This window comes from Pseudodesulfovibrio thermohalotolerans, assembly GCF_021353295.2.
In the GTDB taxonomy this organism is placed as follows: Bacteria; Desulfobacterota; Desulfovibrionia; order Desulfovibrionales; family Desulfovibrionaceae; genus Pseudodesulfovibrio; species Pseudodesulfovibrio thermohalotolerans.
On record NZ_CP120635.1, the window covers coordinates 2,961,511 to 3,019,181 of the forward strand.

Consider the following 57,671-nt stretch of genomic DNA (forward strand, 5'->3'; position numbering starts at 1 on the left):
GAGACCGGCCATGAGGGTGATCTGCCGTTGCACGGCCAACTGAATGCGCGACTGGGACAGCCCGATGCGAACGGTGCCGAGCCGTCCGTCCGAGACGAGGATCGGGGCCGCGAAATCGTAAATGCGGCGGGAGCCGTCGGCCAGAAGCTGGATGTTCAGGGATTCGCCCTTTTCCACCTTGTTGGCTTCGATAAGATCGACCGGGAATCCCTTCTGAAAAGTGTGGACCATGACATAGCCGTTCTTGTCCTGCACGAAGGCGTAAATCACGTCCTCCACGGTGGACTGCTCGTCGACCATGTTCTTGAGACGCAGAAAATCACGGGCAAGCATGGGGTCCACGGCCCGCACAGACAGCCCTTCGGCCAGGGCCGAGCCGCGCTTCTTGCTCTCCTCCACCAGAGAGCTGGCGCTCATGGTGCCGACCAGCGGCAGCAGCAGCACGGCCATGCCCACCAGGATGGCGGACATGCCCAGATTGAGCTTGGTGCGGAACTTGAGCCTGGGAAAAATGCGCATGTGGGGCTACCGGTCCAATTGAAGTTTTTCGGCCAGGTCCCTGACCGGATCGTAGTCGATGTCGCGGGCCGGAATGATGCCCCTCATGCCCGCGGCGCTCAGGATGGCCCTGTGCTCGGGCGTATCGCGATCCAGGGCGAACATGGCCTTGGCCACGGCTTCCACCACGGCCGGATCGAGCCCCTTTCGGGCCGCGTATACCCAGCCGGGATACGGCGGGGTTTCGGCCAGAATGCGGATGGCCCCGAGATCGATCTTTCCGGCGACGACGTCGAGGGTGCCCTTGCGGATGGTGCCGATGTCGTACACGCCCGCGTGCACGGCCAGAACGACCTTCTCCTGCTTGCCGCCGGGACCGGGCGCGAAGTCCACGGTCTCGAAATCTTCAAGCCTGATGCCGTGATCGTAGAAGAGCCCGAGGGGGAAAAGATAACCGCCCGCGGAATTGGGGTCCACGGCGATCCAGCGCTTGCCCCGGCAGTCCTCGATGGTCGAAACCGCCGCGTTATCCGTGCGGACTATGATCTGTCCCCGGAAAAACGGCTCGCCCGACGGCTCGATAACCCTGGCAAAAGCCTGCGCTCCGGCCTTGGCCAAACGCACGTAGACAAACGGATTGGAGTAGGAAATATCGATCTCGCCGCGCTCGACCATCTTGACGTGCTCTTCAAAGGTGTCCGGGAAGATCTGCCGAAGCGGCAGCCCGGTGGTCTCGCGCAGATACTCCAGCAACTGGCGGTGGCGCTGGTAGGAGATGGTGTGCGAATATTGGGGCAGATAGGCATAGGTAATGGCGTCGACCATGCGCGGAGCCACAAGGTCCTCGCGTTTGGACAAATTCACCTTGACCGGCTTCTCATCCGAGCAGCCGCCATAAAGCGTCGCCAGGAGAAACAGCGCCATAAGGGTCACACAGGTCTTCATTCCGGTTCTCTTCATTTCACTCGCCATATGGCGCATCTGCGCCGTGTTGCGGACATCCCTTGAAACAATACAAAAATACCGTCCGCATTCCAACAATTCTTATCACTTGGCAACGCGCCGCCAAGACAGTATGAAGGGGACCGGCACACGGCCGTGCCCCAGCAAGGAGACTTACCATGACGACCATCTACAAGATCCCCATGAGCAAGACCGTGCTCACATTTTTCCTCCTGCTCGTCGCCTGCGTGGCAGCGGGAGTGGCGTGGAGCTTCAACTCAGGGCTGACCTGGACCGCCATCTGCCTGATCGCGGTGGCGGGACCGCTCGCCCTCTTCTACTGGTACATGCTCTACATCACGCCCAAGCGGGCCTCGATCACCGTTGCAGCCGAAGGCATCCTTCTGGCCGCGCCGCCGTTCGCTTCGGCGGTCATCCCCTGGGCTTCGGTGGTCAAGACCTTCCCCGTGGACCTCAAGAAGGACGAGGACTTCAAATTCACCAAGACCAGGAAGTACATGACGTTCGGCGGCTACAAGTCCGGCGTGGTCGAGATCAAGGACGGCATGGAGACGGTGATCGTGACCAACCGCCCGGACGTACTCTGCATCCAGACCGACGAGAGGTTCTACCTGCTCGGCCCGTCCGACCTTCCCGGCTTCGTGGAAGCCGTGGAAAAAACCGCTCCATAAACCGGCCAAGCCGGTCATTTCAAAGAACAAAGCCGCCCCGGGGGCGGCTTTTCCTTTTTCAAAATCGTTAGGACCCTTCAGGTACCGGCTTACTTTCGATCAGCCCCGGCTTGCCTTTGGCTCGCCCCTTCCTGGATTCGATGTATGCCTTCTTGTCTTCTTCACTGAGCAAATCAGTGAAATCCATCATCTCGTCACCGGCCTCGTTGGCCTTGACCTTTTCACGAATGGTCCTGAAGACCGGCAGCCAGGGCTTGGCCTTGCAGAACAGGCAACGAACGGCGATGTAGACAGGAATGAAGATAAAGGCCGGACCGACCGCGCCGAGGTACGGCACGATGAAGTCCACCTCGCCGAAGCGATAGAACAGCCAACCGATGGCGAACGGGACAACCCACAGGGACGAGGCGAAAAGCGCCATGTGGGCGAAGAAATTTTTGCCGAAGGCTTCGTTGGCGATGGAGTTGCAGGCCTTCCACGCAGTCTTGTCCTTGGCGCCGAGGGCGCGGACCGAGAGATTGTGGTTGTCGACCATGTCCCGATTGATGGTCCGGAAATGCTTCTTGTTGAGGAAATAGACCCCGGCCATGCACAACTCGCCGATAACGGTGGCGACAAGGCCGACCCAGACCAGCCCGAGAGCAAAGCCGACATAGGCATTGCCCGGAACGCGAAAGGCCCAGATCATCCAAGGGTCGAGAAATTCATAAACTATCTGGCCGGTCATATTCTTTCCTGTGAAGGGTTATGGGGGCCGTCCGATATCGGACGGCCCCCTGTTCTTGCTGTCAGTTGGCGCGACTTAGAAGGGCGGGACGATGGAGTAGCCCAGGAAGCCCTTGGTGGTGTAGCGCAGACCAACATACACGGCCAGGACGATGAAGATGTACTTCAGGACCTTGTCCGGGATGAACTTGGAGGTCTTGGGTCCGATGATGGAGCCGATGACAACGCCGACGAGCTCGGCGCCGATCAGGCCCCAGGCAACGGGGGTCTGCTTCAGCAGCATGTAGGAGGCAATGGAGTTGACCATGCCGATGAGAACCGCCAGAGCGGAAGTACCGGCGACCAGGTACATGGGCAGTCCGGCCACGGAGGTCAGGAACGGCACCAGCAGGAAGCCGCCGCCGACACCCAGGAAGGAGGCCAGGGCCGCGATGCAGAAACCACCGACCACGGGAATCAGCGGGTTGAACTTGAACTCGACGCCGAAGAAGGAGAACTCGCACTCGGTCGGGGTGAACTTCTGAACCTTAACGCCCATCTCGGCCATGTCGATGTCAGCACCGTTCTGCTGTTCCTTGACCGACTTCTGGAAAGCATCGGCGGCCTTCTTGGCTGCCTGCTTGGAAGCCTGCCCCTTGGGGGTGGTCTGGTAGAACAGGTAGCAGCCCAGGAACAGGACGAAGAGACCGAAGTAGCCCAGGTAAGCCTTCAGGCTGATCTTGCCGGCGGTCAGCCAGGGCACCAGCCAGGAACCGGCCACGGAACCGATGGCCAGGGCAATACCCAGCGGCAGAACCAGGCGACCGGCCTTGTAGTAGTTGAAGGAGGACAGGGCGGCGGAACAACCGACGAGCCACTGGTTGGACACGCGGATGGAGTCGGTGACGACCTTGTTCATCTTGGAGCCCTTGCCGAAGGAGCTGGCGTAATCGCCGAGGCCGTAGATGGTGATGTGACCAACACCGGCCATGATGCCGCCGAACGCGCCGACGGTGGAGAATATCCAGCCTACCCAGATCGCCCACAGGAAGCCGATGATGATGTTCAGCTGCGGACCGCCGGGGATGCCGAGATAGCCGGACTCACCGGTGGGTTTGGCTTCGGCGATGGCCTCGGACAGACGATCGGCCAAGGCGGGCTGCGCCATGAGGCAGACTGCTGCCACCAGGGCCAGCATCAGGAGAGTTTTCTTGGAACGTAACACAGTTACCTCCTCCTCAAAATAGTGTTAAAGGACCCCAAAATGTCACCCCGCGTCCCCCAAGGCCGCGGAGTTGCTACCAGTCTATTCCGGCCGCACGAAGGTCAGGGCGTTCGCCGTGCAGCCGACAACGCAGGCAGGTGTGCCACCGGCATCCACTCTGTCCGCGCAGAAATCACATTTCATAATCTTGCCGGTGGCGTCGTTGAACACCGGCACGGTCCACGGACAGGCGTCGATGCAGGCCTTGCAGCCGTCGCACTTGTCCATATCGACCAAAACCAGCCCGTCCTCGCGCTTGTACATGGCCCCGGTGGGACATGCGCTCACGCATTCGGGTTTCTTGCAGTGCCGACAGTTAAGGTACTTCAGCTTTGCCGAAGGCTTGCCGTCTTTGTCGGCGATGGGTCCCTCGGCTTCAAGCCGATTGAGGGAAATCCCAGCGGGCACCTTGTTCTTCACCTTGCAGTGAACCAGACAGGCGTTGCACGCGATGCACCGCTTTTTGTCGAATTTAATTCTATAACCAGCCATTTTCCACCTCTGCAGACTAGGATTTGGGCGCGCAGTCTTGTTAGTAGTCCAGGATTTGATGAAAAATCCCGACTTGGTCAACAACGTTCCATCTTGTGATATATTTCGCAAACAAAACTTATCATAACCCCTTTTTTTCTCCGATTGAAACAAAAATCATGTTATTAATTTCACATTCCGGGTATATGTTGCCCAGGGTTGACCGGAGCGCCTATGTTCCAACCGAATCAAAAAGCGCGCAGAATCATCACTGTCTGTACAGGAGGAGTGTATGGGTAAGGAATATGTAAAGAGCATTTGCGGAATGTGCTCGGTCAGATGCCCCATTGAAGTCGAGGTGATCGACGGGAAGGCCGAGTACATCCAGGGCAACCCCGATGCCCCCGGCATCATGGGCGCTCTGTGTCCGCGCGGCGCTGCCGGCACAGCTCTGACCTACGACGAAGATCGTCCGCAATACCCCATGGTTCGCACGGGCAAACGCGGCGAAGGCAAATGGAAACGGGTGTCCTGGGATGAAGCCCTGGACTATGTGGCCGACGAGCTGACCCGCATCCAGGAAACCTACGGCAAGAATTCCGTTCTCTTTTCCGATCGCGGAGGCCCCTTCCGCGACTTCTACCGGGCTTTTCTGCGCGGCATAGGCACGGCCAACTACAACAACCACGACTCGGCCTGCGCACGCAACGTGCAAAACGCGGCCCTGTCCGTGTTCGGATTCGGCCGCAAGGGCGTCTCCTACGACCTCAAGAACGCCAAACACGTGGTGCTCCAGCAGCGCAACATCTTCGAAGCCATCAACGTGGCCGAAGTGAACAACCTGCTCAACGCCATGGGCAAGGGCTGCAAGCTGTCGGTCATCGACATCCGCGCCAACGTCCCCGCCACCAAGGCGGACAACTTCTACATGATCCGGCCCGGCACCGACTACGCCTTCAACCTGGCCGTCATCAACGTCATTATTAATAATGAATTGTATGATAAGCAGTTCGTGGCCGACTGGGTCGAGGATTTCGACAAACTCGTCGAGTTCATCAAGCCCTACACCCCCGAGTGGGCCGAGGCCGAAACCGGCATCCCCGCGGCCGAACTGATCGATTTCTGCAATCAACTGGCCGAGGCCGCTCCGAGCGTCCTCTGGCATCCGGGTTGGATGACTGCGCGCTACAACGACTCCTTCTACATGACCCGGACCATCTACATCATCAACGCCCTGCTCGGCGCGATCGGCGCAAAGGGCGGACTGCCGTTCATGAACAAGCCCGGTGACGTGGGCGCCAAGGGTCTGAAGAGCTTCATGCAGATCTATCCCAAGCCCGAAGGCAAGCGCGCCGACGGCGTGGGCTGGATGGACGGCCGCAAGCACTTCGACCAGGGCCCCGGCCTGGTTCACCTGGCCTACGAGGCCGCCGCCAGCGAGGAACCCTATCCCATCAAGGCTTACATCGCCCAGCGCCATGACCCGCTTATGGCCTTCCCCGACAAGGACGATGTCAAAGCCATGTGGGACGACATCGAGCTGCTGGTCTCCGCGACCTTCTCCTGGTCCGACACCGCCTGGTACGCCGACGTGGTCCTGCCCATCTCCCCCTATCTGGAACGGGACGAGATTCTCATGACCAAGAACGGCCCCAAGCCCGCCTTCCAGGTTCGCAAGCGCGCCATGCAGCCCGTCCACGACACCAAGGCCGTCTGGGAAATCTACGCCGGACTGGCCAAGCGCATGGGCCTCAAGGAACTCGACTACACCAACATCGAGGACATCTGGAAATTCCAGCTCGAAGGCACCGGCGTATCCATCGAGGACTTCGAGAAGACCGGCATCGTGCCCCTGGCCGACGAGCCCCTGTACAAGCCGGTCAAGGAAGGCTCCTTCAAGACCCCGTCCGGCAAGGTCCAGATCATCGACGCCAAGCTTGAAGCCGACGGCTTCCCCTCCCTCAAGCCCTACGAGGCTCCGGAGCGGCCGCCGGCGGACAAGTTCCGCATCACCTTCGGCCGCTGCGCCCTGCACACCCAGGGACACACCGTGAACAACTCGCTGCTCTTCGAGCAGATGCCCGAGAACGTTTTGTGGATCAACACCAAACGCGCCGAGGAACTCGGCATCGAGCAGGACGAGTACGTCAACGTGTCCAGCAACGGCTACACGGGCAAGATCAAGGCGTTCGTCACGGACTTCGTCCATCCCGAGGCCGTATTCATGATCCATGGTTTCGGCCACGACCTGCCGTGTGAAACCCGTGCCAAGGGCATGGGAGCCGCCGACAACCTGCTCATGCCCAAGGGCATCAAGAAGTGGGACCGCTGCGGCGGAGCCGTCGCCATGCAGGAACACTTCGTCTCCGTTTCCAAGGCATAACTGCCATCACCCCCATACCCTGAAGAGACCGGCAGCAGCCCCCGCTGCCGGTCTTTTCTTGTCTGGAAAGATCACCGAGAACGGGAATCTTCAGACGCAAAAAAAGGGCGGTCCGCCAAGACCGCCCCTTTTGCAATTTGCAGGGATGAAACGCCTAGCCTTCGGCTATCCAGGCATGGAGCTTTTCCTCGAACATGGCCCTGATCTCCTCAAGCCGCTCAGGCGTCTCCGCTTCGAAACGGAGTACGAGGACAGGCTGGGTGTTGGAGGCGCGGATAAGCCCCCAGCCGTCGGGAAAGACGGCGCGCACGCCGTCGATGTCGATGGCGTCGAATTTCGAGCTGAAGTATTCGACGGCCTTGCCCACCACGGTCTCCTTGAGGGCTTCCGGGCAATCCACACGGATTTCCGGCGTGGACCAGGTTCTGGGCCAGTCGAGCTGTTCGCTCATGGGCTTGTCGGACCGGGAAAGAATCTCGACCATGCGCAAAGCCGCGTAGGTGGCGTCGTCGAAACCGTAATAGCGGTCGGCGAAAAACATGTGACCGGACATCTCGCCCGCGAACTTGGCCCCGATCTCGCGCATACGCGCCTTGATGAGGGAGTGGCCGGTCTTCCACATGACCGCGTCGCCGCCGTGGGCCTTGATGTCCTCATACATGAGATAGGAACACTTGACCTCGCCTATGATGGATGCGCCGGGGAAGGACTTGAGGATGTCCCGCGCATAGATCGCCACGAGCTGGTCGCCAAAGAGCAGGCCGCCCTTTTCGGTGACCACGCCGATGCGGTCGCCGTCGCCGTCCAGGCCGATGCCGATGTCGGCCTTTTCCCTGAGCACGGCCTCCTGCAGGGCGGTCATGTTCTTCTCCACCACCGGGTCGGGATGGTGATTCGGGAAATCGCCGTCAGGCTCGCAGTACAGGCGAATCACTTCGGCCCCGGCCTTTTCCAGGGCGTCGGCGGTGAGGTTGCCGCCCGTGCCGTTGCCACCGTCCACCACGACCTTGAGCGGCCGCGCAAAGGTCACGTCTCCGGCCAGCTCGTCCACGTATCGATCGAGAATGTCCTCATGGCGCACGGTTCCCTCGCCCTGGGGGAAATTCCCCTCCTCCATGAGATCATAAATGTCCTGAATGGCCTCGGAGTGGATGGTGCTGATTCCCTGCCAGACCTTGAACCCATTGTATTCCGAAGGGTTGTGACTGGCAGTAATCATCACGCCCGCAGTCTCGCCGGACTTGGTCACCGCCCAGTAAAAGGCCGGGGACGAGACTTGGCCGATGGCGATGACGTCGACGCCCGTTTCGTTCAGGCCGCGCGCCAGGGCCTCCGCATAGCCGGGTGAGGAATGACGGCAATCGTGGCCGACCACGGCGGTCGCGGAGCCGCGCTCCAGAAAATACCGGCCGCAGGCGCGGCCCAGCCGCTCGACCCACTCCTCGTCGAAATCCCTGTCCACCACACCGCGAATGTCGTAGGTCCTGAATACTTCTCGCGTGATCGGCTTCATGTGTATTCCTCCCTGCCCGTGGAGCCGGGCAATCGGTCTTGTCTCGGTTATCCCGGCCACAAGGGCCGGAAGGCTGTTCATTCCATGAACGGGTGCCGCCGGGATTCCCCGATCCGACCGTCATCGGCCGGTACGCGTCCCGCTTCCTCTCATCGTATATAGACATTTTCCCGGAAATTCCACCGGAACGCCCACGGCTTCGACACACAATCGTCACCAAATGCCCATTGACATATCCGCATAGGCGGATATTTATTTCCCCATGGAACAACTCGCGAAGCGATTCAAGGGACTCTGCGACCCCACACGCCTGCGGATCATACGGCTGCTAGACCATGGCGAGCTGTGCGTCTGCGACCTGATGGCCGCCCTCGACCTGCCCCAGTCCACGGTCTCCCGGCACATGTCCTTCCTGCGCAAGGGAGATTGGGTGAACAGCCGCCGCAAGGGCAAGTGGGTCTACTACACGCTGGCCAAGCCGCAGGGCGAAATCCAAAATCAGGTGCTGTCGGCCCTGAAACGGCACCTGCCCGCATTGGAACAGGCGCAACAGGACCACGCCCGGCTCATGGAGCACCTGGCGAACAAAATCCCTAAAACCTGCTCGTAAACGGCAAAGGAGCGACCATATGACCGAAACCGCCACGAAAAAGCTTTCCTTCCTGGACCGCTACCTGACGCTGTGGATATTCCTGGCCATGTTCGTCGGCGTGGGCTGCGGCTACCTCTTCCCCGACGTGAAGCGGGTTGTGAACGCCTTTCAGGTGGGGACCACCAACATCCCCATCGCCATCGGCCTGATCCTGATGATGTATCCGCCCCTGGCCAAGGTCCGATACGAAGAGCTGGGCAAGGTCTTCCGCAACTACCGGGTGCTCGCTCTTTCCCTGGTTCAGAACTGGATCATCGGGCCGGTGCTCATGTTCGGCCTTGCCGTGACCTTTCTGTCCGGACACCACGACTACATGGTCGGTCTGATCCTCATCGGCCTGGCCCGATGCATCGCCATGGTCATCGTCTGGAACGACCTTGCCGACGGCGATTCCGAATACTGCGCCGGGCTGGTGGCCTTCAACTCCCTGTTCCAGGTCCTTTTCTTCTCCCTGTACGCCTATGTCTTCATCACTATCCTGCCCGGCTGGTTCGGGCTGGAAGGCGTGGTGGTGGACATATCCATGGGCCAGATCGCCGAGAGCGTGTCGATCTACCTGGGCATCCCGTTCGTGGCGGGCATGGTCTCGCGGTTCATCGGCCTCAAGACCAAGGGACGGGAGTGGTACGAGACGGTCTTCATCCCCAAGATCAGCCCGCTGACCCTCATCTTCCTGCTCTTCACCATCCTCGTCATGTTCTCCCTCAAGGGCGACAGGGTCGTGGCCCTGCCCCTGGACGTCATCCGCATCGCCATCCCCCTGACCATCTACTTCCTGGTCATGTTCCTGGTCTCCTTCTACCTGTCCTGGAAGATGGACGCCACGTACGAGCAGACGGCCACCCTGAGCTTCACCGCGGCCTCCAACAACTTCGAGTTGGCCATCGCCGTGGCCATCGCGGTCTTCGGCATCGACTCGGGCGAAGCCTTCGCAGCGGTCATCGGCCCCCTGGTGGAAGTCCCGGTCCTTATCGGGCTGGTCAACGTGGCCGTGCGCTTCAAGCACCGCTACTTCCCCCATGCCAAGGAAACCCTCGGCGGCGTCTGTCATGTCCGCCGCGCACCATCCAAAACCAGCTAGGAGAACAAAATGAACATACTGTTTCTCTGCACCGGCAACTCGTGCCGAAGCCAGATGGCCGAAGGTTGGGCCAAGACGCTCAAATCCGGCGAATTCACAGCATGGTCCGCAGGCGTCGAGACGCACGGACTCAACCCGCTGGCCGTGCGGGTCATGGCCGAGGCGGGCGTGGACATCTCCGGCCAGACGTCAAAACTGGTCACGGATCTGCCGGTGGACACGGAGTTCGACTACGTGGTCACGGTCTGCGGGCACGCCAATGAGAACTGCCCCTACTTCCCGGCCAAGACGCGGGTGGTTCACATCGGTTTCGACGACCCGCCGTCCCTTGCCCTGTCCATGACCGACGAAGAAGAAATCCTGGCCGTGTACCGCCGCGTCCGCGACGAGATAAAGGCATTTGTCGAGGGGTTGCCGGGCTCGCTTGAAACCGAGGCATCGTAACACGCCGGTAGGTAAAACGGCCCGACAAAACCACGAAACGCGCGTTCGGCAGTTCTCAGCCGGACGCGCGTTTTCATCAAAAAAGCGGGATGATCCTCAGCGGACGCGTTGGGGCAGAATCACATGCACGGAAGTGACGCCTTCGGTGGAGGTGTCCAGCCGAATGGTCCCGCCGTGCGCCCGGGCCACAAGCATGGCCGAATAGGCACCCAGCCCCTGCCCGCCCGGCTTGCCCGCGGTGGAATATTTTTCGAAGAAGGAATCCCGGACTTCCGGGGGAACCTCGCCGGTGTTGCGGATATCGATGGTCACCACGCCGTCCCGGCATGCATGGCCGATGGACACGACCCCGCCTCGCGGCGACCCTTCCAGGGCGTTGCGGTAGAGGTTGGTCATCATGCTGAAGATGAGGACCTCGTCGCCGTCCATGAACCCCACCGACGTCGCATCACCGCCCGCCACCACGCGTGTGCCGATCTCACGGGAGCGGGCATACGCCTCCTGAAGGCTGAGAATGCGCCGCAGGAGCCTGGCCAGGTCGAAGGTGGACATCTCGGGCTCGAAAGTCCCGTCCTCAAGTCGCGGCAGGTCCACCGAAACCCGCAACATGCCGAGCATCTTGTAGCAAGCCTCTTCCACGGCTTCCAGAAGCTCCTCCTGGAAAGGGGTCAGGTTGCCCTCGGCCTGAAGCACCTTGGGCGCGGCCAAAATACCCGCCAGCGGAGTGCGCATGTCGTGCCGGAACATCCGGTCGAAGTCCTCGCGCATGGTTTGCGCCTCCTTGCGGGCGGAAATATCCCGCAGGGCGATCACGCGAAAGGTCTTTCCGTGACGATGAACAAGGCTTGGACGGATTTCGCAAGGGAAAGTGGTGCCGTCCTTGCGCAGGGCCACCGCCTCGCAAGGCTCGTCACACCCGCCACGAACGACGCCCAGAACCTGCTCGCGGCAGTCCTCGTGCACCCATTCAACGTCCGCACGCCCCAAGACCTCCTCGTCCGAGTAGCCGAACAGCCGTCTCGCGGCCCGGTTCTGACCGACGCACACGCCATTGTCGGAGAGTAACAAGGCCTCGAACGCAGCGTCCGACAGGGCTCTGTACAGCTCGTCTCCTGCCGGGCGAACGCAGTCGCCGCCCTCCCAGGTCAAGCTGGCCAACCTGGCGCGCACGTCCTGCAATTCCGCAAGAAGCTCCTCTCTGGATTTGTCGTCGTCAGACGGCATTCCACCCCCGATCATCGATAGGTAAATTCAATGGCTGTTCATATACCACATGTGTTTAAAAAATAGAATCCCGACAGCAGCTTCCGACCCAAAAAAAATCGGCAAACCTCATCTGTTCGACGTCAGATACCCCTTCATTTCACCGCACAAAACAATGCCGAGAGAAAACACTTTAAACCATCTATTATTCGTGATTATCACCGAAAAAAACAATCCATATTCAAAATAAAAAATCAATTTTTGACATGATAAAGTTATTCCGCTAACCTATGTCTTCACAATTTGTCGATGCATATCCTTCAATGTTGTTTTAAAGTTGTAACAAAAACTATCGTCGATAATACAGTATTAGATTGATTACTGCATTCGCAGCTCACTAGTGTAAGACGCTACTACATTACACTTTTACTGTATTACCATTGAAACAACATTAGAATCGACATAACAAACACACTACATGCCATCGACCTCGAAATGCCATAGCGGACCGGGAGCCCTGTCCGCACGTCGGCCTTGTGTCGCCACACCTTGCGGCCTCCGCGATCGGGTTCCCCTTTCCTGATTTCATTTCGACAATTGTTTTTTCAGACACTCCCTCCGTCCCGCGCGAAGGGAGCTCGTCGCCACTTTCAACGGAGTAAATATGGGACAAATCAACGTAGAAAACCTTTACAAAATCTTTGGGAGCAAACCCAAAAAAGCCCTTGAGCTACTGAATAGCGGATACGACAAGGCCTCGGTCCTGGAAAAGACCGGCATGACTGTGGGCGTGAACAACGCTTCATTCTCCATCGAAGAAGGCGAAATTTTCGTCATCATGGGACTGTCCGGCTCGGGCAAATCCACGATGGTCCGGATGCTCAACCGGCTCATCGAACCGACAGCCGGACGCGTCGTGGTCAACGGCGAGGACGTGACCGCCATGACTGATGACGAATTGGTCAAATTCCGGCTGCACAACATGAGCATGGTCTTCCAGTCGTTCGCGCTCATGCCGCACCAAACCGTGCTGGACAACGCCGCCTTCGGCCTGGAGCTGGCCGGGGTGGACAAGGCCAAGCGCCACGAACGCGCCCGCGAGGCCCTGGAGCAAGTCGGCCTGGCAGGGTGGGAGGACCAATACCCCTCGCAACTGTCCGGCGGAATGCAACAACGAGTCGGCCTCGCCAGGGGGCTGGCGGTGGACCCGGAAATCCTGCTTATGGACGAGGCCTTCTCGGCTCTTGACCCGCTCATCCGCACCGAGATGCAGGACGAGCTGCTCAAGCTCCAAGAGGAACAACAGCGGACTATCGTGTTCATCTCCCACGACCTGGACGAGGCGCTTCGCATCGGCGACCGCATCGCCATCATGGAGGGCGGCAACGTCGTCCAGGTGGGCACGCCCGACGACATCCTGCAAAACCCCGCCAACGACTACGTGCGCGCCTTTTTCCGGGGCGTCGACCCCACCGGAGTCATCAGCGCGGGCGACATCGTCCGCGACTCGCACCCAACCATTGTCGTCACCAAAGGGGGCAGTCTGCGCACGGCGCACGAAATCCTGAGCGGCAGCGAGCTGGAATACGCCTATGTGACCGACTCCCGCCGTCACTTCCTCGGCGTGGTCTCCTCGGAAGGCATCCGCAACGCCCTTGAGGCCGGACTGCCCGAGCAGCCCCTGAGCCAGGTCTACCTGCCCGAGGCGTGGACCGCGCACAAGGATGACTCCATGCAGGACATCCTGCCGCAAGTGGCCGCCGCCATCTGGCCCATTCCGGTGGTTGACGATGACAACCGCTACCTCGGCGTGGTCTCCAAGAACCGATTCCTCAAGACCCTGCACAGGACTGAAAGCGTCCTTTCGGAAGGAGGTGCCGAATAATGTTTCAAGAAGCGATAATACCTCTCGACCAATGGGTTTCGGTAGGCGTGGACTGGCTGGTGGACTATCACCGCGAGTTCTTCCAAATGCTCAAATGGCCCGTGGACAAGCTGCTTACCGGCTTTGAACACGGCCTGACCTCACTGCACCCGCTCATCGTCATCACCGTGGTCTGCTTCCTGGCCTTGAAGTTCTCCGGCAAGCGGCTGGCCCTCTTCTCCCTGCTGGCCATGCTCCTCGTGGGCTTCCTTGGGCTGTGGGAGGACACCATGACGACTCTGGCCATGGTCCTGTCGTCCGTGGTCATCTGCGCCGTGATCGGCATTCCCCTCGGCATCATGTCCGGCCGCAGCGACAAATTCGAGGCCGGTCTGCGGCCCGTGCTCGACGCCATGCAGACCACACCCGCCTTCGTCTATCTCGTGCCCATCGTCATGCTCTTCTCCGTGGGCAACGTGGCGGGCGTGCTGGCCACCATCATTTTCGCCCTGCCGCCCATCATCCGGCTGACCGGATTGGGCATCCGCCAGGTCCACCCGGAACTGGTGGAGGCGGCCCAGGCGTTCGGAGCCACTCGCACGCAGGTGCTCTTCAAGGTCCAGATTCCCCTGGCCATGCCGACCATCCTCGCTGGCCTGAACCAGACCATCATGATGGCCCTTTCCATGGTCGTCATCGCCGCGCTCATCGGCGCGGGCGGACTCGGCTCCCCGGTCATCCTCGGGCTGAACACCCTGGACATCGGCCGCGCCGTTGTCGGCGGCGTGGGCATCGTGCTCATGGCCATCGTCCTGGACCGCATCACTCAATCAATGGCAAAGAGAAAATAAACAGACATACAAGGAGGTTCCATGAAACTTATGCATCGCACCCTGGCCGTTCTGTTCGCGGCCCTGATCGCGACTTCCGCCATGGCCATGGACATGAAGCCCGGCAAGGGCGTCACCGTCCGTCCAGCGCGCGCCACCTGGAACACCGGCTTCTTTCAGGAAGCCCTTGCACGCCGAGGCCTGGAGGAACTGGGCTACGAAGTGGAAAAGCCCAAAGACCTGCAGAACCCCATCGCCTACAAATCCATCTACCTCGGCGATATCGACTACTGGTGCAACGGCAACTTCCCGCTGCACAACCCCCAATTGCCCAAGAACTTTGACAAGAGAGCCATGATCCTCGACCCGATCATCAAGGCCGGCGGTATGCAGGGCTACCTTGTGTCCAAGAAGGAAGTGGACAAGTTCGGCATCAAATCCCTGGATGATTTCAAGCGCCCCGAAGTGGTCAAGGCGTTCGATCTGAACGGCGACGGCAAGGCCGACCTGACCGCCTGCCCTCCGGGCTGGGGATGCGAAAAGGTTATCACCAAGCACATGGAAACATACGGCCTGGACGACTACATCAAGCCCAACAAGGCCTCTTATGAAGCGGGCATGGCCTCGGCCATCGGCGCGTACAAGTCCGGCAAGCCGGTTTTCTTCTACACCTGGACACCCAACTGGACCGTGTACAAGCTCAAGCCCGGCAAAGACGTCATGTGGATCAACGTGCCCGAAAAAGGCAACATCGGAAGCACTGTTTCCGGCGTGACCGGCGCGGTCAGCGACCCCCTGCACCCGGGATTCATCGTTTACGACATCACCGTCGTGGCCAACAAGAAGTTCATGGAGAAGAATCCGGCGGCCGCCACCTTCCTCAAGAACTTCAAGCTGACCATCGATGACGTCAGCGCGCAAAACACCCGCATGAACGAAGGCGAAAAGTCCGACAAGGACATCGCCAAGCACGTGGATGAATGGATCGCCGCCCACCAGGACACCTGGAACGGCTGGCTCGACGCCGCCAGAAAAGCGGCCCAATAAACCGCGACGGACACTGCGGGACCGCGTTCCCGCATGACTCGTCGACCCACAAACAAAAAGAGACTTCGCCGATATGCGGCGAAGTCTCTTTTTTTTCATGGTGTAACGGGAACGTTCACTCTCGACAGGACGGCGGGACCGCCATTCCACTACTCGCAAACCACCTCGTATCGGGTAGACGGACCTTTGCCCTTCTTGACCAGAATCCCGCGTTTCACGAAATCCTGGAGATCATAGATGGCGGTGCGGGTGGGAAGATTGCCCCCGACCAGGTCCTGATACTGCTTGCGGGTGACGGTGCCCTGCCTGCGAATGACGTCCCAGGCTTCCTTTTGCCGGGGGTTGAGGCCCAGGTCCTCGGACGAAGCCGGTTGCGCGGCCGATGCCGGGCTGGCCTCCGAAGCAACGGAATTGGACACGTCGTTGGCGGACGGTTCCTCGTGCCGCGACGGCGCGGACCAGGTGCCGAAATCGCTTTCCAGCCGAATCTCCTCGGGCTGGATGACGTCCGTTTCGGCCATGACCGCGGCGCGGGTGATGCAGTTGACCAGCTCGCGGACGTTGCCGGGCCAGTCGTGGGACACGAGCTTTGCCAGCGCGCCCTTGCTCAGCTCCAGGTGCTCGCGCCCGGCCAGGGCTTCGGCCTGTTTAAGATAATACACGGACAACAGCGGGATGTTTTCGCGGTTGTCGCGCAGGGCGGGCGTGTTGATGGAAATGACCTTGAGCCGGTAATACAGATCCTCGCGGAAGGTGTTGTCCTCGATGAGGGACGGGATATCCACGTTTGTGGCGGCCAGGATGCGCACATCCACGGTAACCTCCCGGTCGCTGCCCAGCGGATTGATCTTGCGCGAGGCGAGCGCACGAAGAAGCGATTGCTGAACCTTCGGTGAAGCGGACTGAACCTCGTCCAGAAACAGAATGCCGCCGTCGGCCTCGACAAAGGCGCCGTTGCGGTCATCCTTTGCCTCGGAGAAAGCGCCCTTGACATGGCCGAACAGGGCATCGAGGAGCAGATTCTCGTCCAACGCGCCGCAATTGATGGAGACGAACGGCTTTTCCGCCCGACTGGAATGGGCATGGATGGCCTCGGCCACGAGCTGCTTGCCGGTGCCGGTCTCGCCCGCGATGAGCACATCCACCTCAACCTGGGCGGCCTTGAGGATGTTGACCTTGAGGTTGGCCGTGGCCGCCCCCACGCCGACGATCTCCGGGATACGGCTCAACTCGTTCTCCATGAGCACTTCGCGCTCGCGTTCCAACGAAACCGGCTCCCGATTGTTCACGTTGAGAATGGCCTCGTCCTTGGCCTGAATCTCCACCACCTGCCGTTTGACCCGACGGATGATATTGTTGATGGAATCCTGGAGCATGGTGATATCGTACCCTCTGTAGGGCAAATTAATTTCCTCCATTTCCTCCAATGAATCCAAATTATTCATGCACATCGCCAATTCGCGTACAGGCTTTGTCAGAATCCGCCCGAAAAGGAAAATGAGGACGGAAATGACCACGATGCCGCCGATGGTCACGAAAAGCATGACATCCATGTTCTTATAGCCCGCGATAATCGGCAATTGACTACGATCCACGAAGACCACGCCGCCGCAGACCGTGGGCGGGCCGGACGGGTCAGCCCGGAAAAGGACCGGGGCAAAGCTGAAATAATGGGAATCCACGCCGGATTCGTGGGAGACCGTCTCCTTGACCCGACTCAGGCCGCTTCCGCCCTCGCGTACTGCGGCCACGGCGTTCCAATAGAGGGTGTGCTTCTCGTTGGGCCGGAACGCGGCCGCGTTGCCGGGTTTGCCCAACGAACCGTCAAATCCTTCACGGGCGAGAAAGGTGGTCAACTTGCCGTTGCGCTTGGCGTAGTCCGCGGACTGAAAAAGAATCCACCCATTATTGTTGAAGAAAAAGCTGAAGCGGAGCTCGTCGCTGCGGGGAAAGGCCCACAACGGAGATTTGCGTGAATTGTACCAGGAGAGGATGTTGCGCAGGGTAGTGGCCTCCACGGACATGAACAAAAGGCCTGGAGGTTCGGTTCCGTTCCCGGGGCAGGTGGTATAGAATCGAACCACGTTGGCGGTCCTGTAGCGATTGGCGTTGTCCTCCGTGGGCATGGGATAGGTCACTTCGAATATTTCCGAAATGGCCACGCCACCCGGCTTGATGGACTCCATACGGTCCAGTTCCGCAAAAAGGGAGGGCCGCACGCGGTCCAGCCCGGCCGGGTCGATCTCGCGAACGGCATCGTCCTGGCGGACCAGGACCACGGGCTTTCCGCCCGTTGACGGAAGATAGCAAAGCTCGAAGTAGGGTTTGCCGCCCGATTTCAGCAACCGCTTGAACGCGTCGTGCAAGCTTGCGGCATCCGTCCGCCCGCCGGCAAAAAACAGCAGGTCCGAACGGCAGCCGTCCAGATACTGTTCCATCTCGTGCGCAACGGCCATGGTGTTCTGGCGCACGGTGCGGCTCAGCGCGATTTCAATGAATTCGTCCGAGACCTTATATGAGGCCCAGCCCGTGAACAACAATATGCCCACGATGGAAGGCATCATGGCCAGAAGCAATTTACCCCGCAGCCCGAGCCTGCGCACCAGCCAGGGGAAATGCTTCCGCATCCAGTTTGAAAGCCAGTTGCCAGAGGTGATCCGTGACGGCATGAGAACCTCCCGAGCTTGGTAACGGCACTAAAAAAAAGATAAGCGCCGCCTCACCTTAATTTGCCGTTATGCCGCGCCGCACCCTTTGTCAAACCCTTTTCGGCATGATGGTTGCTAAATACCACAAGACGCCATAACGTAAGGTGTATATTTTGCGCGATTTTTTAACCACTTGGAATAAAAATAAATTTCCTTAACCATCTTGCAAAAAAATCAGGCAGAACAACTATGGCAAAGCAAACATCATTTTGCGGGATCCACCGATTGCTCCTCATCACCATGATCGTCATCCCGACGATCCCCCTGCTCATATCGGCAGCCGTCGGATTTTACTCCTTTGCGGGAGCTTCCAAACAGTTCGCCACCTCGTCCATCCGGCAGGCGGCAGTGGATCGGGCCAAGCTCATCGACGAATTTCTGCACGAGCGGCGCAGCGACTTGGTATCGTTCCTCGCCCTGATCCCGGCGGACGATCCGGCCGGTGACACGACCGCGGAGGAAGTGGCCACATGGCTCAGGGTCGGCGGACAGGTCTTCCAGGACATGGGACTCATCGACCCCAACGGCAAGCACGCCGCCTACGTCGGCCCCTTCGGCCTTGCCGACAAGAACTACAAGGACGCGAACTGGTACAAGGAAACGCTGGATAACGGCTTCTACATCAGCGACGTATTCCTCGGATACCGCAAGGTTCCCCACTTCGTCGTCGCCGTGGCCAGGCGCATAGACGGCCAGGTCTGGATACTCAGAGCCACGGTCAACCCCACGTTTTTCGGCAACATGGTCAATGCGCCCGGCATCGGCGATTCGGGCGAGGCATATATCCTGAACCAGGCGGGCGTGTTGCAGACCAGCCGCAGGTCCGGCGGCGCGTTGCTTGAGCGGGACGCCTATCCTTACCCGGCACAGACCGAAAACCTCATCTCCTTCACAGGTTCGGACGGCGGCGAGGATTACCTGTTCGCCTCGGCCCGGCTCAACGACGGCAATTGGCGGCTCGTCGTCCGCCAGAAGAAGGAAGAGGCCTTCCAGCCCGTGCTCATGGCGGGATACACCGTGGTTGTCGTACTGCTCTGCGGCGGCGGAGTAATCATAGCCCTTGCCCTGATCGTCAGCCGCCGCTTGTCCGAGACCCTCCACAGTCAGGCGGAGGCGGTCAACAAGCTTGAAGCCCAATTGCTCCAGGCCGCACGCCTTGCCGAACTGGGCGAGATGGCCGCCGGATTTGCCCACGAGATCAATAACCCGCTCCAGATCATGAAAACCGACCTCGCCCTGCTGGAGCTTACCCTCAAGGACGTAACCGACGTCTGCGCCAATCGCGAGGCATGTGACGAACTCAAGGAGATCGCCGAACAATTCCAGATACAGATCGGACGTTGCGCCGCCATTACCCGGGAAATCTTGCGCTTCGGCAGGCAGGACGCCCCGCAGGTGCAGGACGTCGACCTGACTGACTTCCTGCCCAAGGTGGGGTCCATGATCCAGAACAAGGCGACGGTCAACGGAATCGAAGTAACCTGCGAAGTGGCTCCGGACGTCCCGAACGTCCTGGCCGACCCCGGCCAGTTGCAGCAGGTCATGATAAACCTCCTGAACAATGCCATCCACGCCGTGGTCGACCGTCACGGCTCAAAGGGCGGCCGCGTTGAAGTCGTGGCCCGCAACGACGAGCGCGGCCGGGCCGTCGTTACCGTGAGCGACAACGGATGCGGCATCAATCAGGAGAGCATGTCCAAGATATTCATGCCCTTCTTCACCACCAAGGCGCCCGGCCAGGGAACGGGGCTGGGTCTCTCCGTCTGCCACTCCATCATCGACTCCCTGGGCGGGGAGTTGACCGTTGAGAGCGCAAAGGGAGAGGGAACCACCTTCACCGTTCGTATCCCCGGCAAGAGGGCGTAGATTCGTCTTCCGACCTGGACGGATCACCGACGAGGGGGGCGGGGCCGAAGCCCCGTCCTCCTTCTATTTGTCTTGAGCCTCGGCAATCATCCTCTCTATCTGCTTGAGATAGTCTGGATAACGCATCAGGTAGAAGGAAAGCCCCTTGGCGAAGTTGCGCCCCACCAGCCCGTCCACGAAGAGCATGGAAACGGCCTGTTCCTCGCGCAGAATCTGCTGCGAGGCCAGGAACACGACCCGTTCGTCCTCGGACATGGCTTCAAGGGCCTGGCGCAGGGCCTCGCGGGCACGCGGCTTGTACGCCATAATGTACAGCAGGTCCAAAGCGTTGGCGATGACCTCGGGCGCCCGGTCAAAGCCGGATTCCTTGGAAAAGGCCAGGAACTCGGCGGGCCGGTTGAGCATCCCGAGCATGTCCCTGGTCGGGAAGGCTATCTCCAAACGCGAATATATCTCAAAGACCTGCCGCAGCTTCTCGGAATAATCCCAGCGGCGCATGGCGATATTCCGCCTGCGGTCGGCGAATCCCTCGATGACGCCCGCCACGCAATCCGAGGCGAGCTTGGAGATGACCGCCGCCCACAGTTGCAGCTCGACCATGGGATTAGCCGATCCTGCCAGGAACAGGACGCCCTCGGCGGCCCAGTTGAACAGCATGGCGATGGGGATGGACAGGATGCTGCGGAAGAAGTTGGCCGCGGCCGCCTCCCTCGGCAGGCCCCGAATCACGTTGTGACTCGAAATGTACACGCCGTTGGTCAGCGCCATGATGGTGTACAGAAGCAGCGGATTGGTGGTCGTGGTCACACCCAACCCGTGATCCAGAACCACGGATTTGCACAACCAGTCCAGCAGCGGAACGGAAAAGCCCGTATAGAGCAGGGATTCCGAAATCCGTTCCCAGTTGACGTAGTCGTTCCAGGCCAGGAACGGCGACCGGCGGAACCCGCCCCCTCCCAGCACGGACTGGATGACGTTGCGCAGGCCGGTGATGGAAAACCAGATGACCCCGCCGAGATAGGCCAGCACCCACCAATCCTTTGTCAGGTAGAAGGTCAGAAAGGCGGGGATGAACCCGGCGAGTATCTTGAGCACGTTCTTGAGCCCGGTATTCAGATGGCCGGGCGAAGGACGACGCTTGCAGTAATCCTCGGGCTCGAACAGGCTCAACCCGTTGCCCTCGCGCCGCTTTCCGCCCAGGGCGACCACGTTGCCGCCGCCCGACTCGGTCACGGCATACCCTTCTATCCGCCATCCGCTCGATGTGCAGCAGACCAGCCGCCGCAGAAGAGAAAACTGCGCGGCCAGACGGATCAGGGCGTTCCACAGCCCTCTTCTTCGACCGGGCATGACGTACTCGTTGGATTTGACCACACCCCCCTGCATGGGAATGCGGTCGGCGACGCGCAGGCGGTCGGCCTCGCGCTGTGCCCGAAGGGACAATGTCTCGATCACCGCGAACCCCATGCCGTGAGTCCGAGTGGAGCGTCCTGTAGAGCCGGAGCCGATGCTCGTACCCAACGGAAACCGCTTGTAGAACTCAAGAAGCAGGTAGAACCGTTCCAACAAGTCTTCCAGCGAGCGCAGGCGGTTGTCGCGATTAGGCGCGTCCAGCTCGCGGACGTGATCCATGCACCCCCGGATAAGGTGCTTGAGCTTGACCGCGTTCTGTTCGTTGAGCGCCTGCTGCAACTCGCTGAAAGGCATCCGCTGCCGGTTCTGGCCGGGCTCCAGGTGCTTGGTGTTGAAAATTTCCAGATGGGATATCCTGCCCCGGCACTCGAACAGAATTTCCAGCACATCCTCCAGCTCCAGATCGGCCAGGATAAGAGTCAGGTGGCTGGAATGGGCCGCCTTGCGCAAACGGGCGGTCAACTCTGCCGGGCTCAGGGAAAGAAGCGCGGGCATACCTTCGGCCCTCGGCGCGTCCGGGTCGGGAATGTCCCGGTTCTCTTCCGGGGAAAGGTAACGGGCCGCGATGGTGTCCACGTCCAGGGCGTCCAGGGATTCGACCTGCATGGCGATCGCCGCCTTGGCGTCGTAATCGGCCTCGGAATATCCCTGGCGCAGGGCGGCCACCCTATCCTGGAACAGAGGCATGGCGCGGGCGTGGATGTAGTTGCCCAGATGCAGGACGGAAGGCTCTTCCACCCCCAGATCGGCAACCATTTCATCATAATCCACCGGGGCGAGCATCACCCCAAATTCCTTATATATGGACTGGCGGTGACGCTCGTTAAAGGCTTCGGTGACGGCCCGAACGTATTCCGACCGGGAAGAACGGACCTCCCTGCCCTGCTCCATGAGTTCTCGCACGGCATCCACGCGGAAAAGCCCCTCGATATCGCAATCATCCCGCAACCCGCCCGGGCACCAGACGATCTTGACGAAACGGCCCCGATGCAGGGCGCGATACTCGATGCCGATGCGGACCTTGACGCCCAGAATGGCCGCCGAGGAAAGCAGCTCCCGGGCCACGGCCAGGTCCACGCAGTCATAGTAGACCACCGTTAAATAGCGGATGCCCTTGATCCAGGCGTCCATGACCAGATGAGTGGCCGACTTGCGCCCCTTGCTGTTGGCGTCGTGCACCCGGTCGTCAAAGGCGATCTGGTTCCACTCTTCGGGCATTTCGAGAAGATGGTAACGACGCAACTGCTCGCGCAGAAAGCCGACCTTCCCGGCCGCGGCCCTTCGAAAATCGTGCGCAAGGGCCAGTTGACGGCAACGGTCGCCCTTGGCCCGCACCAGTTCCTTGCCGATCTGGACCAAGACCCGAGCACGGTTGTTGCGCATTCCGCCCTTGGCCGCGGTCAGGGTCTCGTCACGCAGGGCGATAAGCGCCTTGGTCCGTTCCGAAGCCTGATCGGACTTCAGGGATTCGAGCAAATGCATGATGGCATAGGCAATGCGCAATCCCTTGTCCGCTGCCAGTTCCTTGATGCCGTGCGGTTTGAGATACGGCTCCAGCAGGGTCTTGAATTGGGCCCTATCCACCCCTCTATTCAAAACATTTTCTACTATTTCCAGCAGCTTATAATCATTTTTGTCATAATATAACGAGGGCATCATCACCATCTTCTCCTCGGTCTCGAAGGCCAGCGTCGTAACGCAACTGTAACATTTCCTAGCAGTATCCATGCCTCTCGTCATGAAGAATGCGGGGGACTGCATGTTTTTTTCCCGCTATCCCAGGAGGCTGTAGGCTTTCTTCCCTCTTCCCGCAATCCCCCGGGACTGTGCCATCTTTTTCGATCTAGCCCGATTTTGCGCACAGCACCATCTGGCAAAATCATCGCGCAAACCATTTTGCGTAAAAAAATACTTAAAAATTAGATTGTTACTCTTGGCACACGAGTTGCTAGGTTTGAACAGATTTTGCGGAATAAACCGATCAACCCAACGGTGACATCATGGAACAGATGAAAATCCTGCTCGTGGACGATGAAGAGCGACTCCTCAGCACCACAAAAAAACTCTTCGAGAAGCTCGGCATCGAGGCACGCACCGCCACCTCGGGCACCGAGGCTCTGGAGGTGCTGAAGTCCTACGAGGCCCATGTGATCTTTCTCGACATCAAGATGCCCGGAATGGACGGCATGGAGACGTTACAACACATCAAGAAGGACTATCCCATCAGCGAGGTCATCATCCTCACCGGCCATGCCACCATGGAGACCGCTGTGGAGGGTCTCAAGCTCGGGGCTCTGGACTACCTTATCAAGCCCGTGAGCATGAAGGACTTCCTCAGCAAGGCCGAGGAAGCCTTCGAAAAGGTCACGCTCCAGAAACAGAAGATACGCTCCGCCCGGATGGCAGACGCCGCCGGTCAGGGTGAACTGCGCTAGCTAACTCAAGGAGGTTGTAATGGTTAAAATCAAGGTCCTCATGGTCGATGATGAGGAACGCTTCCGGACCACCACCGCGAAAATATTGGCCCGCAAAGGATACGAGACCATTCTCGCGGGCAGCGGGGAAGAGGCGTTGGAGCAACTCGATGCGAAACCCGACGTCGTCATTCTCGACGTCAAGATGGGCGGCTTGGATGGTCACGAGACGCTCAAAATCATCAAGAAAAGAATGCCCGATCTGCCGGTAATCATGCTCACCGGACACGGCGACATGCCCGGAGCGAAGAAAGCCCTCGACACCGGGGCCTTCGACTATCTGGCCAAACCCTGCGACGTGGACCTCCTGAGCACCAAGATTCAGGACGCCTACGACTACGTGACCAAAGCGCCTTATGTCGAGAAACTGGCCAAAGGCATCATGATTCCCTTGGATGAGTACACGCAGATTCCGTTGGACAGCACAGTCCGCGACGCCATCAAGGCCCTGGAGAAATCCATGCGCCACCTCATGGCAACGGACCGGCTCATGGACACCGGCCACCGTTCGGTGGTGGTGACCAACCGGGACGGCAGCGTGGCCGGAATTCTCAGCCCCCTCGACCTCGTGGACGCCATCAGGCCGGGCTACCTGTCCGCGCCCAAACCGTCCATGGCCGACAGTCTCCAGTATTCGGCAATGTTCTGGCAGGGGCTGTTCACCTCGCGCGTCAAGGAGATCATGGAAAATCCCGTTCGCGACATCATGTCCGAGACCATCCCGGTCATTGATGCCGACGCCAACCTCATGGAAGTGGCCGACACCATGATTACCCTCCCGGCCCGGCGTATGCTGGTCAGAGCGGGTAACGAGGATGTGGGGGTCGTCCGCGAGCAGGAAGTCTTCTACGAAATCGCAAAGATCATTTCGTCCAGCTAACCCGAAGCCAGATTGCGAGGTTACATCATGGCTCAAGCAAAGAAGAAAGCAACCGGTTACGACAAGTTCGTCAATTGGAAGCTATTCATAATTCCGGTGATACTTTTCACTGCGATCCTGATCCTTCCGACGCCCCAGGGCATGAAAGACGTGGGTATGCAGTATTCGGTCGGCCCCAAGGTCGTGACCAATTACCTGTGCGAACAACTTTTCCAGAAAAAAAGTTCCGATTGCGAGCAGTGGGAAGTCCTGACCGCCCGCATGATGGAACAGAATATGCGTATGGGCGCCCTGTCCAAGGAACGCCTGATGAAGCGCAACGAGAAGTGGGCGAAAAAGCATAAGATTCCCGTTGATGCCACCAACTTCGACAGGGCGTACGAATACGTCAAGAACAACGTGTCTGCCGACGAGTACCTGACCATGATGAAGGGTGCTTTCGACAAGCGCATGAAAGGGCTCCATTTCGACGAACTGTCGAAGAGAGACCAGGCCAGCGCCGACCAGGGCGCCTGGAAGATCAAGGTCGCCATCGCCATGGTCGTATTCGTGGTCTTCTGCTTTATGACCGAGTGCATCCCGCTCCCCGGCGTGTCCTTCTCCATCGGCCTCATACTGGTCTTCACCGGAGTGGTCTCGCGAAGCGAGGTGGCTGGACTCTACTGGTCGGACGCCTGCTGGTTTATCATGGGTTCCCTCATGTTCGCAGCGGCCTTCGTCAAAACCGGCGTGGACAAGCGCATGTGCCTGCTCATGTTCAAGAAGCTGGCAGTGCCGAACGTGCGCTGGATCACGTTGATCTTCTTCATCGTCATCGCCCCGCTGGCGGCGTTCATCTCCGACCACGCGCTGGCGGCCATGTTCCTGCCCATCGGCATGTTGCTCTACCAGAACAGCCTGACCGACGAGGTGCCCGAGGACAAGGAATTGGCCAAGATGCTGATGATTACCATCGCCATGGCCTGTAACATCGGCGGCCCCGGCGCCCCGTCCGGCGGCGCCCGAAACGTCATCATGATGACCTACCTGTCCGACATGTTCGGCATGGACATCGGCTACGCCCAGTGGATCATGTACTGCATGCCCTTCGTCATCGTCATGATCCCCCTCACCTGGGTTATCACCAACATGATCTTCAAGCCCCGCATTCGCTCCCTGGCTCCGGCCATGCGCCACCTGGAAAGCGAAATCGGCAAGATGGGCAAGTGGAACAAGAACCAGATCTGGGCAATGATCATCTTCGTGTTCATGGTCTTCGGGTGGTTCACCGAGAAGGCGTTCTACAACATGGGCATCTACCCCATCCGCCTCGGCATCGGCGTCATCGCGGTCGCGGGCGCTGTGGCCTACCTCCTGGCGGGTGTTGTCAACTGGCGCGACTACCAGGAAAAGGTCGACTGGGGTGTTGTCTGGCTGTACGCGGGCGCGATCATCTTCGGTCACACTCTTGACAAGACCGGCGCGGCATACTGGCTGGCCCAGTCCGTCATCGACCTGCTGGCACCGCTGGGCATGAGCCAAGGCATCCCGCTGATGCTCACCTCCAACGGCCTGACCGCCGTGCTGACCAACCTGATGGCCGACGGCCCGGCAGCCGCCGCGGTCGGTCCCATCACCCTGAACATGGCCAGCATCGTGCACCCCGGCACCACCTTCCTGCCGTTCATGGCCATGGCCACCGCAGTGGCGTCGTCCTTCGCCTACTGCCTGATTATCGGCACCCCGCCCAACGCCATCGTCTACGCCTCCGGATACCTGGAGCCCAAGGACTACCTGCGTGTGGGCGTGCCCATGTGGTTTGTCGCCAACATCATCATCGTCATCCTCACGGCAGTGTACTGGAGCGGTATCGGCTTCGGCAGTCTGCCATCGTTCTGACGACCCTGACCTGAAATACATACCCGGCGGCCCGCTCTCGAGCGGGTCGCCGGCCAACCAAGGAGATCGAACATGAAAAATCAAAACAACGAGGAACGCAAATTCGTCCACGAGAGCGGCGTGACCTACTTCAGCAAGCAAACCGAACGCCGCATTCTTTTCTTACTGACCCTGGCGATGCTCGCGTGGGGCGTCGTCGATTACGCAACGACCATCTTTTAGGCAAAGAGGGGGCAAACATGGAAGCTACTCGCGAAATAAGCACCAGGATGGGGATCCGGGAATATTTCGAGACTCTGATGAACGTCATGCGGTCGCCCGCACGCCATTTCGAGGGGACCGCAAATGAAACGGGCTCACGCAGAGCGCTCACTTTCCTGATGATATCAGCCTTGTTCTACTGCACGGTGAGCATGGCCTACTTCTTCGAAAACTCCCTGGCCATGGGAGCGATAATATTGGCCAACGCCATTCTCATGCCCGCCTTCGGCGCGGTCATCACCTTCATTCTGACGAGCATGACAGGTCAGGAAAAAGTGCCCTTCGGCCGTGTCTTCAACATCTACGCGTACGCCAGCGGAGCGGTCATGATTATCTCATGGATTCCCGGGCTGGCCCTCGTCATGGAGCCGGTGCGCGCCTTGCTCCTGGGCATCGGGCTGCACAAGGGAGCCGGGGTGGGCAAACTTCGGGCCGCCATGCTCATCATACTGACCGCTGCGGTCATGCTCCTCTTCTTCTGGACCGCCGCGCCCATGGTCGTCGAATTGAAGCAATTGTTCCAATAGGAATGCCCCACACGTGACGGAAACGCACGTGAACACATTCCTTACCCTCCCCATCCGGCCGGGGGCATGCCCCCGCCCCCGGCTCCGGAAGGGAGACTTCACACCGGAGGATCGTCATGAAAAAAATACGCCTGCTTCTGGTCGACGACGAAACGGACTTCCTGAACGCCTACGCGCGCCGCTTCGTGCGTCGAAACGTCGAGATAACCCCGGCCACCAGCGGCCAGGAGGCCATCGACAAGATCCGTGAGAACGAATTCGACGTGGTCATCCTCGACGTCATGATGCCCGGAATGAACGGGCTTGAGACCTTGCGGCGAATCAAGGCCATCGAACCGGATTTGCCGGTAATCATCCTGACCGGACACGCCGATTCCCGCGCGCTCATCGAGGGCATGGACATGGGCGCATTCGACTTCCTGCTCAAGCCGGTAGGGACCGACGAGCTCTATTTCAAGGTGCTGGACGCCGTTCGCGCCCGCCATCGCGGCCAACCGTAGCCCCGGAGGTTCGCCATGAAGACCGCGCTCAAGACCCTGTTCAACTTCATCCACGGCAATCCCAAGGGAGAACGGGAATCTGTTGAGAAATTCCTCAACAAGTCAGAGGATTTCCGACTCCTGCTCTCGGCCAACGGCAAAGCTCTGGAGCTCATGTCCGAAATGACCGACGCCGCGCAGTCCGGCCACCCCTCCGGCATCACCCGGGTGCGGGCGTACAGCGTCATGGTCGCATCGAGCGTCCGCCAGATGATCGAGCGCCTGTGCCGCATGGCTCCAGGCAAATACGACGGACTGCGGGACGTCTTCAACGAAATCGTGCAGAACATGGACAGGGCGTTCGCCGGTCCGGACAGAGGCCCCCTCGGCCCGCCGGTGCTGCGTCTGCGCGACGTGCGCGCCTCGGACCTGCCCGAAACCGGCTCAAAGGTGGCCATGCTCGGCGAAATACGGGCCGAACTGGGCGCGGTGGTCCCGCGCGGTTTCGCCATCACGGCCTCGGCCTTCCACCTGTTCATGGAATCCACCGGCCTGGACGACGAGATCAACCGGCTCATCCAGATTCACGACAGTTCCTCACTGGAGGAGCTCAACGACCTGGCGCGAAGCATCCGCAACGCCATTGACCTGGCCCCCATGCCGTCCGAGCTGGAAGAGGCCATGAGCGAGCAATGCGCCAGACTCGGCGACATCCGCTTCGCCGTGCGCTCAAGCGCACTGGGCGAGGACTCGGAGCAGACCGGTTTCGCCGGACAATTCATTTCCAAGCTCGGGGTCAAGCCCGCGCAGGTGAGCGACGCCTACCGCGCGGTCGTCTCCAGCATGTACTCGGCAACGGCCATCACCTATGTCCGCAACCGAGGGTTGCGCGAAGACGAAATGGTCATGGCCGTCGGCTGCATGGAGATGGTCGACGCCGTTGCCGGCGGAGTGATCTACACCCGTCCCCCGGTGGGCGGCGATGAGAACACGCTGATCGTGAACGCGGTGCCCGGCCTGCCCTGCGCCGTGGTGGACGGCAGCTCCCTGGCCGACTCCTGGACCGTGGACCGCGAAACCCGCAAGATCACGGGCCGCGACATAGCCGAAAAGGAGGTCCGTTTCGTCATGACCTCCGGCGGCCAGGTCCGCAAGGAAAAGCTCTACGGCGGCAAGCAACTGGAACCGGCCGTCCCGGATCACGACATCGAACGGCTCGCCGACCTGGCCATGCGCATCGAGAACCACTTCGGCCGTCCGCAGGACATCGAGTGGGCCCGTGACCGCGAGGGACTGCTCATCATCCTGCAATGCCGTCCCCTGACCATGTGCGACGACGCGCCCCAGCCGCCGGTGGAGGACGAGGAAAGCCGCGGCCTGGCCATCCTGACCGGGTGCATCCCGGCCAGCCCCGGCGCGGCTTCGGGCTGCGTGGTCAAGGTGGAGTCCGACGAGGACATGTTCCGCTTCCCGGACGGCGCGGTCCTGTTGGCCCGCAACGCCCGCCCGCAACTGTCCGCCCTGCTGCCCCGCGCCTCCGCCCTGGTGGCCGAATTCGGCAGCTCCGTCGGACACCTGGCCAATGTGGCCAGGGAATACGGCATCCCCGCCCTCATCGGCGCGCCCGGAGCCGTCGAACGTCTTTCCGGCGTGGGCGTGATAACGGTCAACGGCACCAACGGGACCATCTACCTGGGGCGGCGCAAGCGAATGATCGAGCTGGAAGCCCGCCCGGCGGCCGCCGCGCGGACCTCGGATGTGAGCCTGGCACTGCGCCGGGTGCTCAAGTTCATCACCCCGCTCAGCCTGACCGACCCGGAATCCCCGGACTTCCGGCCCGAAGGGTGCCGTTCCATGCACGACATCACCCGATTCTGCCACGAAAAGGCCGTCAGCGAGATGTTCACTCAGGGTAACAGGCCCGTTTCCGGCGCGCGCAGGCTGACCGGCCAGCAGAATATGCAGTACTGGCTGGTGGACATCGGCGGCGGCACGGCGGGCAGCGAGACCGAAGCCTCGGACTCCCGCCAAAGCATCACTGTTGACGCCGTTCGGTCGCGCCCCATGCGCGCCCTGTGGTACGGCATGATGACCGTGCCCTGGGAAGGCCCGCCGCCCGCGCGCATGGACGGATTCATGTCCGTGCTGACCAGCTCGGCCCAAAACCCGGCACTGGCCCCCGGCGCGCGAAACGACATGGGCGAACGCAACTACTTCATCGTGGGCAGCCGCTACTGCAACCTGCAATCGCGGTTCGGCTTCCATTTCTGCACCATCGAGGGATTCGCGGGCGACGATCCCAACTCCAACTACGCCCTGTTCCAGTTCAAGGGAGGCGGGGCGAGCCTGGACCGCCGCAACCTGCGCGCGCGCCTGGTGGCCGAAGTGCTGGAAAAACGCGGCTTCATCGCCGAAATCCGTGACGACGCCCTGTTCGCGCGGCTCGAAGGCGTCAGCCGGCAGGCCGTGGAGCAGGCAATGGCCGTGCTCGGCTATCTGCTCATGCACACCCGGCAGATCGACATGTCCATGGCCGACCCGGCCATGGTCATCCGCTACCGCGACAAGTTCGAGGCGGAAATCGAGGAACTGCTGGAAGGACTGTCCGAGGAACTCAAGGAAGCGGGGTGCGCGGCATGATCTCCACCTCCTACTCCCGTCTCAAGTGGTATCTGGTGCTCATCACCCTGGGCCTCTCCGTGGTGCCGCTTTTCGCGCTGGGCTATGTCATCCACAACGAATTCCGGAAGACCTACGAGGAAAAGCTCACGGACAACCTGCGGCTCATGGTCTCCAACCGGCGAAACGCCATCTCCATGTTCCTCAACGAAAGGGTGGTCCAACTGCAAATGCTGGCGGACATCCACTCCTTTGCCGAGATGTCCAACCAGGCGTATCTGAACAAGGTTTTCGACGCCATCCACGATACGTCCAGCTCCTTTTTCGACATCGGAGTCATCGGCCAGAACGGCAGCCATGAGGCGTACTGCGGCCCGTTCGACCTCATGGAGGTCAACTACCGCGACGAGCCGTGGTTCCATCAGGTCATGCTCAAGGGGCTGTATATCAGCGACGTGTTCATGGGATTCCGCAACTTCCCGCACTTCATCATCGCGGTGAAACGCCAGGAAGGAGGCAGGACCTGGATACTCCGCGCGACCATCGACTCCGAGGTGTTCACCTCGCTGGTGCGCAACGTTCGCACCGGCCAGATGGGCGACGCATACATCATCAACAACAAAAACGTGCTCCAAACGCCGTCACGATTCGGCGGCAGGGCCCTGACCAAGGTCGACCTGCCCATCGGCGATCCCGGCGAAAACGTGGAGATCCAATCCTGGCGCAGGGACGGCGTCCCGGTCATCGCCGGATTCACGCGCCTGCCCAACACCAGTTGGCGGCTGGTCATCATGGAAAATCCCGAAGAGGAACTCTCCCCCCTGCTGCGCACCCGTTCGCTCATCTACGCCCTGTTCGGAAGCTGCGCCCTGATGATCTTCGTCGGAGCCTACCTGACCGTTTCCTCGGTCGTTTCCCGGCTCAAGGCGTCGGACCGCGAACGCGCGGCCATGGACGCGGCGGTCATGCAGTCGAGCAAGATGGCCTCTCTGGGCAAGCTGGCCGCCGGAGTGGCCCACGAAGTCAACAACCCCCTGTCCATCATCCGCGAAAGCGCGGGCTGGATACGGGATATCATAAATGACGGAGAGTTGGGCGACGGCCCGGCCGTGGACGAGCTACAGGAGGCGATCTCGGATATCGACCGCCACGTGGAACGGGCGCGCACCGTGACCCACCGTATGCTCGGCTTCGCCCGGCGCATGGAGCCTCTCCAAGAGGATGTGGACCTGAACATGCTGGCCAACCAGACAGCCTCGTTCCTGGAAAACGAGACGCGGCACCGCAATATCCTGGTGGAGACCGACCTCGACCCGGAACTGCCGCTCATCACCACCGACGCCAACCAGTTGCAACAGGTTATCCTGAACCTGCTCGAAAATGCCATCGACGCCATCGACCAGGACGGCCAGATCACCGTTGTCACCCGGGTGGACGGGGACACCGTCGCCCTCGACATCGCCGACAGCGGGGCCGGAATCTCCAGGGAAAACATGAACAAGGTCTTCGATCCCTTCTTCACCACCAAGCCCACCGGCGAGGGTACCGGATTGGGGCTTTCCATCGTATACAGCACTCTGAGCAAGCTGGGCGGGACCATCAGGGTCAACAGCGACCCCGGACAGGGAACCACGTTCACCATCCGCCTGCCCTTCACCGGACCGCAATTCCCCGGCGGCAAGGAGGAACAATGAACCAGATTCGCGTACTCGTGGTGGACGACGAACCAGACTTCCTGAAGCTCATTCAGCGAAGACTGACCAAGCGCAACGTGCATGTGGACACCGTAACCAACGGCGAGGCGGCCCTGGCCTTTCTCAAGGACAATCCGGTTGACGTGATAATCCTCGACGTGCGGATGCCCGGGCTGTCCGGCATCGACACGCTCAAGGAAATCCGCAAGCGGTTCCGCGACACCGAGGTCATCATGCTCACCGGACACGGCTCCCTGCAATCGGGCATCGAGGGCATCAGCCTCGGCGCATACGACTACATCCTCAAGCCGTTCTCGATCGACAACCTCCTCGGACGCATCCGCGCGGCCCATGAACACGCCAAGCTGCGCATTGAACGCAGGAGTCATCAATGAGCCTGACCAACGCCAGAAAGGTCGTCATGCTCGGCCGATTCGCCTATCCGGCGTCCTGCCTGGCCGTTGGCGGGGCCGCATGGTTTCACGGGCACACAGGGTACACCATAGCCCTGGCCATCGCCCTGCTCATAACCGGCGGCATGTGGATACTGCTCTGGGTCTCGACGCGCTGGCTGAACCAGGCCGAGGCCGAACGGACCGAGATGGGGGACCAGCTCATCCAGTCCCAGCGGATTCTGGCCCTGGGCGAACTGTCCACCGGCATCGCCCACGAGATCAACAATCCCCTGAACATCATCCTCCAGGAGGCCGAGCTCATGCGCTACAACCTCTCAGCGCCCGCATCCCGCGAAGCGCTGGACGAGGTCCGCACCAGCCTGGACGTCATCTACGCCCAGGTCTCCCGCTGCTCGGACATCACCCACAAGCTCCTGGACCTGGCCCGCAAGCGCAAGCCAGTCTCGCAACCGGCGGACATAAACCAGTTGGTCGAGGACATGCTCGAACTGGTGGAACGCGAGACCGTCCCGCGAAAAATCGAGATTCACCGCCGAATGGCCACAACCCTTCCCATGGTGACTTCGGACCCGCCCCTGCTGCGCCAGGTCTTCCTGAATCTGCTCATCAACGCGGTGCAGGCCGTGGACCGGGATGGCGACATCTTCATCACCACATACCGTGACGGGAATCTGGCCTGCTCGGAAATACGAGACAACGGGCCAGGCATTTCCGAAGAGAACCGGAAACGCATCTTCAACCCGTTCTTCACCACCAAGGCTCCGGGCAAGGGCACCGGGCTGGGCCTGTCGGTCAGCCTGCGAATCATCAATGAACTGGGCGGGGACATCCTGGTGTCTTCCCCGCCGGATGGGGGAGCGGCGTTCACCGTGCGCATTCCCATAACGCGATAAAGAGGTGCATCATGACGACCCATAAGGCGAAAATCCTCGTAGTCGATGACGAGGAGCGTTTCCGGAAATCCCTGTGCCGCCTGCTGCGCGCCGAGGGCTACACCGTGGAGCCTGCGGAAAACGGGCACGAGGCCCTGAACAAGCTGGCCACGAACCAGTTCGACGTGGTATTGCTCGACATGAAAATGCCAGGCATGTCCGGCGCGGAGACCTTCAGCGAGATACAGCTTCAGGGATTCGACGTGGAGACCGTCTGCCTGACCGGACACACTTCCATCACCGACGCCATGAAGCTGCTCCACAACGGGGTCTTCGATTATCTGCTCAAGCCCGCTTCCCTGCCGGAAATCGTCGAGACCGTGCAGCGGGCCATGGAGCGCAAGCTTTTGCGGCACGGCGCGATCGGCATGTCGGAACTCATTGGCGGGTCGGCGGACAAGTAGGACGCCGACCCCGAAGACGCCCCCGGAGGCTGTTCATGGACGACTTCGCATATGAAAATCTCGGTATCTGCTACTGGAACGGCACGCTGGGCCCCTTCAACGTGGGCGTGGTGGGAACGGGCCCCATGCTTCAGGTCATGCTGGACATCATCTACAACGAGGCATTCCGCGAATTCCTGCCCGAGATGTGTCTTGCCGCCATCAGCAACGCCCCCCAATCCCATCCGCTGCCCGAGGACTGCGAGACCTGTCCGGTTTATCCCACCTACCGGGAAATGCTCGACGCCCACCCCGAGATCAATCTGGTGGTGGAGATCACCGGCGACAACGAAATCGCCGCCCGGCTCAGGCAGGAGCTGCCGCCGTCCATCTCTCTGATCGACCACCGGGAGCTCATCTTCCTGTGCGGCCTGCACGACATGGCCGTGGTCAAGGGCAACTACATGACCAGCCTGGACCACCAGCGCTCCCTGATCCAGTCCATCATCGACGAAATCCGCGAGGATATCTTCCTCCTGGACAAGAGCGGCAACATCCAGGACGTGAACCGCACCGTCTGGCAGCGGGCCGGTGTGCCGCGCAAGGAGCTGCTCGGCCAGCCATGCTGGATGGCGGCGAGGCTGCGCGACGGCTCGACATTCTGCAACCAGCTCGACCCGGTCTGCCCCTTTCACAAGACCCTGCTCAGCGGCCGCAAGGAAGAGGCCCTGGTCACCAGGGTCAACGGCAGCGGACTGCTCCAATATTACAGGCTCTACGCCTACCCCATCTTCGACATGCGCGGCCAGATGTCCCACATCATGGTCATGCATCGGGATATCACCGAACGCACCCATCGCGAGAAGTTCAAGCAACAGCAGGACAAGTTCGCCATCATCGGCGAGATCTCCACCTATCTGGCCCATGAAATCCGCAATCCGCTCTATGCCGTGGGCGGTTTTGCCAACGCCCTTCTCCGATCGCCCAAGCTGGACACGCAGGAACGGGAAAAGGTCCAGATCATTGTCGAGGAGACCAAGCGACTCGACAAGCTCCTGACCAACATGCTCAATTTCGTGCGCCCGTCCCACGGACGGGGAGGCACCGTCGACATGGTCGCCGTCAGCCGCGATGCGGCCGAACTCATGGATGTGGGCTACGGCCGCCAGGGATACGTCATCAGCGTCGAGGCGGACGATCACCTGCCGTCCGTGGAAGGCGACGCCGATTCCCTTAAGCAGTGCCTCGTGAACATCATCAAGAACTCCATCGAGGCCATGCCCGGCGGCGGCGACGTGGTCATCTCCCTGACCATGGACGGCGGTGACGTGATCGCCCAGATCAGGGATCAGGGCACGGGTATGAGCGAAACCGAGCTGGACCGCGCCTTCAACCCCTTCTATTCCACCAAGGACGAAGGCAACGGCCTGGGCCTGCCCCTGATCAAGAAAATCATTGAGGAGTCCGGGGGCAGCGTGACCCTGGCCAGCCGCCCCGGAGAGGGAACGACCGTCACCCTGCGCCTACAGCCTGCCATGGACGTTGAGCACCCGTCCGAAGCCGAATCAGATCCGAACTAGCCCCACCGTTGATTGAGCCCCCCGCGTTCAGGAACGCGGGGGGCGGGGCCTTTTTCCCGCTCCCCCTACAAACCGGACGCGCCAACCGAACCCCGACCCTTTTCGCAGCCGAAAAACTTGAAGCCCCACGCACGGTGAGTGCGTGGGGCTTGCCCAGCGGGGCTTGCGGATGCCCCTGACGGGAAGAGGAGTGCCCGGATTACTCCGGGGACTTGGGAGTAGGTGTGGTGTGATGGAGGGAAGGGAAAGCGGGGCCGATGTGTTCCGGACCGCCCTCGGCCAGTTCGCGCCTGACCTCCTCGAGGTCGATGATACGCGGGGGGACCAGGGTGAAACCCGAGGCGTCGCACCAGTCGTGACTGGAGGCGAACTCGTTGCCGTATCGGATTTCGTCCAGGATGTAATATCCCTCTTCGCCCATGATGCGGTCCCATTGGTGAACCATGAACTCGAACTTGGAGGGGTCGTACTCGGAGACATCGCTCCACTTCCAGGAAAACTTGCAAACCTCGTTGTCGAAGCCGAGCACGCAGAGATACTTGGCGCGGCTGTCGAGGTACATGCGCCGGCGAATGCGCAACGGATTGGCGATGATGCTCCCATAGTCGAAATCAATGAGCTCGCCATCAACCCTGACCTGGATGCTGCACGCATCGTCGATGCGCATACCCCAGGTGGCCGTCTTGCCCTTCCGCCACCATTCCAGAGCCTTCATGGAATAGACTTCAGGGCCATACTTCTCAATGGAACGTGCCGTCTTCTCGGATACCGGATGCAGGGCCAGGTCGCAGGAGTGACCATGAGCTGTGAAAACTATTTCCATTATCCATACTCCTTTTTGGTGGTCGCGTTTCTTGACTCCCCACTTTGCATAGGGTGTGCCGCACAGTCATTCTGGAATATTTTTTCTTCAACTATCCGATATTACTATTCAATTAATCTTGCTAGATTGCCGGAACAGCCAACTTTGCCAGATTCTGTTCATGCTGGCGTAATATTGCGCGACCGTTGCAAAGGAGTTTGCGCGTTTTCGGCATATAGAAAAGGGCATCTCGCCACAATCCGGAAAGAATATGAAATGGATTCGATAGGCTGCCGTCTAAAGAAGTGCGAAGCGGCCCTGCCGGAGATCGAAGACAACCAGACTCCCGAATGGGCGTAGAGGCGGTCCAACCCCCGTTTTACCGGCCTTGCGGGCCGCCGGGAAAAGGAGGTTGAAAAATAATAACGCTTTCAGATGTCGAAAAGGTACGCGGCGGAGATTACGCGCCTGGGACGGGACGAGTCGCAGGGAACCGGCAGACTGTGCCCCCGCATAAGCGGAAGGGAAACTGCCCCGGCGGCCTGACGGCCGCCGGGGCATGGTAAACGGCTTGGAATCTAGTGTGCGCCGCCAAGGAGCGCGATACAGAGTTGGTCCGCACAGGAAGTGCTTTTCTTCCCGCAGGTGATGCCCTTGAGCTTGGACACCACGTCCTCGACCTTCATGCCCTCGACCAGGGCGGAGATGGCCTTGAGGTTGCCGTCACAACCCCCGGTGAATTCGAGGTCGGTCAAACGGTCATCCACAACCCTGTAGCGGATCAGCTTGGAACAGACCTTCTCGGGCTTGAAGACTTCGAAATCCCCGGCTTCGGGGGCGGTCATGTCGAAAGGGGAAAGCGGGGAGAGTTCGGATAGATTGGTTTTCATGTCTGTGGCAAGGGGTGGTTAAGGTTAATAAAATGGACTTTCCAGTGGACGCTCCGTCGCAAGCCAACGAAAAACCGCTTCCCGCCCGGGGGGCGGTCCACGGTCCAGATCCGGGGCAAAGCCCCGACGCAAATACCTGCTTGGCGACGAGATGCGCAACATACCCCCCGGTGGCATATTGCGCAAGGACAAAAGGGCTTTTCCCTCTTCCCCGCATTCTCCTCAATATATTGCCGAAATTCTGTCCCAAAAACCGTACAGAAAAGGCTCCCGCGTCCATCCCTCAGCATTATTCCGCTTACCCGGCCTCCGCCCATGAACTCCGACAAAACAAGTGAATCAACCTGCCCCCCCTCACCACAAAACGGTTCCACAGTTCAGACGAGGAGAGGGGCACAAGAGCCCTCCCCGCCTATTCCAAACCGTACTTCTTGATCTTGCGATAGAGGGTGGCGATGCCGATGCCGAGCTTGCGGGCGACTCGTTCCTTGGCTGCCTTGGTGGAATCATCGTCGCCAAAGGCCTTCAACGCCTGCTGGATGACGGTACGCTCCATGTTTTCAAGGTTGTAGTCGGCGTACTCGGACTCGTGCCCGCCCGAGCGGACCTTGATTGGCAGTGTCTCGCGGGTGATGACGGCGGGCGAGTCCACGACGTTGGCCACGTACTCGATGGTATTTTGCAGTTCGCGCACGTTTCCCGGCCAGTGATACTCGCTCACCGTGGTCCAGAAGCTCTCCTTGATGGTCAGAATCTCCTTGTCCAACCGCGCCATGCTCTGTTCGAGAAACACCTTGGACAACAGGTGAATGTCGCGCGGCCTCTCGCGCAGGGGCGGGATATGGATGGGGATGACGTTGAGGCGGTAAAACAGATCTTCGCGGAAAGTGCCGCTGTGAACCATCTCCTCAAGATTGCGGTTGGTGGCCGAGACCACGCGCGCATCAATGGACGTGGGCCGGGTCGAGCCCAGGCGGGTGACCTCGCGCTGTTCCAGCGCGCGCAGGAGCTTGGCCTGGAGATGCAGCGGCATGTCGCCGATCTCGTCGAGAAACAGGGTGCCGCCGTTGGCCTGTTCGAAACGGCCCATCTTGCCCTTGGGGTTGGCCCCGGTAAAGGCGCCGCCCACATAGCCGAACAGCTCGCTTTCGAGCAGGGTTTCGGGGATGGCTCCGCAGTTTATGGCGACAAAAGGCCCCTCGCGGCGACCGCCCTCCTCGTTGAGGGCGCGGGCCACGAGTTCCTTGCCTGTGCCCGACTCGCCGGTGACCAGCACGGTTGAACTCGAATCCGCGAATCTGGACACCTGCTCCTTGAGGGTGGCGATGACCTCCGAAGTCCCGAGGATGGCGTCAAGGCCAAGCCGTTCATGAGAGGAAGCCAGACGGAGGGCGTTGTCATGCATGAGCTGGGCATCGCGGAACATGAACATGCTTGAGCTTTCACCGTGCTGAAGGCTGTATTCGTTCCCGGCCACATAATGCGAACGGCCCAGAAGGCTAACCGTATATTCCGAATATTGTAAAAGCCGGTTTTCGCCGCGCGACAGGTTCACGGCGATGGACTCCTGCTCTTCCACCGGGAAATCGAGAATTTGCTGGGCGGCGCGGTTGGAACGGACGATGCGCCCGTCCCGTGAGAGCAGCAGCACGCCCTCATCCACCTTGTCCACAACGGTTTCAAGCAGCTCTCCCAACGCCCTGCTCCGGGCCAATTCCATGGATTCGACCACCTTGGAGGCGAGAATGTCGGCCATCTGGGTCAGAAAGTCGAAAAAGACTTCGAAATTGTCCTTGATATGGTCCTTCTGCTCCTCGGTGAAGCAGACGAATCCGATGACCCCGACCACAGCCTCTTTATATATGATGGGCGTGCTCATCTCGAAGGTCTCGTCGCAGCACCGCCAGTTCGGGCATCCGGCGCAGAACTCGGAAAAGCCCGGCTCTTGGATGACCAACGGCCGTCCGGTCTTGAGGACCTGACGGTACACTCCGCTGGCCGAGGACATCTGCTTGCCCACAAGTCCGGCGAACCGGCCTGTCCCCGCCACGCGGTAGAGGCTGCCGTCCACTATCTCCACATCCACCCGGAGCACCCGGGAAATAACCGCCGCATACTTGGACGCGGCCCCGCTGATGTCCCACAGGGTTTCGGGAACATATTCCGTATTCAATTCCACGCCGCGCTCCTCCGGCCAACCGCCGCCTTTTTCGTATCAAAACGATACCGCCACGAAGTTCCGCCCGTCCGGGCCGATGCATAACTGTCCCGCATCGCGACGCTTTAGACACGCTGTCCTGACAAACGGACAGTATTATCAAAATGAAAACATCTATGACATAAACGTAAATCAAAAGAGGCTCAAGAAATAACTTCAAACGCATGCATGACAAAATAGCAATCTATTACACTTTTAACATCTTGTTTTATATGGTTTTTTTATAAATACCAAAAAGGGCAAAAAAAAACATGAGGAGGGCCGCAACACTGGCACAGTATCTGCTTTTAAGGGGCATCACTTTAACCAAGCACGCTATGCAAACACAAAAAACAACTCCATTCGTCGACCTGGCAGGCGCCGTTGAACGTGTCGCCTTCAGACTGAACCATATCCTGGAACGGGTTTGCGCCCTCCTGGTAGCCGCCATGATCGGCGTGGTCTGGTTCGGGATTCTCGAACGCTACGCCCTGGCCATGGGAGCCACCTGGACCGAGGAAATGGCCCGTTATCTCATGATCTGGGCCGCGCTCCTGGCCGTGCCCTGCTGCGCCTACCGGCGTGAGCACATCGGCCTGGATCTGGTCTTCTCACGCCTCCCGCTGAACTGGCAGCTCCCGGCGCGCATGGTCCTCGACCTGCTCGGCCTGGCCTTCTTCCTGTTCCTCGCGTGGTACGGCGTGACCATGGCCGGACAGGGTGCGCACCAGTTCGCCACCATTTTCGGCATAACCATGCTTGTGCCCTTCACCTCCGTGCCGGTCGCCGCAGGCCTCACGGCCTTCCAGATCGTCGCGGTCATGATCCGCGACGCCGCCCGGATCGATCCCCTCTTCACCAGAAAGGAGGCTTCCTAATGCTTACCGTAGCCATCGTCTTCTTCGGTCTGCTGCTCATCGGCGTCCCCATCGGCTTCGTTCTGGGCATCGCGGGCGTTATCGGCCTCGTCCAGGTGGGCGGAGACAACTTCCTGGTCATGGCCCCCAAGCGGTTCTTCGAGGGGCTCAACCTGTTCACCTTCATGGCCATGCCCTTCTTCATCCTCGCGGGTGAAATCATGAACCGTGTGGGCATGACCCAGCGCATCGCCAACCTGGCCGACGCCTTGGTCGGCTACATGCGCGGCGGGCTCGCGCACTCCAACATGCTCGCCTCCGTGCTCTTCGCGGGCATGACCGGCGCGGCCGTGTCGGACACCGCGGCCTTCGGCAACACCCTGGTCCCGGCCATGGTCAAGCAGGGCTACTCCCGGCCGTTCGCCTGCGCCGTGACCGCCGCCGGATCGATCATCGGTCCCACCATCCCCCCGTCCAACCTTATGGTCATCTACGGCTCGCTGGCAGGCGTCTCCATCGCCGGACTGTTCGCCGCGGGCATCCTGCCCGGCCTGCTCATCTGCCTGGTGTGCATGACGCTCATCGTGGCCCTGGGCCGCAAGCTCGGCCTGCCCAAAAAGGAAGGCAGCCCGTCCCTGCGGGAGATTCTCTACGCCTTCAGAGGCAGCATCCTCGCCCTCATCATGCCCGCCATCATCCTCGGCGGCATCCTCGGCGGCGTGGTCACTCCCACTGAAGCAGCGGCCATCGCGGTGTTCTACGCCCTGTTCGTGGGGGTGTGCATCCACCGCACCCTGACCTTCAACGACATCGTGTCGATGCTCATCCGCACGGCCCGGATCACCGGCGTGGTCTTCCTCATCATCGCCTCGGCCTCAATTCTGAGCTGGTGGATGACCTTCATGCAGATTCCGCAGCAGATCGCGGACGCCTTCCTGTCCCTGTCCACCACTCCATGGATGATAAAAGCCATGATCCTGGTCATGCTGCTGGCCATCGGCATGTTCATGGACATCAACGCGGCGCTCATCATTCTGACCCCCATGCTCGGCACCCTGACCCAGGCCATCGGCATGAACCCCGTGCACGCGGGCGTGATGATCGTCCTGACCCTGAACATCTCGCTCATGACCCCGCCCGTTGGGGCCTGCATATTCGTACTCTCCTCGGTCACGGGCGAGCGCATCGAGCGTATCAGCGCCTCCCTGTGGCCGTTCATACTCGTGGAGGTGAGCATACTCATCATCACCACCTTCTGGACCGACCTGGCCATGTTTTTCCCAAACCTTCTGCTCGACATGTAGCGGAACAAACCATGAGAGGAACCTATGAGAATCGGTAAGAAACTGACTGTGTTGATCGCCGCGGCGGCATTGTTGCTGTGCTCGGCCCAGGGCGTCCTGGCCGCCAAAGTCATCAAGATGCACCACCTGAACAAGAACGGCGCTTTCGACAACCCGTCCGGCGCGGCCGCCGTGGTCTTCAAGAACCTGGTGGAATCCGGCACCAACGGCGAAGTCAAAGTCCAGATCTTCCCCAGCGGCCAGCTCGGCAAGGACGCCGAAGTGGTCCAGCAGGTCAAGGCCGGCATCATCCAGCTCGGCGTGCACTCCGTGGGCGCGGTGGGCAGCGTCTACCCCATGATCTCCGTGCTCGACGTGCCCTTCGCCTTCCCCAACCACGCCGTTGCCTACGAGGTGTTCGACGGCCCCTTCGGCAAGAAGCTGGGTGACGACATCACCGCCAAGACCGGCCTGAAGTGCCTCGGCTTCTCCGACTCCGGCGGTTTCTTCCAGTTCTCCAACTCCAAGCGCCCGATCAAGACCCTCGAAGACATGAAGGGTCTCAAGATCCGCACCATGGGCCTGGATACCCACAAGATGCTCGTCTCCAGCCTGGGCGGCCAGCCCGTGTCCATCGCCTGGTCCGAGGTCTACACCTCCCTCCAGACCGGCGTTGCCGACGGCCAGATGAACCCGGTGCCCATCGTCGAGTTCGCCAAGCTGTACGAAGTCCAGAAGTACCTGACCATTTCCAACCACCTTTTCGCGCCCCACGTCTGGCTCATGAACGAGGCGTTCTACGCCTCCCTCACCCCGGCCGAAAAAGTGGTCGTGGAAAGCGCCGCCAAGACCGCCATTGTTGTCTCCCGCGGCGTTGCCAACGCCATCGAGGCGTCCGATCGCGGCCTGCCCTTCCTGTCCTCCAAGATGGAGGTCTACACCCTGCCCGAGGCCGAGAAGGAGCGTTTCCGCGCTGCTTCCCAGCCTGCGGTCAAAAAGTACCTCGAAGAGGCCTTCGGTGAAGAGGGCAAGGAAATGCTGAACGAGTTCCTGAAAGCCATCGCAGAGGCGTCCAAATAATCCTTCCACAAGCCTGAACGGCCGGGCGGCGGGGATGTCCCGCCGCCCGGCCGCATCAACCCCGCACGCAAAGACATGAACATGACAAAACGGCCCGACCACGTCACAGGTATGCGCTGCACCCTCTGCGGCAAGACCTACCTCCCCGAAGAGACCGGCTACGTCTGCCCCGACCACGGCAACGAAGGCATCCTGGACATCGAATACGATTACGACGCCATCGGGCGACGAATTTCCCCCGAAAGCCTCGCCGAGGACAAGACCTGCACGCAGTGGCGCTACCGCGCGCTCCTGCCGGTCCTGCCCGAAACCCCGGCCCCGGCCGCCGCCGTTGGCTGGACCCCCCTCTACGAAGGCCGCCGCCTGGCGGATTCCCTGGGCCTCGACTCGCTGTACGTCAAGGACGACTCCCGCCAGCCCACCGGCTCCCTCAAGGACCGGGCCAGCTCGCTCGCCGTGATGAAGGCCCGCGAGGCCGGGGCCTCCATGATAACCACCGCATCCACCGGCAACGCGGCCGCCGCCCTGGCGGGCATGTGCGCCGCCGACGGAATGCCGTGCACCATCTTCGTGCCCCGCTCGGCCCCCCGGGCCAAGGTGGCCCAGCTCCTGGCCTATGGCGCACGGGTCTTCCTGGTGGACGGCACCTACGACGACGCCTTCGAACTCTGCCTCTCCGCCGCCGCCGAATTCGGCTGGTACAACCGCAATACCGGCTTCAACCCCTACATGGCGGAAGGCAAGAAGACCGCAGCCTACGAAATCTGCGAACAGTTGAACTGGCAGTGCCCGGACGCCGTGTTCGTGGGCGTGGGCGACGGATGCATCATCTCCGGCCTGCACAAGGGCTTTCTCGACATGCACCGCCTCGGTTGGATCGACCGCCTTCCCCGGCTCATGGGCGTCCAGGCCGAAGGCAGCGACTTTCTGTTCCAGTGCTGGGAGCGGGGAGCCGATCCGGCAACTTTTCCGGCCATCCGGGCCAATACCGTGGCCGACTCCATCTCGGCGGGCCTGCCCCGCGACCGGGTGAAGGCCATGAAAAGCGTGACCGGCACGGGCGGGGCGTTCCTGCGCGTGTCCGACGACGCCATCCTCTCGGCCATCCCCGAACTGGCCAAAAGCACCGGCGTCTTCGCCGAACCCGCAGGGGCCGCGCCCCTGGCCGGTCTGCACGCCGCCCTGGACCAGGGATTGGTGGAACGCGACTCGACCTGCGTGCTCCTCGTCACCGGCTCCGGCCTCAAGGACGTGGACTCGACCATCAAGGCGTGCGGCCCGGGACCGGCGGTCATCGCGCCGACTCTGGAAGCTCTCGAAGCAGCAATGAAAAACCAAGAATATTAACCGATAAAGGAAAGACAACCATGCTTGACCTGACCATCAACCAGCAGGGCCTGGAAAGCGCCGTGGCCTGCGCTCGCGAAAAGAATATCGTCATCCCCACCCTGGAGCAGATGTGCCACCCCGAGCGGATTCCGGCCTCCATCAAGGAGAAGCTCGGCTCCCTCGGCCTGTGGGACCTCGACCCGCTCAACCTCTTCCGCATCACCTGGAAGAACGAGCCTGCGGCCAGCGGAGGCGAATACGGCGGCGTCAACCACATCGAGCTGCCCTCGTCCCTGACCGGCGTGCCCGCGCGCATCGTCCTGCTGGTGGGCAAGTGGTTCCCCACCGGAGCCCACAAGGTCGGCGCGGCCTTCGGCTGCCTGGCCCCCCGTCTGGTCACCGGCCAGTTCGACCCGCGCAAGCAGAAGGCCGTCTGGCCTTCCACGGGCAACTACTGCCGCGGCGGCGCCTATGACTCCAACCTGCTCGGCTGCGAGTCCATCGCCATCCTGCCCGAAGGCATGAGCCAGGAACGGTTCGACTGGCTGTCCAAGGTGGCGGGCGAGACCATCAAGACCCCGGGTTCCGAGTCCAACGTCAAGGAAATCTTCGACAAGTGCTGGGAACTGCGCAACTCCGGCGATGACATCATGATCTTCAACCAGTTCGACGACATGGGCAACTACCTGTGGCACTACACCGTCACCGGCCGGGCCATGGCCGAACTGGTCGAAAGCCTGACCGACGACGCCGACAAGCGGTTCCGGGGCGTGGTCCTGTCCACCGGCTCCGGCGGCACTCTGGCCAGCGGCGACTACCTCAAGCAGCAATTCCCCCACCTCAAGGTGGCCGCCTGCGAGGCACTTCAGTGCCCCACTCTGCTCAACAACGGCTTCGGCGCGCACCGCATCGAGGGCATCGGCGACAAGCACGTGCCCTGGGTTCACAACGTGCGCAACACCGACATGGCCATCGCCGTGGACGACGAAGTCCCCATGGACCTCATCCGCCTGTTCAACGAGCCCGCTGGCATCGAAGCCCTCAAGGCGCAGGGCGTCCCGGCCGAGATCGCCGAGAACCTGAACCTGCTCGGCATCTCCTCGGTGGCCAACATGATCTCCGCCGTGAAGTTCGCCAAATACTACGAACTGGGCGAGGACGACGTGGTCTTGACCGTGGCCACGGACTCCATGGAGATGTACCAGAGCCGCCTGGCCGAGCTGACCGCCGAACGCGGCGAATACGACGCCGACGACGCCGCCTACTCCCGCGGAGTGCTGGCCTCCACCACCATCGACAACATGCTGGAGCTGGGCTACTACGACAAAAAGCGCATCCACAACCTCAAGTACTACACCTGGATCGAACAGCAGGGCATGGCCTTCGAAGACATCCAGGCCCAGTGGTACGACGAGCATTACTGGGAAAACATCCAGAAGCTCGCCCCCGAAGTGGACAAGCTCATCAACGAATTCAACGCCCGGACCGGCCTGCTCGAAGGCTAGGGGGAGGCGACCATGTCCAACAAGGAAAAATACGGCAACCTGAGCGTTGCGCTGTGCCAGGAGCTGGTCTCCCTGCCCAGCGTCTCCGGCGAGGAGGGCGACGTCGCCAAGGCCCTGGCCGCCGCCATGGAGGCCAACGGCTTCCACCGCGTCACGATTGACCGCTACGGCAACGTCATCGGCCGCATCAAGGGCGACAAGCCCGGCCCGTGCATCCTCTTCGACGGCCACATGGATGTGGTTCCCGTGCCCGATCCGTCCGCCTGGACCCAGTCCCCCTTCGGCGGCGACATCGTGGACGGCAAGGTCTACGGACGCGGCACCTCCGACATGAAGGGCGCCCTGTCCGCCATGGTCGGGGCCGCGGCGTGGTTCGCCAAGGAAACCAGGGGCAAGTTCGCGGGTGAAATCTGCGTGGCGGGCGTGGTCCACGAGGAGCTCTTCGAGGGCATCGCCGCCCGCGAAATCTCCGCCGAGGTCAAGCCCGACTTCGTCATCATCGGCGAGGCGTCCGAGCTGAACCTCAAGATCGGGCAAAGGGGCCGCGCCGAGATAGTGGTCGAGACCATGGGCGTCCCGGCCCACTCGGCCAATCCCGACAAGGGCGTCAACGCGGTCCACCTGATGACCGACCTCATCCGCGAGATCGACGGGATCGAGGACCCCGAGCAGCCCGTGCTCGGCAAGGGCATCTGCGTGCTCACGGACATCAAGTCCACACCCTACCCAGGCTCGTCCGTGGTGCCCAGCGGCTGCCGGGCCACCTACGACCGCAGGCTTCTGGTGGGCGAGACCCCGGAATCGGTCCTGGCCCCGTTCAACGAGGCCATCAGCCGGCTCTCCGAGGCCAACCCGGACTTCAAGGCCAAGGTCTACTTCGCCAAGGGCAAGGAGCAATGCTACACCGGCGTGCACATCCAGGGCGAACGGTTCTTCCCCGGCTGGCTCTATGACGCCGACGCCCCCTTCGTGGCCGCCACCCTGGCCGGTCTGGAAGAGGCCGGACTCGCTCCCGGGCTGTCCCATTACTCCTTCTGCACCAACGGCAGCCACTACGCGGGCGAGGCGGGAATCCGCACACTGGGCTACGGCCCCTCCCGCGAAAACCTGGCCCACACCATCGACGAGCACATCGAGGTGGACCAACTGCACAAGGTGACCGTGGGCTACAAGGCCATCATCGAAGCCCTGCTCCGGTGCGAGTAAGCCCCCGGCCGACCGCAACCATACGGGAACAACCATGAGCATACGCATAAACAACGCCCGCATCATCGACGGCTCCGGCAAGCCGTCGGTGCCGGGCGGCGTCCGCGTCGAGAACGGCCTCATCACCCATGTAGGGACGGACCTGCCCGAGGCGGACGAAACCATCGACGCCAAGGGCCGCGTGGTCTGCCCCGGCTTCATCGACACCCACTCCCATTCGGACCTGGTGGTCATGGAGGACCCCTTCATCCTGCCCAAGATCCGACAGGGCGTGACCACTGAAATACTCGGACAGGACGGCGTCTCCATGGCCCCCCTGCCGCACCGGCATATCCAGGCGTGGCGCAAGAACCTCGGCGGCCTCGAAGGCGAGTCCGACACTCTTGACTGGGGATGGCAGACTACCGGCGGCTACCTCGATCGTCTCGAACAAGGCGGCGTAGGGACCAACGTCTGCTATCTCGTTCCGCACGGCAACGTGCGCATGGAGGCCATGGGGCTGGACGACCGCAAGGCCGGACCAAACGAACTGCGCCTGCTCCAGGCCGTGCTCCGCCGCGAGCTGGAAGCCGGAGCCTTCGGCCTGTCCACCGGGCTCATCTACCCGCCCTGCACCTATGCGGACAAAGCCGAGATGGAGGCCCTCTGCTCCGTTGCCGCCGAGTTCGGCCGTCCGCTGGTCATCCACCAGCGCAGCGAGGCCGACACCATCCTGGAGTCCATGGCCGAAGTGCTGGACATCGCCCGGAGCACCGGGGTCCACGTCCACTTCTCCCACTTCAAGATCTGCGGCAAGAACAACGCGGACAAGTTCGAACGCGTCCTCGGACTGCTCGACCGGGCCGCCGACGAGGGGCTGAAGGTCACCATCGACCAGTATCCCTATGTGGCCGGGTCCACCATGCTCGGGGCCATCCTTCCCCCATGGGCCCATGCCGGGGGCACGGACAGGCTCCTGGAACGGCTGACCGACGAAACGGCCCGCGCCAGAATGCTCCGCGACATCCGCCAGGGCATCAACGGCTGGGACAACTTCGTGGCCTTCGCGGGCGTGGACGGCATCTTCGTCACCAGCGTACGCACCGAAGCCAACCGCGACGCCATCGGCAAGACCCTGGTGGAGCTGGGCGAGATGCGCGGCAAACCGCCCCTCGAAGCGGCCCTCGATCTCCTGCTCCAGGAGGAAAACGCGGTGGGCATGGTCGACTTCTACGGCCTTGAGGAACACGTCAAGGCATTCATGGCCCGCCCGGAAATGAACGTCTGCACCGACGGTCTCCTCGGCGGCACGCCCCACCCGCGCACCTACGGGGCATTCCCCAGGGTGCTCGGCAAGTACGTGCGCGAGGAAAAGGTCATGTCTCTCGAAGCCGCTGTCCGCAAAATGAGCGGCAAGCCCGCCGAAACCTTCGGCATCGACCGGCGCGGGCTGCTCAAGCCCGGCCATCACGCCGACGTCGTCCTTTTCGATCCGGACACAGTGCGCGACCAGGGCACCTACACCGACCCGCGCAAGCACCCGACCGGCATCGACCTTGTCATGATAAACGGCGTCATCGTCCACGGCGACGGCGCTACAAAAAATCCGACTCCTCCCGGCAAGGTCCTCAGGCCGGGCGAATAGCGCCTCCCAAAACCGGGGAAAGGGAAAGAAAAAACCTTGCGACAAGGGTGATTCTCTCCCTCTCTCCGGGCTTTCCCTCTATTTCCACAAACTTTTTCTCGCCGCTTCGTATGACGCGAACGAACGCCTTCGGCCGTGAATCCTTTTTCCGGGAGCTTATCGATAACGCGCGTCGCGGATACGGGGCGTTACGCCACGCAGTCGGCGGCCACGGTTTCGGGACGGGAGAGATCGCAGAAGCGCGCGCGGTCCTCGTCGCTGCCGATGAACGCGACGAGGTCCCCGGCTTCTAGGACGTAGGCGGCATCCGGATTGGTCTTGAGCACCCCCCCGCGCACCACGCCCACCACGGACGCGCCCGAGGCCTTCCTGATATTGCTTTCGCCGATGGATTTCCCGACCAGGGCACTGGACGAAGACAGCTTGACCCATTGCAGGTCGAACTGTTGCTCCGCACCCCGAAACTGGATCAGTTCGCGATATTCGTCGCTGGTATCGGCGAGCACGGAATAAAATTCCTGGCGGATGCGATCCGTGTGCCGCTGGATTTCCACAGGCGACTTGCGCAGGCGCAAAAGGGACTGGCGGGACATCTCCAGGCTCGCTTCCAACTCCGGAAGCACGGCCTCGTCGGCTCCGAGCTCCTTCATGTCGTGAAGATGCTCGCGGTTGGTGGACCGGGCGATGATGTCCAGGTCGGGATTTTCACTCTTGGCGTTCTGAATGATGGCCCGCGTGGTCACGAGGTCGGGCACGGTGACGATGAGCTGGGCCGCGCTGCGCAGTCCGGCTGCTTCGAGGACAATCTCCTGGCTGGCGTCGCCGTACACGGCCGGAATGCCGGCTTTCTTGGCCTGCTCAAAACGGCGGTGGTCCAGCTCAACAACCACGTGGGTAAGCCCGAACCGCTTGAGAATCTGGGCGATCTGCAATCCCACCCGGCCCGCTCCGAGGATGACGACGTGTCCGTTCAATCCTTCCTTGGGCATGTTGGTGTACTCAAGTTCCTCGTGGGAAAACCACCGTTTGCGCAGGGCGTAGAGCCGTGCGGTCTGGCCGGAAACGATCGGCGTCAGGACCATGGAGATGATGGTCACGGTGAGAATCAATGCATAGAGGTCCTGGTCGATGGAGCCGGTGGCCACCCCCAGACGGGCCAGAACAAAGGAGAACTCGCCGACCTGAAAGAGACCCAGGCCCACGGCCAGCGGGACCACGTTGCGGTAGCGGAAGACCCGCGCGAGAATGGCGAAGATGATCCCCTTGCCCACACAGATCACGAGCAGCAGCCAGAAAACCTGGCGAAAATTGTCGACCAGGAACATGGGGTCGAAGAGCATTCCCACCGAGGAAAAGAAGAGCAGCCCGAAGATATCGCGCAACGGGATGATGTCGCTCAACGCCTGGTGGCCGAAATCCGATTCGCTCAGCACCATGCCCGCCACGAACGCCCCGAAGGCGAAAGACAGCCCGGCCAGATAGGTCACGTAGCCTACGCCCAAGCCGATGGCCGCGATAGCCAACAGGAACAGCTCGCGCGAACCGAGCCGGGCGATGTGGGCCATGAGCCACGGCAGCAGCCTTGTGCCGAGAACGATCATGGCCGCGATGAACAACCCGGCCTTGAGAGCCGCGAAGCCGAGCTTGGGCAGCCCCACCACCGGGTCGTTGAGCTCGGGCAGGATGACCATCATGGGCACGACGGCGAGGTCCTGGACGATGAGCATTCCGATCATGACCTTGGAGGACAGGGTCCCCAGCCATCCCTGGTTCATGAGAGTCTTGAGCAGGACCATGGTGCTGGAGAAGGAAGCCAGCGCGCCGAGCCACAGGGACGCCTTCCAGTCGAGCCCCATATACTGCCCCGCCGCGACCCCCAACGCTATGGTCAATAGCATTTGTAGTGGCGTGCCTATCAGGGCCACCAGCTTGACCGGCTTCAGGTCCTTGAAGGAAAATTCGAGCCCGAGGGCGAAAAGCAGCAGGGCGATACCGATCTCGGCCAGCAGCTCGATCTCGTGCACTCCGGCCACGGTCAGTCCGCCGGTGTGCGGACCGAGCAGCACACCGGCCAGAATGTAGCCGAGAATGATCGGCTGCCCTATCCGCTGGGCCACCAGCCCGCAGAAAAAGGCAAAGACAATAATGAGGATGATGTCCGTGGCCAAGCCCATCTCAGGTCCTTCCAGCGTGTATTCCGATTATGCGCTTCCGGGCCGCGGCCCGGCGTCCTCTACCCCGTGCATACAATAAAGGGTATCTTGTCGGGAATCCAGACGAAAAGAAGGCTTGCACGTTAAAGTGTGCAAGCCTTCTTTTTTATTACCTTTCATTCCCCAAAACCGCCGGAGGCCGCTTATGGCGACCCGGCGGACGGAGGGCTTCCCCCGCATGGGGAGCGAACGCGGCCCGGAGGCCGGATCACTTTAGCACTTGGAAGGAGCGAGCGCGGGCTCGGCGTCCGGGTCGAAGACCACGTCGCCATCTTCGGTGACCTGCGGGTTGAGTTCTTCCATGAAGTCCTGAGTCATTCCGGGAACCTTGAGCATGTCCTCGGCGGACTTGAAGGCACCGTTGGCCTTGCGGTAGTCGACAATGGCCTTGGCCAGTTCTTCCGGAACGTCGATGTCCTCAATGGCCATGAGGTCTTCGACCGAGGCGGTATTGAAGCTGACGATGCCGTCCTGGGCAAAGGCCGTGCCCGCGAAGACCATGCACATGGCTGCCAGGCAAAGGGTAATGATGAGCTTTTTCATGTTCCTGTCCTTTAAGTGGTTGCTGGAGCGGGCGGAGCAGCCCGAAGCCGGACCGCCCCGCCCATGGGGTTTGGTACTCTAGCCAGCCTTGATCCGGAAGGTGGTGTTGTCCGGAGGCGTGACCTTGATCTCTTTGGGAGCCTTGAGCTGCGGCACGTAGTCGTACGGCACGCGCATGGCCCGGTAGACCAGGTTGTAGTTTCCGTTCTTGGTGTAGTACGGGCTGATGTATTCCCAGACGATCTCGTGGTCCGGGGTAACTTCCTGGAACTGTCCGACCGCGCCGTTGGTAATCATCGTGTTGCCGTTGGGCAGACGCTGAGCCGAGGACACGTAGTCGGAGTAGAACTGGTACTTGTTGCGCATTCCCATCTGCTTGGCCGAGTGCTCCCAGACCACCTTGAGGGTGCGCGGGTCGAACTCGATGACGCGGGAGTAGTCGCGGCGGGCATCGGACCAACCCAGGGGCGCCCCCGGATTGCGCTTGCCGTAACCGGCGTAGCCACCGTTGTCATAGACCAGAATGTTGCCTTCGCCCGGCAGCCCCTTGGGGATCATGTGGGTGTGGTGCTGACCGATGATCTGTCCGAGCTTGGACAGGGCGCGCTTGTATTTCTTGCCGCCGAACTCCCACATGGAGTCGCGGTAGAACTCGGGACCGACCTGCCAGACGACCTTTCCGGTCTTCTTCTCGATGATGAAGCTGGTGTTGGTCTGACGGCAGGAAATGATGACGTTCTCCGGATTGAAGACCGCGTACTTCTCCTTGTCCTCGTCCCACCACTTGTTGGGACCGAGGTAGGAAGCCGCGTTGACGTGGATCCAGTCGCCGCCCTTCCGGCCCGGGGTACGGGTCATGGAGTAGGTCGGGTACTTGTACATGGTCTTCTTGAAGTCCAGCGGGAACTCCATCTCGTCGAAGTGCTCGGAGGCGAGCCATTCCCAGATCACGTTGCCCTGGGCGTCCAGCTCGACAATGTAATCGTCGTAGAGTTCCTTGTCCGAGATGTACTGGTTGTGCGTGAACTTGTGGGACAAGATCAGCATCTTGCCCTTGTAGTTGTCAAGCGGCATTCCCGGGACATGGTAACCTACCGGGTTGCCCTCGAACTGGTAATCATGGTGCATACCGGCTCTGGGCACGGAACGGACGACCTTGCCGTTCCAATCCAGGACCACCAGATCGGTGGAAGAGGGATCGTCCCAGACGCGGCCCTTCTTGTCGGGCGAAGGACGCCTGGTACCGGCCAGGTAGCCGCCCTTGAGCAGCTTGGGCGGATGCTCGGCCTGGCAGATGTCGTTCCACTGGCGAACAACGTTACCGTTCATGTCGACGAGGACAGTGCCTTCGGATTCGACCTCGGTGCCGAACACGGTGTAGCCGTTGAAGCACTTCTCGGGCTTGTAGATGGTCGTCCCGTGAGGGAAGACCGAGGGGAAGGACAGGGCCTTCACCGGATTTATCAGCGCCGCTGCGGCTGCCACGGCCGCTCCGGTGATAAATTCACGTCTTTTCATCATATCTCCTTTGTCGCGTTCTTGTCGCGACCAGAGCTTGTTCTCTTTATTCCCGCTGGGCGGTTGCGCCCGAAAGCGGAAGGGGAAGAGGCCGGGGTGTCGCACCCGGCCGTTATTCTGTCAACTTAATAGGCGACCATGGCAGCGTCGTCACCACCGTCGTCCTCGGCCTCGGCCGGGGCGGCAGCCTTGGCCGGAGCGGCCTTGACTGCGGCGGCGGGAGCGGAGCAGCCCGCGCCCGCATGGTAATCGCGGAAGAAGCGCGGAGCGTCGTCACCGGCGATGTAGCCCTTGGGGGTCAGGGTCTTGCCGTAAAACGCCGGGTAATCCTCGCCGTAGCGATAGGAACGGTGCACCATGTTGGACATGGCGTCGATGTGGGCGCTGAACGGGAACGCATCTTTATTGTTGACCACAGCCTTGGTCTTGCCGGCGAAGATCGGGCTGATGAACTCCCAAACAACCTCGCCCTCGGGGGTGACCTCAAAGAGATGGCCGCCATGGGTGGAGGTAATCAGGGTGTTGCCGTTCTTCAGACGCTGCACGGCGCCCTGGCGATGGGAGTTGAAGCTGTTGGTGTGACGGGTGGCGAATTCCCAAACGACCTTGCCGGTCTTGGGATCGACTTCCACGGCGCGGGACCGGCGGTCCTGAGGACGCTCGGAACCGTTGTCGAAGAGCAGGATATGGCCGTTCTTCAGCGGGGTGGCGCAGTGGTTGCCGAACATCTTCTGGGAACCGTCATCCCAGTAGCCGGGCTTCTTGGCATTGGGGTCCCAAGCGGAAGGGTTGCCCCAGCGGTATTCCATCTCGCCGGTCTTGTGGTTGATGAAGTAGAACTCGGAAAGGTTGCGCGAGTTCAGCACCACGGTATCGGTTTCAGGAATGTAGTTGACAGTGTTGAAGTGAGACCAGTCGTAGGTGGCGTACAGCGTGCCCATGGGCATGGGCAGGGTGTAGTTGATGTCGAACTGCTTCGGGCCGGTGCCGATGTGGTCGGTAATGTGCCATTCCCACACGGTCTTGCCTTCACGGTTGACCTCGCGGACGAAGTCGACCCAGAAACGGTCATGCGGAATGCCCTTGGAAACCACCGGCTTGGCGGGAATCGTCAGGGGATTGCGTCCCAACTTGCGGGCCTCGTCGTTGGTCAGGGTTTCCCAACCAAGGATCATGGTGTTGCCGTTGGGCATGCGGCAGAAGGTGTGATGCTGAATCTCCTTGTTGGGAGTGAACATCTTGTATTCCCAAACCTTCTTGCCGTTCCAATCGAATTCTTCGAGGATACCGCCGGCACCGCCGATGGCGCAATAACCCAGTTCCTTCTTCTTGGGAATGACTCCGGCGCGCAGCAGGTGGCCGTTGGGCAGCAGCACAGAGTGAAGGCCTGCGGCGTACTCGCTCTTCCAGGTGTGGACGATGTTGCCGCGCATATCGATAAGATAGGTAGTCTTGCTGCCCACCGTGGGGTCGAACAGCGTATATCCCTGATAGGCCTTGGCCTGGTCGTAGTACAACACACCGGTGGGACCGGTGATGGCTTCATAGGCATATGCCCCGGAACTCAGGACGATCAGGGAGATCCCGAGCAACAGAGCCATGTGCCAGCGATGTAGTTTAAGCACTCTTTCCTCCTTACCTGTTACAAATACATTTGTTGCCAACACGGAACGTCTGCGCGGAGCAATGCCTTCCGGCTCCATCCGAATCACTCTCTCGGAACAACGGAACTTTCGGTGTCCACGCTCAACGCACACAGACAACCAAGTTTCATGCCAACTATTTCACAATGTTTTTACTCAATAATTCCAAGTGGTTGTTTTTTTAAAACTGTTACACGGCCCCCATATGAATGCGTGCCAGCGCACACACTGTGCCGCAATCCGCACAGATCGTATTTGGAGGGCCCCCATCCAAACGCCCCTGCCGCAACCCTGAAAGCCTGATTCTGCGGGGGCCGACCGGCCCGGTCACCACTTTGTCACGGGGGTGGAACAATTCTTGATACATCGGGCACAACCGCAGAGGGGCAACAACGTCTGCGGTTGTGCCCCGAAGGCAGGTCATCGTGTCCGTGCAAGGGGTAAAGTTTTAAAATTCCGGCGTATTACGTGCGCCCCCAACCACGCCGAACAGACGGAGGAATGGATGAATTGGATTAAAATCGGGCTGCTGGGCTTGCTCATGCTCGCCCTCACGGCTGTGCCGGCCCAAGCTGAGGAGAAGGTGCCTGTTGCCTGGGGGGGGCTGGGCTCCACCTTTGGTCCTTGCGGGATGGGCTTCCCCTCCGGGGCACTCGCCGTGGGCGGCAACGTCTTCTTCGGCAAGAGCAACGGCATTTGGAAAAGCGACAGACGCCTCAACGGCAAGGCCAAGGCCACCAAATTCAACGAGATTTTCAAAACCCGCTACGGCATCATGAAGGGGCTCGACATCCGCACCGCGACCCCGATCTACAACGTACACATCGAGAAGCCCGACGCCCCCAACCGGGAAACCTACGGCATCGGAGACACAGGTGTACTGTTACACAAGACCCTGCTCACCCAGAAGGAAGGCGATCCGCTTTCGCTGGCCCTGGACTTCGGAGGCGTCGTCCCCACCGCGTCAGTGGGCAGCCATTCGTCCGACTCCGCGGGTACTGACACCTGGGGATTCATAGGCGGCATCGGCGCGACCTGGTTCTACGGAGCCAATAGGTTTGACTCCGAGGTCAACTACGCCACCTTTGCCGAAGGCGCGCATGACTACGAAAAGGGCGACCGCGTCCGCTGGAACCTGAGCTACGCCTTCGCACTGAGTGACCGCTGGGACATCGGAGCGGAGTCTCACTGGGAGATGAACGATGAATCCCGGAGTCTGGGCCGGGGCAACAACGACGCCTCCGTGGAATGGTACACCGGCCCCAAGGTTGTCTACAAGTACACTCCCTGGAAGCTCACTGCAGGCCTGATGGGCACCGTGCCCGTCCACCGTTGGTACGAAGGCAATAAGGTCGGTTCCGACGACTTCCGCGTGGAGTTCAAGCTGATGAAACTTTTTAATATTGGTTCCCTGTTCGACTAGGCACACCGCCTCGCAAAACGACCAAGGCCGGTTCCGCGTGGAACCGGCCTTTTTTCTTTCCAGGACGAGACGGTCCTACAGCTTGTAGGCGTCGATCTTGTCGTACAAGGTCCGGCGGCCGATACCCAGTATCTTTGCGGCCTTGGAGCGGTTGCCGTCGGATGAAGCCAATGCCTGGCGGATGGCCGTGATCTCGGCCTTCTCCACCGCCCGCTTGAGCGACACGGTGCCGTCCTCGACCCCGCCCGCCGAATCCGGGAAGCACATGGGATGGGCGCACAGGTCCTCAACGCTGATGACGTCGCCCTCGGCCAGAAGCACGGCCCGTTCGATAACGTTCTCCAGTTCGCGGATATTTCCTTTCCACGGAGCGTCACGCAGGGTCTGCATGGCTCCCGGCGTCAGCGACTGGACCGATTTGTTGTACCGCTCGTTAAACTTGCTCACGAAATGCCCCACAAACAGGACCATGTCTTCCTGCCGATTGCGCAGAGGGGGCAGGTGCAGGGGAATAACGGCCAGCCGGTAATACAGGTCCTTACGGAATTCCCCGGATTCGACCGCCTCGTCCAGGTTGCGGCTCGTGGCGGACAGAAAGCGGACGTTCACCTTGATGGGCGTGTTGCCGCCCACGGGCTTGATCTCCTTCTCTTGAATGGCCCGCAGCAGCTTGACCTGGGTGGACGGCGTCAGTTCGCCGATTTCGTCCAGAAAGACGGTGCCGCCCTGAGCCTCTTCGAGCAAGCCGCGCTTGGCCCGGATGGCCCCGGTGAAGGCGCCCTTCACGTGGCCGAAAAGCTCGCTTTCAAGCAGGTTCTCGGAAAGCGCGCCGCAATCGATAGTGAAAAACGGCTTGTCGGAGCGGGAACTGGAGTTGTGAATCCGCTTGGCGAACAGGGACTTGACCGTGCCGGTTTCGCCTTGGATAAGAATGGACACATCCGAGTCCGAGACCTTTTCGACCATGCCCATCATCTGCTGCATAAGCGTGGTGTTGCCTATGACCATGGACTTGGAGTCGGCCTTCTGCTCGCGCTGGCTGAATGTCTCCAGCTTGTGGTGCAGCCTCCCGTACTCGATGGCCCGGCGGGCCAACAGGGCCAGCTCCTGGGTCTTGAACGGCTTGGTAATGTAGTGGTATGCCCCGAGCTTGATGGCCTCCACCGCGCTCTCGATGCTTCCGGCCCCGGTCATGATGATGAACGGCTGGATGTGGTCGATGGACCGAATCTGCTTGAGCAGCTCCAGGCCGCTCATGGGCTCCATGGCCAGATCGCTGACCACCAGGTCGTAAGCGGTCTCGGACAGGGCCTTCCAGGCGTCGGCCCCGCAGGGAGCCGTATCCACCACGTACCCCTGACGTCCCAAGGAACGTTTCAAAACGCTGAGCAGGTCCTGCTCATCATCCACCAACAATATCTTTTCGGGCATGGCTTAGGTCTCCTTGACGTGGGCCGAGGGGAATTCCAGGAACATGCTGGTCCCCTTCCCCGGCTCGGATTCAGCGAAAATAATGCCGTCGTGCCGCTCGACCATACGGCGGGTAATGAACAGGCCAAGTCCGAAACCTCCCTTGCGCGAGGAGAAAAACGGCTCGAAAACCTGGGTCAGGTTGGGCCGCTCGATGCCCGTGCCTTGGTCCACGACCACTATGCGCACGGTCTCGTTCCCGTCCACCCCGGCCTTGGCCGCGCGGATAAGGATCGGCTCGTCCTCCCCGGTCACGGCCATCGAATTGAATATCAAGTTCATCAACACCTGCTGCAAGGCGCGTTCGTCGCCCCGGATGAACAGCGGCTCATCAGGCAAATCCAACTCCACCCGGTCCCGCTTCCGGCGGCTGCCCAGCAAGGTCAGGG

The 57,671-nt window shown here is 60.7% G+C and carries 48 protein-coding genes (2 of these 48 only partly in view); 30 read left to right on the top strand and 18 right to left on the bottom strand.

Features of this window, described 5'->3' with window-relative positions; all coding sequences use genetic code 11:
- Both LF599_RS13880 and LF599_RS13885 read right to left on the bottom strand, forming a co-directional pair.
- Positions 1-519, bottom strand: partial view of an ATP-binding protein gene (locus LF599_RS13880; RefSeq protein ID WP_279521184.1) — the beginning only. Its footprint begins 1,548 nt before the window's first position; the window shows 519 of its 2,067 coding nt (coding positions 1-519); its start codon is at positions 517-519; its stop codon lies off the left edge, out of view.
- Between the two features lie 6 nt (positions 520-525).
- The gene (locus LF599_RS13885) at positions 526-1,458 is read right to left on the bottom strand and encodes a phosphate/phosphite/phosphonate ABC transporter substrate-binding protein (RefSeq protein ID WP_279521185.1); all 933 of its coding nucleotides are present in this window, start codon (positions 1,456-1,458) and stop codon (positions 526-528) included.
- Between the two features lie 161 nt (positions 1,459-1,619).
- On the opposite strand from LF599_RS13885, the gene LF599_RS13890 reads away from it, so the two are divergent.
- Entirely contained in the window at positions 1,620-2,132 is a 513-nt protein-coding gene (locus tag LF599_RS13890; protein WP_279521186.1) for a PH domain-containing protein, read from the top strand.
- Positions 2,133-2,199: 67 nt separating this feature from the next.
- On the opposite strand, the gene LF599_RS13895 is transcribed toward LF599_RS13890, so the two are convergent.
- The 3 genes from LF599_RS13895 to LF599_RS13905 all read right to left on the bottom strand — a co-directional run bounded on the left by LF599_RS13895 (position 2,200) and on the right by LF599_RS13905 (position 4,593).
- The gene (locus tag LF599_RS13895; protein ID WP_279521187.1) at positions 2,200-2,859 is read right to left on the bottom strand and encodes a hypothetical protein; all 660 of its coding nucleotides are present in this window, start codon (positions 2,857-2,859) and stop codon (positions 2,200-2,202) included.
- 75 nt (positions 2,860-2,934) lie between these two features.
- Positions 2,935-4,062: a sulfite exporter TauE/SafE family protein gene (locus LF599_RS13900; protein ID WP_269943584.1), complete on the bottom strand. Its 1,128-nt coding sequence runs from the start codon at positions 4,060-4,062 to the stop codon at positions 2,935-2,937.
- A gap of 81 nt (positions 4,063-4,143) precedes the next feature.
- The gene (locus tag LF599_RS13905; protein WP_269943583.1) at positions 4,144-4,593 is read right to left on the bottom strand and encodes a 4Fe-4S dicluster domain-containing protein; all 450 of its coding nucleotides are present in this window, start codon (positions 4,591-4,593) and stop codon (positions 4,144-4,146) included.
- 271 nt (positions 4,594-4,864) lie between these two features.
- Here LF599_RS13905 and LF599_RS13910 point away from each other — a divergent pair, with 271 nt between their 5' ends.
- On the top strand, positions 4,865-6,955 hold the full coding sequence (locus LF599_RS13910) for a molybdopterin-containing oxidoreductase family protein (RefSeq protein ID WP_279521188.1): 2,091 nt from the start codon (positions 4,865-4,867) through the stop codon (positions 6,953-6,955).
- Positions 6,956-7,109: 154 nt separating this feature from the next.
- Here the strand turns inward: LF599_RS13910 and LF599_RS13915 are convergent, their stop codons facing one another.
- Positions 7,110-8,468 (bottom strand): phosphomannomutase/phosphoglucomutase, encoded by a 1,359-nt coding sequence (locus LF599_RS13915; protein ID WP_279521189.1) that lies wholly within the window; start codon positions 8,466-8,468, stop codon positions 7,110-7,112.
- Between the two features lie 262 nt (positions 8,469-8,730).
- Here LF599_RS13915 and LF599_RS13920 point away from each other — a divergent pair, with 262 nt between their 5' ends.
- From LF599_RS13920 to LF599_RS13930, 3 genes are read left to right on the top strand one after another with little or no spacing between them, the layout of a single operon-like run.
- Positions 8,731-9,078, top strand: coding sequence for an ArsR/SmtB family transcription factor (locus LF599_RS13920; protein WP_269943582.1), 348 nt, complete (start codon positions 8,731-8,733; stop codon positions 9,076-9,078).
- A 19-nt stretch (positions 9,079-9,097) separates the two neighbouring features.
- The gene (arsB, locus tag LF599_RS13925) at positions 9,098-10,201 is read left to right on the top strand and encodes an ACR3 family arsenite efflux transporter (RefSeq protein ID WP_279521190.1); all 1,104 of its coding nucleotides are present in this window, start codon (positions 9,098-9,100) and stop codon (positions 10,199-10,201) included.
- A 9-nt stretch (positions 10,202-10,210) separates the two neighbouring features.
- A complete protein-coding gene (locus LF599_RS13930) occupies positions 10,211-10,645 on the top strand; it encodes an arsenate reductase ArsC (protein ID WP_279521191.1) in 435 nt (144 codons plus the stop codon).
- A 96-nt stretch (positions 10,646-10,741) separates the two neighbouring features.
- Here the strand turns inward: LF599_RS13930 and LF599_RS13935 are convergent, their stop codons facing one another.
- Positions 10,742-11,869, bottom strand: a complete 1,128-nt coding sequence (locus tag LF599_RS13935; RefSeq protein ID WP_279521192.1) for a PAS domain-containing sensor histidine kinase — start codon at positions 11,867-11,869, stop codon at positions 10,742-10,744.
- A gap of 643 nt (positions 11,870-12,512) precedes the next feature.
- Between LF599_RS13935 and proV the strand changes: the two genes are divergently transcribed.
- The 3 genes from proV to proX are packed head-to-tail and all read left to right on the top strand — an operon-like array spanning position 12,513 to position 15,589.
- Positions 12,513-13,733, top strand: a complete 1,221-nt coding sequence (gene proV / locus LF599_RS13940) for a glycine betaine/L-proline ABC transporter ATP-binding protein ProV (RefSeq protein WP_279521193.1) — start codon at positions 12,513-12,515, stop codon at positions 13,731-13,733.
- Positions 13,733-14,563 carry an ABC transporter permease gene (locus LF599_RS13945; protein WP_279521194.1) on the top strand — a complete coding sequence of 277 codons (831 nt, stop codon included), beginning with the start codon at positions 13,733-13,735 and terminating at the stop codon, positions 14,561-14,563. Before proV ends, LF599_RS13945 begins: the two co-directional genes overlap by 1 nt.
- Positions 14,564-14,584: 21 nt before the next feature.
- Complete coding sequence (proX, locus tag LF599_RS13950) at positions 14,585-15,589, top strand: glycine betaine/L-proline ABC transporter substrate-binding protein ProX (RefSeq protein ID WP_279521195.1); 1,005 nt, start codon at positions 14,585-14,587, stop codon at positions 15,587-15,589.
- Positions 15,590-15,738: 149 nt separating this feature from the next.
- Here the strand turns inward: proX and LF599_RS13955 are convergent, their stop codons facing one another.
- Positions 15,739-18,258, bottom strand: a complete 2,520-nt coding sequence (locus LF599_RS13955; protein ID WP_279521196.1) for a sigma-54 dependent transcriptional regulator — start codon at positions 18,256-18,258, stop codon at positions 15,739-15,741.
- 264 nt (positions 18,259-18,522) lie between these two features.
- On the opposite strand from LF599_RS13955, the gene LF599_RS13960 reads away from it, so the two are divergent.
- Positions 18,523-20,163: a sensor histidine kinase gene (locus LF599_RS13960; RefSeq protein WP_279521197.1), complete on the top strand. Its 1,641-nt coding sequence runs from the start codon at positions 18,523-18,525 to the stop codon at positions 20,161-20,163.
- 63 nt (positions 20,164-20,226) lie between these two features.
- Here LF599_RS13960 and LF599_RS13965 read toward each other — a convergent pair whose 3' ends face one another.
- Positions 20,227-23,160 (bottom strand): hypothetical protein, encoded by a 2,934-nt coding sequence (locus tag LF599_RS13965; RefSeq protein ID WP_279521198.1) that lies wholly within the window; start codon positions 23,158-23,160, stop codon positions 20,227-20,229.
- 416 nt (positions 23,161-23,576) lie between these two features.
- On the opposite strand from LF599_RS13965, the gene LF599_RS13970 reads away from it, so the two are divergent.
- The 12 genes from LF599_RS13970 (at position 23,577) to LF599_RS14025 (ending at position 35,699) form a co-directional block, all read left to right on the top strand.
- On the top strand, positions 23,577-24,011 hold the full coding sequence (locus tag LF599_RS13970) for a response regulator (protein ID WP_279521199.1): 435 nt from the start codon (positions 23,577-23,579) through the stop codon (positions 24,009-24,011).
- Between the two features lie 19 nt (positions 24,012-24,030).
- On the top strand, positions 24,031-24,930 hold the full coding sequence (locus tag LF599_RS13975; protein WP_279521200.1) for a response regulator: 900 nt from the start codon (positions 24,031-24,033) through the stop codon (positions 24,928-24,930).
- A 27-nt stretch (positions 24,931-24,957) separates the two neighbouring features.
- Positions 24,958-26,808, top strand: coding sequence for an SLC13 family permease (locus LF599_RS13980; protein ID WP_279521201.1), 1,851 nt, complete (start codon positions 24,958-24,960; stop codon positions 26,806-26,808).
- A 72-nt stretch (positions 26,809-26,880) separates the two neighbouring features.
- On the top strand, positions 26,881-27,030 hold the full coding sequence (locus LF599_RS13985; RefSeq protein ID WP_279521202.1) for a hypothetical protein: 150 nt from the start codon (positions 26,881-26,883) through the stop codon (positions 27,028-27,030).
- A 17-nt stretch (positions 27,031-27,047) separates the two neighbouring features.
- Positions 27,048-27,596 carry a YIP1 family protein gene (locus LF599_RS13990; RefSeq protein WP_279521203.1) on the top strand — a complete coding sequence of 183 codons (549 nt, stop codon included), beginning with the start codon at positions 27,048-27,050 and terminating at the stop codon, positions 27,594-27,596.
- A gap of 116 nt (positions 27,597-27,712) precedes the next feature.
- On the top strand, positions 27,713-28,096 hold the full coding sequence (locus LF599_RS13995) for a response regulator (RefSeq protein ID WP_279521204.1): 384 nt from the start codon (positions 27,713-27,715) through the stop codon (positions 28,094-28,096).
- A gap of 15 nt (positions 28,097-28,111) precedes the next feature.
- Positions 28,112-30,715, top strand: a complete 2,604-nt coding sequence (locus LF599_RS14000; RefSeq protein WP_279521205.1) for a PEP/pyruvate-binding domain-containing protein — start codon at positions 28,112-28,114, stop codon at positions 30,713-30,715.
- The gene (locus LF599_RS14005; protein ID WP_279523103.1) at positions 30,712-32,388 is read left to right on the top strand and encodes a sensor histidine kinase; all 1,677 of its coding nucleotides are present in this window, start codon (positions 30,712-30,714) and stop codon (positions 32,386-32,388) included. The genes LF599_RS14000 and LF599_RS14005 overlap by 4 nt, the downstream gene beginning before the upstream one ends.
- On the top strand, positions 32,385-32,783 hold the full coding sequence (locus LF599_RS14010) for a sigma-54-dependent transcriptional regulator (RefSeq protein WP_269943562.1): 399 nt from the start codon (positions 32,385-32,387) through the stop codon (positions 32,781-32,783). Before LF599_RS14005 ends, LF599_RS14010 begins: the two co-directional genes overlap by 4 nt.
- Complete coding sequence (locus LF599_RS14015; protein ID WP_279521206.1) at positions 32,780-33,697, top strand: sensor histidine kinase; 918 nt, start codon at positions 32,780-32,782, stop codon at positions 33,695-33,697. Before LF599_RS14010 ends, LF599_RS14015 begins: the two co-directional genes overlap by 4 nt.
- An 11-nt stretch (positions 33,698-33,708) precedes the next feature.
- Positions 33,709-34,140: a sigma-54-dependent transcriptional regulator gene (locus LF599_RS14020; protein WP_269943559.1), complete on the top strand. Its 432-nt coding sequence runs from the start codon at positions 33,709-33,711 to the stop codon at positions 34,138-34,140.
- Between the two features lie 35 nt (positions 34,141-34,175).
- Complete coding sequence (locus LF599_RS14025) at positions 34,176-35,699, top strand: two-component system sensor histidine kinase NtrB (RefSeq protein ID WP_279521207.1); 1,524 nt, start codon at positions 34,176-34,178, stop codon at positions 35,697-35,699.
- A 199-nt stretch (positions 35,700-35,898) separates the two neighbouring features.
- On the opposite strand, the gene LF599_RS14030 is transcribed toward LF599_RS14025, so the two are convergent.
- Positions 35,899-36,522, bottom strand: a complete 624-nt coding sequence (locus LF599_RS14030) for a hypothetical protein (protein WP_279521208.1) — start codon at positions 36,520-36,522, stop codon at positions 35,899-35,901.
- On the opposite strand from LF599_RS14030, the gene LF599_RS14035 reads away from it, so the two are divergent.
- On the top strand, positions 36,499-36,861 hold the full coding sequence (locus tag LF599_RS14035) for a hypothetical protein (RefSeq protein WP_279521209.1): 363 nt from the start codon (positions 36,499-36,501) through the stop codon (positions 36,859-36,861). The two genes, LF599_RS14030 and LF599_RS14035, sit on opposite strands and share 24 nt — an antisense overlap.
- Positions 36,862-37,079: 218 nt before the next feature.
- Here LF599_RS14035 and LF599_RS14040 read toward each other — a convergent pair whose 3' ends face one another.
- A complete protein-coding gene (locus LF599_RS14040) occupies positions 37,080-37,391 on the bottom strand; it encodes a TIGR03905 family TSCPD domain-containing protein (RefSeq protein WP_279521210.1) in 312 nt (103 codons plus the stop codon).
- A 412-nt stretch (positions 37,392-37,803) separates the two neighbouring features.
- On the bottom strand, positions 37,804-39,570 hold the full coding sequence (locus LF599_RS14045; RefSeq protein WP_269943553.1) for a sigma 54-interacting transcriptional regulator: 1,767 nt from the start codon (positions 39,568-39,570) through the stop codon (positions 37,804-37,806).
- A 356-nt stretch (positions 39,571-39,926) separates the two neighbouring features.
- Between LF599_RS14045 and LF599_RS14050 the strand changes: the two genes are divergently transcribed.
- The 7 genes from LF599_RS14050 (at position 39,927) to LF599_RS14080 (ending at position 48,472) form a co-directional block, all read left to right on the top strand.
- Positions 39,927-40,466, top strand: a complete 540-nt coding sequence (locus tag LF599_RS14050; protein ID WP_279521211.1) for a TRAP transporter small permease — start codon at positions 39,927-39,929, stop codon at positions 40,464-40,466.
- A complete protein-coding gene (locus LF599_RS14055) occupies positions 40,466-41,749 on the top strand; it encodes a TRAP transporter large permease (RefSeq protein ID WP_279521212.1) in 1,284 nt (427 codons plus the stop codon). The genes LF599_RS14050 and LF599_RS14055 overlap by 1 nt, the downstream gene beginning before the upstream one ends.
- Before the next feature lie 24 nt (positions 41,750-41,773).
- Positions 41,774-42,808 carry a TRAP transporter substrate-binding protein gene (locus LF599_RS14060; protein ID WP_279521213.1) on the top strand — a complete coding sequence of 345 codons (1,035 nt, stop codon included), beginning with the start codon at positions 41,774-41,776 and terminating at the stop codon, positions 42,806-42,808.
- A gap of 81 nt (positions 42,809-42,889) precedes the next feature.
- On the top strand, positions 42,890-44,155 hold the full coding sequence (thrC, locus tag LF599_RS14065; protein ID WP_279521214.1) for a threonine synthase: 1,266 nt from the start codon (positions 42,890-42,892) through the stop codon (positions 44,153-44,155).
- 20 nt (positions 44,156-44,175) lie between these two features.
- Positions 44,176-45,642: a pyridoxal-phosphate dependent enzyme gene (locus LF599_RS14070; RefSeq protein ID WP_279521215.1), complete on the top strand. Its 1,467-nt coding sequence runs from the start codon at positions 44,176-44,178 to the stop codon at positions 45,640-45,642.
- Between the two features lie 12 nt (positions 45,643-45,654).
- Positions 45,655-46,848, top strand: coding sequence for a YgeY family selenium metabolism-linked hydrolase (locus LF599_RS14075; RefSeq protein ID WP_279521216.1), 1,194 nt, complete (start codon positions 45,655-45,657; stop codon positions 46,846-46,848).
- Positions 46,849-46,882: 34 nt separating this feature from the next.
- Positions 46,883-48,472, top strand: a complete 1,590-nt coding sequence (locus LF599_RS14080; RefSeq protein ID WP_279521217.1) for an N-acyl-D-amino-acid deacylase family protein — start codon at positions 46,883-46,885, stop codon at positions 48,470-48,472.
- A gap of 188 nt (positions 48,473-48,660) precedes the next feature.
- Here LF599_RS14080 and LF599_RS14085 read toward each other — a convergent pair whose 3' ends face one another.
- From LF599_RS14085 to LF599_RS14100, 4 genes are all read right to left on the bottom strand, one after another.
- Positions 48,661-50,646: a cation:proton antiporter domain-containing protein gene (locus LF599_RS14085; RefSeq protein ID WP_279521218.1), complete on the bottom strand. Its 1,986-nt coding sequence runs from the start codon at positions 50,644-50,646 to the stop codon at positions 48,661-48,663.
- A gap of 252 nt (positions 50,647-50,898) precedes the next feature.
- The gene (locus tag LF599_RS14090) at positions 50,899-51,228 is read right to left on the bottom strand and encodes a ComEA family DNA-binding protein (protein ID WP_269943539.1); all 330 of its coding nucleotides are present in this window, start codon (positions 51,226-51,228) and stop codon (positions 50,899-50,901) included.
- Positions 51,229-51,306: 78 nt separating this feature from the next.
- Entirely contained in the window at positions 51,307-52,746 is a 1,440-nt protein-coding gene (locus tag LF599_RS14095; protein WP_279521219.1) for an aryl-sulfate sulfotransferase, read from the bottom strand.
- Positions 52,747-52,871: 125 nt separating this feature from the next.
- Entirely contained in the window at positions 52,872-54,371 is a 1,500-nt protein-coding gene (locus tag LF599_RS14100; protein ID WP_269943536.1) for an aryl-sulfate sulfotransferase, read from the bottom strand.
- A 523-nt stretch (positions 54,372-54,894) separates the two neighbouring features.
- On the opposite strand from LF599_RS14100, the gene LF599_RS14105 reads away from it, so the two are divergent.
- Positions 54,895-55,812, top strand: a complete 918-nt coding sequence (locus tag LF599_RS14105) for a transporter (RefSeq protein WP_279521220.1) — start codon at positions 54,895-54,897, stop codon at positions 55,810-55,812.
- Between the two features lie 75 nt (positions 55,813-55,887).
- On the opposite strand, the gene LF599_RS14110 is transcribed toward LF599_RS14105, so the two are convergent.
- Positions 55,888-57,243 carry a sigma-54-dependent transcriptional regulator gene (locus LF599_RS14110; protein WP_279521221.1) on the bottom strand — a complete coding sequence of 452 codons (1,356 nt, stop codon included), beginning with the start codon at positions 57,241-57,243 and terminating at the stop codon, positions 55,888-55,890.
- 3 nt (positions 57,244-57,246) lie between these two features.
- A protein-coding gene (locus LF599_RS14115; protein WP_279521222.1) for an ATP-binding protein crosses the window boundary here: on the bottom strand, positions 57,247-57,671 show its final stretch. The gene runs 1,519 nt beyond the window's last position; only the last 425 of its 1,944 coding nucleotides appear in the window; the start codon falls outside the window, past its right edge; its stop codon occupies positions 57,247-57,249.

What these genes read in the sequence shown, in the direction of transcription:
- LF599_RS14110 (WP_279521221.1), bottom strand. Translation starts at nt 57,243, where the DNA reads ATGCCCGAAAAGATATTGTTGGTGGATGATGAGCAGGACCTGCTCAGC.
- LF599_RS14070 (WP_279521215.1), top strand. Translation starts at nt 44,176, where the DNA reads ATGCTTGACCTGACCATCAACCAGCAGGGCCTGGAAAGCGCCGTGGCC.
- LF599_RS13910 (WP_279521188.1), top strand. Translation starts at nt 4,865, where the DNA reads ATGGGTAAGGAATATGTAAAGAGCATTTGCGGAATGTGCTCGGTCAGA.
- LF599_RS14085 (WP_279521218.1), bottom strand. Translation starts at nt 50,646, where the DNA reads ATGGGCTTGGCCACGGACATCATCCTCATTATTGTCTTTGCCTTTTTC.
- LF599_RS13995 (WP_279521204.1), top strand. Translation starts at nt 27,713, where the DNA reads ATGAAAAAAATACGCCTGCTTCTGGTCGACGACGAAACGGACTTCCTG.
- LF599_RS13955 (WP_279521196.1), bottom strand. Translation starts at nt 18,258, where the DNA reads ATGCCGTCACGGATCACCTCTGGCAACTGGCTTTCAAACTGGATGCGG.
- arsB (WP_279521190.1), top strand. Translation starts at nt 9,098, where the DNA reads ATGACCGAAACCGCCACGAAAAAGCTTTCCTTCCTGGACCGCTACCTG.
- LF599_RS14035 (WP_279521209.1), top strand. Translation starts at nt 36,499, where the DNA reads ATGAGCTGTGAAAACTATTTCCATTATCCATACTCCTTTTTGGTGGTC.
- LF599_RS14025 (WP_279521207.1), top strand. Translation starts at nt 34,176, where the DNA reads ATGGACGACTTCGCATATGAAAATCTCGGTATCTGCTACTGGAACGGC.
- LF599_RS13985 (WP_279521202.1), top strand. Translation starts at nt 26,881, where the DNA reads ATGAAAAATCAAAACAACGAGGAACGCAAATTCGTCCACGAGAGCGGC.
- LF599_RS14040 (WP_279521210.1), bottom strand. Translation starts at nt 37,391, where the DNA reads ATGAAAACCAATCTATCCGAACTCTCCCCGCTTTCCCCTTTCGACATG.
- LF599_RS13935 (WP_279521192.1), bottom strand. Translation starts at nt 11,869, where the DNA reads ATGCCGTCTGACGACGACAAATCCAGAGAGGAGCTTCTTGCGGAATTG.
- LF599_RS14105 (WP_279521220.1), top strand. Translation starts at nt 54,895, where the DNA reads ATGAATTGGATTAAAATCGGGCTGCTGGGCTTGCTCATGCTCGCCCTC.
- LF599_RS14050 (WP_279521211.1), top strand. Translation starts at nt 39,927, where the DNA reads ATGCAAACACAAAAAACAACTCCATTCGTCGACCTGGCAGGCGCCGTT.
- LF599_RS14075 (WP_279521216.1), top strand. Translation starts at nt 45,655, where the DNA reads ATGTCCAACAAGGAAAAATACGGCAACCTGAGCGTTGCGCTGTGCCAG.
- LF599_RS13885 (WP_279521185.1), bottom strand. Translation starts at nt 1,458, where the DNA reads ATGAAGAGAACCGGAATGAAGACCTGTGTGACCCTTATGGCGCTGTTT.
- LF599_RS13915 (WP_279521189.1), bottom strand. Translation starts at nt 8,468, where the DNA reads ATGAAGCCGATCACGCGAGAAGTATTCAGGACCTACGACATTCGCGGT.
- LF599_RS13930 (WP_279521191.1), top strand. Translation starts at nt 10,211, where the DNA reads ATGAACATACTGTTTCTCTGCACCGGCAACTCGTGCCGAAGCCAGATG.
- LF599_RS14000 (WP_279521205.1), top strand. Translation starts at nt 28,112, where the DNA reads ATGAAGACCGCGCTCAAGACCCTGTTCAACTTCATCCACGGCAATCCC.
- LF599_RS13890 (WP_279521186.1), top strand. Translation starts at nt 1,620, where the DNA reads ATGACGACCATCTACAAGATCCCCATGAGCAAGACCGTGCTCACATTT.
- LF599_RS14090 (WP_269943539.1), bottom strand. Translation starts at nt 51,228, where the DNA reads ATGAAAAAGCTCATCATTACCCTTTGCCTGGCAGCCATGTGCATGGTC.
- proX (WP_279521195.1), top strand. Translation starts at nt 14,585, where the DNA reads ATGAAACTTATGCATCGCACCCTGGCCGTTCTGTTCGCGGCCCTGATC.
- LF599_RS14095 (WP_279521219.1), bottom strand. Translation starts at nt 52,746, where the DNA reads ATGAAAAGACGTGAATTTATCACCGGAGCGGCCGTGGCAGCCGCAGCG.
- LF599_RS13905 (WP_269943583.1), bottom strand. Translation starts at nt 4,593, where the DNA reads ATGGCTGGTTATAGAATTAAATTCGACAAAAAGCGGTGCATCGCGTGC.
- LF599_RS14060 (WP_279521213.1), top strand. Translation starts at nt 41,774, where the DNA reads ATGAGAATCGGTAAGAAACTGACTGTGTTGATCGCCGCGGCGGCATTG.
- LF599_RS13920 (WP_269943582.1), top strand. Translation starts at nt 8,731, where the DNA reads ATGGAACAACTCGCGAAGCGATTCAAGGGACTCTGCGACCCCACACGC.
- LF599_RS14005 (WP_279523103.1), top strand. Translation starts at nt 30,712, where the DNA reads ATGATCTCCACCTCCTACTCCCGTCTCAAGTGGTATCTGGTGCTCATC.
- thrC (WP_279521214.1), top strand. Translation starts at nt 42,890, where the DNA reads ATGACAAAACGGCCCGACCACGTCACAGGTATGCGCTGCACCCTCTGC.
- LF599_RS14055 (WP_279521212.1), top strand. Translation starts at nt 40,466, where the DNA reads ATGCTTACCGTAGCCATCGTCTTCTTCGGTCTGCTGCTCATCGGCGTC.
- LF599_RS13895 (WP_279521187.1), bottom strand. Translation starts at nt 2,859, where the DNA reads ATGACCGGCCAGATAGTTTATGAATTTCTCGACCCTTGGATGATCTGG.
- LF599_RS13970 (WP_279521199.1), top strand. Translation starts at nt 23,577, where the DNA reads ATGGAACAGATGAAAATCCTGCTCGTGGACGATGAAGAGCGACTCCTC.
- LF599_RS13945 (WP_279521194.1), top strand. Translation starts at nt 13,733, where the DNA reads ATGTTTCAAGAAGCGATAATACCTCTCGACCAATGGGTTTCGGTAGGC.
- LF599_RS14010 (WP_269943562.1), top strand. Translation starts at nt 32,385, where the DNA reads ATGAACCAGATTCGCGTACTCGTGGTGGACGACGAACCAGACTTCCTG.
- LF599_RS14080 (WP_279521217.1), top strand. Translation starts at nt 46,883, where the DNA reads ATGAGCATACGCATAAACAACGCCCGCATCATCGACGGCTCCGGCAAG.
- LF599_RS14030 (WP_279521208.1), bottom strand. Translation starts at nt 36,522, where the DNA reads ATGGAAATAGTTTTCACAGCTCATGGTCACTCCTGCGACCTGGCCCTG.
- proV (WP_279521193.1), top strand. Translation starts at nt 12,513, where the DNA reads ATGGGACAAATCAACGTAGAAAACCTTTACAAAATCTTTGGGAGCAAA.
- LF599_RS14015 (WP_279521206.1), top strand. Translation starts at nt 32,780, where the DNA reads ATGAGCCTGACCAACGCCAGAAAGGTCGTCATGCTCGGCCGATTCGCC.
- LF599_RS14020 (WP_269943559.1), top strand. Translation starts at nt 33,709, where the DNA reads ATGACGACCCATAAGGCGAAAATCCTCGTAGTCGATGACGAGGAGCGT.
- LF599_RS13980 (WP_279521201.1), top strand. Translation starts at nt 24,958, where the DNA reads ATGGCTCAAGCAAAGAAGAAAGCAACCGGTTACGACAAGTTCGTCAAT.
- LF599_RS13990 (WP_279521203.1), top strand. Translation starts at nt 27,048, where the DNA reads ATGGAAGCTACTCGCGAAATAAGCACCAGGATGGGGATCCGGGAATAT.
- LF599_RS13975 (WP_279521200.1), top strand. Translation starts at nt 24,031, where the DNA reads ATGGTTAAAATCAAGGTCCTCATGGTCGATGATGAGGAACGCTTCCGG.